This window comes from Citrobacter sp. Cpo148, assembly GCF_030332375.1.
In the GTDB taxonomy this organism is placed as follows: Bacteria; Pseudomonadota; Gammaproteobacteria; order Enterobacterales; family Enterobacteriaceae; genus Citrobacter; species Citrobacter portucalensis.
In genome coordinates, this window is the sequence record NZ_JAOWHY010000048.1 from 173,015 (window position 1) to 227,224 (window position 54,210).

A 54,210-nucleotide genomic window follows, 5' to 3' on the forward strand; every position below is an offset into this window, starting at 1 on the left:
CTTATCCTGCCATACGGAGACACGTAACGGCAGATCCAGCGCGACACCCTGTTTATCCTGCATCAGTTTTGTGCCGACTTTAGGGTTACCAAATACCAGGACTTTCGTTGGCCTCAGGTTCATTCCCGCGCCCTCGGCATTTTTCTCGTGATCAATTTCGGTGAATACCGGAACGCCTTCGCTTTTCAGAATGGCTTTCAGTCGGGAGACCGTCTCATCGACTGAGAATTTACTTTCCTGGTTTTTGATCTTCTCTGAATTTAACCCAGAACCCAGCCCGATTTTATAGGCTTCAGCGATATCACGAGCCACCTGAGTCATGTCTACGCCTTCTTTGTTGGTCAGCATTGTCACGCAAACCAGTTCATCACCGGCGGTAAAGCGGCTCAGATAGGCACTAAAGCCACCTGTGGTTCCTTTGATTTCCAGAAAACCAGGATGGCGGGTAAATTCCCAGCCGGCCATGGCAGGCACGACTTTGCCATTTTTCAGTTTTGCCGGGCTATAGATAATGTCGTGCAGCTTTTTGTCTTTAACCAGCGTGCTGCCGGCAAGACCGATATCCCACTTACTGATGTCTTCCGCTGACGACCACAGACCACCGTAGGCGAACAGATTATCAGTGGCGATCGCGCCAACAGGCGCCAGTTTGTCACCCGCTGCGACGTAACCTGTTGCAGGCTCAACAGGGTTGATCCAGTCAATTTCTGACTTAAATTTCGAATGCTGATTGTGTTGCTTATCAGGCGTCGGGCGATCAAGGAATGCTTTCGTTGGCATGTCTTTTGCGAACATGGTGCTTTGCAGACCTAACGGCGCAATTTGGTATTTGTTGACGAAGTCTACGTAACTCATTCCGCTGACTTTCTCGATAGCCAAACCTAACAGGATAAAGTCAGTTGCGCTGGAGTTGATGTCCGTGCCGTTTTTAAATTCGAGCGGTTTATCTTTAACAAGATCCACCAGCTGTGCAGGTGTATATTTTTGCTCTTGTTTATAGCCGAAAGATCTGAAATCAGGGATCCCGGATGAGTGCTGCATTAATTCCAGAATCGTAATGTTATGCCAGCTTTCCGGCAGGCCAGGCAAATAAACACTCACAGGAGTATTAAGATCCAATTTACCTTGCTCTACCAGTTGCATTACTGCGACTGCAGTAAAAGCTTGCGTGATAGGGCCAATTCCCCACATGGTTTTGGTGGAAGCAAGCTCATCATTGGCAGCCGTTGCCAGACCGTATCCCGCTGAGCGCGGAATATAAGGCGCCTGAACAATCGCCATGGATAAACCCGGCAGATTATTTTTCGCCATTACCTCGGCAATGATCTGATCGATATATTTGCCGTTGACCTTTAATTGTGGATCACCACGGTTAACTAAGTAAGTTGTCTCATTTGTACTGGCAGCGGCCAATACTTGAGTAGCTGAAACAGACATGGAAAGTAAAATACATGCCGAAATAACCTTTAACTTAAGATTCATGGAAAAGCTCCGCGCTTAATGAAATTTATTTTGATGGCTAATGGATGAGCGATGTTGTACATACAATTACCCTCGGTAACCGTACTCATAGCTATTACTTAGCTGCTGCCTTTACCTTTTCAACCGTGGTGTCGGTGTCCCATAAATCATTGGCAATGATGCGGTAGTTGGTTAGAGCGGCGAGATAACCGTCACCTTCCGGAATGCGCGGACCCGCTGTCGCATCTTTAACGACGACAACTTCAAAACCTTGCTCAATCAATTCACGCATATGGGATTCAATACACAGATTGGCAGCCATACCGGCGAGAATGACCTGTGAGACACCGCGTTTTCTTAATTGCAGTACCAGGTCGTTGGTTTCTGGTCCGAAAATCTTATGCGGTGAGGCAATGACCGTTTCGCCATCATAAATATATGGCTTAAACTGCGGTAAAAAGTCTGCGCCGGAATTTTCAAAATTCTCCATCGTCAGTGGACCTTTACGACTGAACATTCCAGTGCCGTGCATAAATGTTTCTCCCGGTGCGGTAGATTGCCATTTATGGTCGTGCGGAAAGTAATAATGTGGAGAAATAAAAACAGGCATTTGTGCTTCTTTTGCCATTTTGAACAACGTCTCGAGATTTTCTACAGTATTATTTTCAATAATGCTGTCTTTAAAAACCTCCCAGCCAATACCCTGAGGACTTAAAAAATCGATCTGTGGATCGACTACCACCAACGCAGCTTCCTTATTATTAAGTGTTATACCTTTGCGTGGTAAGCCATAGGCCTCTGGTTCAGAATAGATTTCTGACATGCTCATCTTGCTCATAAAATTTACCTGTATTTTTATCTAATGTGATAGTGACTATCTGATTATTAAATAGCGCTGGTAAATATGGCATGGTTTCAGAACGGGGCATTTGTTCAGGACGCTGGGAATATTGTCATTACGTATTCTAATTACGATAGTGGGCATATCACTGCCCACTCCGTTAGAGGTCGTATTGCTGGCGTCGCCGTTCTAAACGACGGTCGCGCAGGGTGGAATAAATAAAGGTCATCACAAACAGTAGTGAAAATAGTACGACGATGGTGGGGGCCGGTGCACTGTCGATGAAAAAAGACAGGTACACGCCCATAAACGAGGTAACGACCGACATAATCACCGCCAGCCACAAGGCGTGGGAAAATTTCCGCGTCATTAAAATCGCAATGGCGCCAGGCGCAATCAGTAAGGAGATCGACAAAATAATCCCTACTGATTTTAGCGTGGCGACAATCGTCAGGGCGATCATGCACAGCAGGCCGTAATGTAGCAGTGCAGTGTTAAGCCCACTGGCCTTTGCCTGATGCGGGTCGAACGCATGCAGCAGCAGATCTTTCCACTTAAGCCCAATAATAAGCGCTATCCCAAGCGTAATAACCGCGGTTTGTATGATGTCGCTGAACGATACGCCCAGCATGTCGCCGAACAGAATATGATCGAGATGGACCTCTGACTGGATAGAGACGTACAGCACCAGCCCTGCGCCAAACATGCCGGAAAAGACGATTCCCATCAGGGTATCGCGTTTGATGCGGCTGTTATCGTCGAGATAACCCGTCGCCACCGCACAGAACAGCCCGGCGATAAATGCGCCAATTGCCAGTGGGATGCCCGCAATCCACGCCAGTACAATTCCCGGGAAAACCGCGTGGCTCATTGCATCGCCCATCAGTGCCCAGCCTTTGAGTACTAAAAATACAGACAGCAGCGCGCAGGGCACGGCGACAATGGTGGAGATGACCAGCGCATTGACCATAAAACCAAACTGAAAGGGTTCCAGCAGCGTTGTTAAGATCATACTGACTCCTTGTTCACCAGACGGGCGCGGCGGCGATTCGCCAGCAGACCGTGTTTTGGCGCGAAGACAAATGCCAGCAGGAACAGCAGCGTTTGCAGAACGACAATAATTCCGCCGGTTGCACCGTCCAGCCAGTAGCTCAGCCAGGCGCCGAAAAAGCTGGTCAGGCTGCCAATAGCTACGGCGATAGTGAGCAGGCGTGGAAAACGATCGGTCAGCAGCCAGGCCGTTGCACCGGGCGTAACCACCAGGCAAATCACCAGAAATGCGCCGACGGTTTGCAGCGCGGCGACCGTGGAAACGGAGAGCAGCGTAAAAAATAACAGCTTCAACCGGCCCGGATTCAGACCGATAGAGCGCGCGTGGTTCTCATCAAAAAAAACCACCATCAGATCTTTCCACTTCAAAAACAGGATGGTTAGCGAAATAACCCCGATGATGGCCAGTTGCAGAATATCTTCTGGCGCAATCGCCAGCACGTTGCCGAGAATAATGGTCTGAATATTCACCGACATCGGATTGAGCGACACCATAAACAGCCCGATACCGAAAAAAGACGAAAAAATCAGTCCGATAATCGCATCTTCCTTCAGGCGCGAACGTTGATTAAGAAACAGCATACTGCCTGCCGCCAGTCCGCCGGAAAGGAATGCGCCAAGCGCGAAGGGAAGCCCTAACATATAAGCGCCTGCCACGCCCGGCACGATAGAGTGCGACAGCGCATCGCCAATCAGCGACCAGCCTTTGAGCATCAGATAGCAGGAGAGAAACGCACACAGGCCGCCGACCATTGCCGAGACCCACATGGCGTTGAGCATGTACTGGTAGCCAAACGGCTCCGTTAGCCAGTTCATGGTTATTCCCCCTCGTTTGCCGTGCGTCGCGAAATAAACGGGCGTTCATCATCGGTAATTACGTGCTGTTCACCGCCGCTCAGCGCAACGTGACGCAGTACACCGCTGAATGCCAGTTCGAGATTCTCGGGGGTAAAGGTGGTATCGGTGGGTCCACTTGCCAGCACCGTGCCCTTAATCATCACCGTGTAATCACAAAACTCGGTGACGGATCCCAAATTATGGGTAGAGACCAGCATGGTTCGACCCTCATCACGCAGTTCACGCAGCAGGTCGATGATCCGGGCCTCGGTTTTTACATCCACGCCGGTGAAGGGTTCATCCAGTAAAATAACCTGTCCGTCCTGTGCGATGGCCCTTGCCAGAAAAACACGCTTTTTCTGCCCACCGGACAGTTCACCTATCTGACGATGGCGATAATCCAGCATATCAACTCGCGCCAGCGCCGCATCTACGCAGGCGTGGTCAATTTGTTTTGGTCGACGCAGCCAGCCCATATGGCCAAAGCGTCCCATCATCACCACATCTTCCACCAGTACCGGAAACGACCAGTCCACCTCTTCTGACTGGGGGACATAGGCGATCAGATTCTGTTTGAGCGCCTTATTTACCGGCTGTTGCAGAATTGAGATTTCCCCCTGCGCCAGGCGGACAAAACCCATCAGCGCTTTAAAAAGCGTTGATTTTCCCGAACCGTTTACGCCGACCAGCGCGGCAATTGAGCCGCCCGGAACCTGAAAAGTGGCGTCCCGCAATGCGGTATGACCGTTGCGATACGTCACCGTAACCTGATTTACGGTAATCGCAGAGTGACTCATGGTTGGCTCTCCAGACCCTTGTTGATGCCGTTAACAATGGTTTGCGTGGTGACGCGCAGTAAATCCAGATAGGTCGGTACCGGACCGTCGGCTGCACTGAGCGAATCGACATACAGCACGCCGCCGTAATGTGCGCCAGACTCACGGGCAACCTGACGCGCTGGTTTGTCGGACACGGTGCTTTCGCTAAATACCGTCGGGATATGATGCTCTCTGATGGCATCGATAACCTTGCGTACCTGCTTGGGCGTACCCTGCTGATCGGCATTGATCGGCCACAGATACAGCTCCTTGAGATTGTTATCACGAGCTAAATAAGAGAATGCGCCTTCGCTGGTGACCAGCCAGCGTTTATCAGCAGGGAGCTTTGCCAGTTCTGTATGCAGTGGCGCCAGGGTCTGCTGGATTTTCGCTTTATAATTCTGCGCATTATTCTGGTAGGTTGCGGCATTGTCCGGATCATATTTGATCAGCGCATCGCGAATGTTATCCACGTAGATCAGCGCGTTCTCTGCTGACATCCAGGCATGCGGGTTTGGTTTACCGTTGTACGGCCCTTCGCTGATGCCCATTGGCTGCACGCCGTTTGAGACCATCACTTCAGGTACGCCGGACAAATTTTGGTAGAAGCGGGCAAACCATAGTTCGAGGTTTAGACCGTTGGAGAGAATAAGCTGTGCACCTTGCGCCCGTTTAATATCGCCTGGGGTTGGTTGATATTCGTGAATTTCAGCACCCGGTTTGGTGATAGAACTAACGTCCGCCGCCTCACCTGCTACATTGCTTGCCATATCGGCAATCACCGTAAAGGTGGTTACCACTTTGAATTTTTCTTTCGCCCAGGCAGGTGACAGCGTCAGCGCTGTTAACACGCTGGCAAGGAGAAATGACTTCAGATGGGGCAGATGCGGCATAATATCCCTCGCAACAAAGTGGTTAATTTATCATCGAATATAGCCTTTGCTATGTTATATAGCACATGGCATAAACAAATGAAAATAATTCTTATTTGCGTAGGGTGCTAAGGAATAGACGGGGGATAATGTATTTTACGCCGGCACGATTGCCGGCGTGTTGGGGATGAATAACCCGGTGATTATGACTTTTGGAACTCAGTAACGGTTTCCCATGCTACCTGTTGTAACGCTTTGGCGGTGGCAGGGGTCATGTCCGTATCAACAGGAAGCGCGCCGCCGACAGGAGACTGGTTGTACAGGGTGGCGAAGAATACGCAAGCGGCGAGATATGTACCAGAAATAGAAGGGTGTACACCATCATGATAATACAAGTTAATTTCCGGATGGGTCTTGCGCGCTTTCTCGAAAGCGAGACCTACCGGAGCCACATATCCCCCCGTTTTTTGCGCAATGGAGATATAAGCATCCGCCAGCTTTTGGCTATCTTCGGGTTTAGCTTTCTTCGGCCAGGTCATGAAATAGACAACTTTTGCACCTGCTTTATGCGCCATCTCAGCCATTTGGGTTGCAGAGTCAACGAAATTTTTCCGGGTACTTTCTTTCTTTGAAATTGTTTCTGTGGAGTTCCCCTGTAATACCACTACATCCCATTTCTGTAACGTGTTCTGGTAGCGCATATTCTCAATTTGCCAGCCTAAATGACCGCTGGAAATCGTGATCCCCCGATATTTATAGCCTTTGGCATGGTCAGGCAGTAAAGACTGCGTCAAATCCCGTAATCGGGTATTGATATTATTGTTATAGAACGTGAACGAGTTACCATAAAGCGCGACGATTTTATTCTCGCCATCCATTTTAGCATGTGCGGAAGGCGCTAATAACGTATCAGCGTGAGCGCAGATACTACTCAGTGCCAGGACCGTTGCTGCGGCAAGCAAAGTTATCTTTTTCATCGATTATCTCTTAGAAGTCGTAACGGAGTCCAACGATGAGCGCATCATCATTGGTTTTTTTGTTCTTACTGGCGAATTCTTTATCGTAAGTAAATGATAACCACGTATCCTCAGCCAATGTTAATTGCGCCTCAGCACGCCAGTCTTCTTTTTCAGCAATATCTTTACCATCTTCATTTAAAAAACTATATCCGGTGAGAACCTTGACGGTGCCAAAATTGTAGGAAATGAGTGAATCCATCCCTTTATAATTATTATCGCTTTTGTTATCGCGAGAAATAGAAGTACGCAATGCGGTTACCGCGACTTCATAGGCTTTATAACTGAGTTGTAATCCTCCCATAATTTGATCGTTTTGATTACGCCCATCGGTGGTCACTACGCCATCCTGTCGTTTGTAACGACTGGCCGCGAGTGCGGGTGTAATTCTAAAATCACCAAATTTGAAAGACTTGCGATAGCTGGCCATCGCGCCGTAATCCAGGGCTTCGTTATCGCTGTTGCCATTCCCAGAAACCCACGCCAGCTGAATCTCATTGCCAGCAAATTTGGCGTTCCACTGTACGGTGCCGTCCTGGCGGTTGAACTGGTATGAATCATCAATGGTTGTAATGCCATAGCTATAGATATTAGGGGTGAAATTTTTGTACTTATCGGTCATTTTCATTACCTGATACAACGGATTTTTGGTTCTCCCGGTGATCAGTTCACCCCATGTTTTATTTGACAGACCGACATAGGAATAACGGGCCTCCATATCGCTTTCACCGGTATTGTTATCATTTTTTTCGGTACGCACCTGCCATTCCAGTCGACCCACGATTTTGGTATCTGGCAGAAGATCCAGATCTCGGGTGAGGTAAATACCTACACGGCCACCCAGATCGCTTCGGCTTTCACTGCCAGCAAATGAATTCTGACCACTTGCTATTTTTCCCTCAACGCGGCCATAGATATCCAGAGTATTGCCATCCTTATTATAGACGTTTAAGGCGAACGCCGAGGAACTCATACCCATAAGTAATATTAGTGAATAATTTTTTAGCTTCATGTCATCCCTCAAACCAGCATTAGTTTCCTGACCATAAAATAAAGTTCACAGCGAGGTAATTGTTTGTGGAAAAGGAGTGTCAGCGGTATGGGAATTATTTTTTCTCGTAATGAAATGTGATTATTCACGCATAAATATCACTAATTTCACTATTGTATTAATGGTTCTTATAATTAATGCGCATTTCTGCTGAAATATTACGCCTGCTTGGAATGTAATTCACAAATTACTGTGAAGTACATCTCATTTCTACTTGGTGGAAAAAACGAAAATGGGAATATTGTATTCTCATGGCCGTTTTTTGGGTGGGAATACTATTTTCCCCTATAATCTGGAAAACAGATCCTGCAAAATTGATTAATCACATTTTCGATTATGATGCATTCATTGGCCGGAGAGGCGCTGTATGTTCGGTAAGCAAACAACGGTATTTGATTCTGATCTTTATTCTTCATTGTTCACCCAAGGTCGGATGCGGGAAATATGGTCTGACGACAATCTGCTGCGGTGTTGGTTGCGATTTGAGGCAACTGTCGCTCGAGTGCAAGGTGAGCAGGGGATTATCCCTGAGCAAGCCGCCGTCGAAATTGAAAAAACGTGCAGGGAAATACGGATAGATTGGCCGGCTCTTGCACAGGAAACACAGACGGTTGGTATGGCGATAAAACCGCTAATCGATCAGATCTCTGCTTGCGGTACACCGTTAGTAAGTCAGTTTTTGCACTGGGGATGTACTACCCAGGATCTGCTGGACTCTGGCATGGCGATGAGACTGCAACAAACGTTGCAGCTGCTGCGCGAGCAATTACTCGATGTTGGCGAGGCAATGAAAGCGATGGCAATACGTCATACCCGAACGGTGATGGTTGCACGCACCAATTCAGTGGATGCTTCTGCGACAACGTGGGGGCTGCATGTTTGCAGTTATCTGGCAGAGATTAACCGCCATCTGATAAGACTTCAGCAGCTGTACCCGCGAGCTGTAACCGGGCTCTTTGGCGGCGCGGTAGGTAATTTGGCTTCCGTAGGAGAGCAGGGAATGGAAACACGTGAACGACTGATGTTGGCACTGGGTCTGAACGTACCCTGCGGCATTAATAATGCCAGCCAGGATGCGGTTGTTGAAGTTGTGCAGTTTTTTGCCCTTGTTCACGGCACGCTATGTCGTCTGGCCAACGATGTCGAAACAATGGGACGCACGCCGATTGCTGAAGTGCTTGAGGGAGAAGGTGGTGGAGGGTCGAGCACGATGCCGCACAAGGTTAATCCGCGCGCCAGTAACATGATGCAAACGCTGGCAAGGATGGGATGGATGTATGCGTCTGGCGCCCCAGCAATGCTGGATCAACAGGATGTGCGAGCCGCCTCAATGAGGGTATTAAACTGGACAATCCTCCCGGAGGCCTCAAATGCTTTATCGACCAGCCTGACACGCGCAAAGAATCTGCTTTCGCATCTCATCATTAATGAAGAGAAGATGCGTGCTAATTTCGATTGCTCAAAGCACTTTATTATGTCGGAATCACTGACGATGAGACTTGCCGCCAAAATCGGCAGAGAGTCCGCCTATAACTTAGTGAAAAACCTGCTAAAGCATGCAACTGGAGAGCACAGCTTCATGGAGATCGTGCAGGCTAGCCCGGAAATCCGCGCATCATTGTCTGTAGAGGAAATTACCGCCGCCTGCGAGCCGCTGTCATATATCGGGGCTAACGACGCGCTAATAGCTGAAACTTTAGCTGAGTTCGAGCGCGTGAAAACGGCAGAGATTGCCTGATTTGTCTTGCTGCCGGGAGGGATAACTCTCCTGGCGGCTGGCGGCTGGCGGCTGGCGGTGCTAAGTGTTGTGTGCTGATGCAGAAAACGTTTCGAAAAAGACAAATAACTCTTCCAGTTGTGCAAAATTCCCCTCGTTATCTCCTTTCTCATAAGCCAGATGCAATATGAGTTCGATAAAAAAGAAGCCGAGTATACGGCTTTGAAAAATGGACTGTACGTCGCTGGGAAGAACAAACTGCAGATCGCAAAATTTACCGTAAGGGTTCGCTTCTGAGTTGGTAACCAGTACCACGACGGCGTTCTTTTTTCTGAACCACTTTGCAATATTGAGGGCAACCCGATTAAATCGATAGTAGGAGAACACAATCAGGACATCCTCTTCCTCAATATTGATGAGACATTTGGGGAGTTCGCTGATGTCCGTCGGTAAAAGGGTGATGTCACTGCGAAAGTACTTTAACAGTGTACAAAAATGCGTTGCCATTGCATGAGATGATGACGGACCGACGACATAAATATGACGTTGATTGTTCAGTACCAGATCGATAAACGCATTAAGGCTTTCAATGTCGATATTATTTTTAAATTGATTAAATAATTCTGATACTTTATGGGTGAAATCAGTAACGATACTTTCAGTGGTAATGCTGGGATTGTTACGTAGTTTGATGTTTTTCTCAAAAGGTGCGGATATTTTATTTTTTGACAGCGTAATGTCTAATGCTTTGCGAAAAGCGGCGTAACCCGTAAACCCAATCTTATTTAAAAATCGGCCAATGGTTGCTTTGCTTACCATCGCATTTTGCGAGAGGTCAACAATGCCATGATAGGGAAGTTCATTGAAGTGTTTATTAATGTACTCATTGAGTCGGCACTCAGATTCAGTTAGATCACCCATATTAAGAGTAAGTAAGTTATACTCATCCAGACTTAACGTGTTTTTTTTGTACATGGATAACACCCGATGACTATTGTATATCAACGTTGTTATAGGGTAATACACTTTCGACGTCAATCATAGAATGAATATGTTGGAAACCCGCATCCAGCCTTTTCTGAGGTCTGCGACTACATTCAGATGTAGTTGCGATCTTACTCACAAAAAGAGGTGGGAAAACACCTTTCCCGTATTTTACAACCACACAACCCATTACAATTAAATCTCAATATTTGAGTATGTAATACGATAAATTTACGTACATATTATAGCTGCTTATATATGGGAGTGATTTTTTACTATCCTATATAAGCTATGATGATATGACAGGTAACCCTACCCGATTTGTATGGCATAGGAATTGTTATTATGACAGCGTTTATTATAGCAATAGTGATAACAGTTATTGCTGCATGGTTAATTGTGAAAAATTATCAGCCGCAAACTGTTTTATTACTCGCTGGACTGGCATTATTGACCATTACCGTACTGTTTTATCCTGAAAACAGCATTCTCTACGATAAAGCAAAATCCACGGGGTCAACCTGGTTGGATATCTTTAGCTTTGCAAAAGAATCGCTCACCACACAAATTGCAGGTATTGGTCTTATCATCATGGCTGCGGGTGGATTTGCCAGCTATATGGATCACATTAAAGCGTCGAATGCGATGGTCAATATGTGCATTCGACCGCTGCAGGTGATTAAAGCGCCTTACCTGATCCTTGCGCTGGGGTATATCTGCGCACAGCTTCTGCATGTGGCAATTTCAAGTGCGGCGGGACTGGCGATGTTGCTGCTGGTGACATTCTTCCCGGTTCTGGTTCGTCTGGGGGTCAGTAAAGCCTCTGCGGCCGCGATGATTGGTCTGTGCGCGTTTATGGATCTAGGGCCCGCGGTAGGTACTGCGAATCTGGCGGCTAAACATGCTGGCATGGAAAGCGCGATCTACTTTGCGCATTACCAGATGCCGGTTGCGGTGGTGGTGATGCTGGCCGTTGCGGTGGTGATTTACTTTACCGCGAAGTATTTCGACAAAAAAGATGGCTTCGTACCGGGGGGGCAAAGCGTGGCGCAAGCGGAAGAAGAAGGCCGAAAGGTACCCGCTATTTACGCGCTGTTACCCGTCCTGCCTGTCGTTCTGGTGCTGGTCTTTAGCCCTTTGGTTATCAAGTCCATCAAAATAGACGTGGTCACGGCGATGATCCTTGGCGCTGTCGTCGCATTTTTCTTTGAACTGGTGGCTACCCGAGATTTCAAAAGCTGCTGCAAAGGGATACAGGTCTTTTTCAAAGGGATGGGCAGCATGTTTACCAGCATCGTTTCCTTGCTGGTGTGTGCGGATATCTATGCCCAGGGGCTGCAGAAAATTGGTGCGGTGGACTACCTGTTACAGTCAGTGCAAAACGCAGGACTGGGCTTTACCAGCATGACCCTGGTGATGACCGCACTGGTGGGTGTAACCGCCGTCCTGACGGGCTCTGGCGTTGCCGCCTTTTTCTCCTTCTCCGGCCTGGCCCCCTCCATTGCAGCAAAATTTGGTGAGAGTGCAGTCAATATGATCCTGCCTATGCAGTTAATGGCGGGAATGGGGCGCTCAATGTCCCCAGTGGCTGGAATCATTATTGCGGTGAGTAAAGCAGGAGAATGTTCACCGTTTATGATCGTCAGAAGAACGCTGCTTCCAGCGCTGGCCGGTATCGCGGCGATGCTGGTTGCCAACTATGTCCTGATTTGAATCCCTGGAGCCTGCTAATGCAGGCTCTTATTTTTTATCTGGTTGTAATTTATGGATGGCAACGTGACAAACGATGTTTTATACGTCCCGTTTACGGGGAAGTTACTGCTTGAATCTCCGTTATTAAACAAGGGAAGCAGCTTCACGCAGCAAGAAAGGTATGACTTTAACCTGAGTGGGCTACTGCCTTGTGCCATTGAGAATATTGATGAACAAGCCGAACGGGCGTATCAACAATATCTTGAGGCTGAATCCCACAACGCTCGACATATTTACTTGCGTAATATCCAGGATACTAACGAAACGTTATTTTATTACCTGTTGAAAAAGCATCTTCCAGAGATGCTGCCCATCGTTTATACCCCGGTAGTCGGGGCCGCCTGTGAAAAATTCTCGTGGATATATCGTCGTGCACGCGGTGTCTTTATCTCCTGGCCCGATCGCGATCGTATTGACGATATTTTGCATGATATTCCGCGGCACGATATCAAGGTCATCGTCGTCACCGATGGTGAGCGCATTCTGGGGCTAGGTGACCAGGGCGTTGGCGGTATGGGGATTCCTATCGGGAAACTGTCGCTCTATACCGTCTGTGGCGGGGTAAATCCGGCGAATACGCTACCTATTTTACTGGATGTCGGCACGAATAATACGCGACTGCTGGACGATCCGCGCTATATCGGCTGGCGTCATCCGCGCATAACTGGTGAAGACTATTTCGCATTTATTGGAATGTTTATTGCCGCCGTAAAACGGCGCTGGCCTAACGTTCTGCTGCAGTTTGAAGATTTTGCCCAGCATACTGCGGTGCCGCTGCTGGACCGTTATCGCGATGAGATGTGCTGTTTTAACGATGACATTCAGGGCACGGCGTCGGTAGCTCTGGCGACTCTGGTTGCGGCCTGCCGAGGCAGCGGTCGTGACTTCCGTCAGCAATCAATCGTAATTGTGGGGGCGGGTGCTGCAGGATGTGGGATCGCCCGGCATATTATTGCCTGCCGCATCAGTGAAGGAATGAGCGAGGACGAAGCCAGACGGAGCATTTTTATGGTGGATCGCGACGGTCTGGTGATGACCACCAATAATGCCTTAGCTGATTTCCAGCAACCGCTGGCGCAGTCTCCCGAGGCCGTATCTTACTGGCAGTTTGAGGGGCTGGCACCGTCGCTACTGGAGGTTATCCACAATGCCAAACCCACGGTGATGCTGGGTGTGTCGGGTCAGGCTGGATTGTTCTCGCAGGAGGTCATTAGCACGATGTACCAGTACTGCGGCCGCCCGATCGTTATGCCGTTGTCGAATCCCACTTCGAGAATGGAAGCGCGACCAGAAGATATCATTCGCTGGACCGAGGGACAGGCCATCATCGCGACCGGTAGTCCCTGCGGTGTGATTGAATTTAATGGACGCTCCATTCCGGTGGCGCAGTGTAATAACGTGTATGTTTTCCCGGCCATCGGTCTGGGGGCTATCGCCAGTGGTGCGACACGCGTAACAGAGGCTATGCTGATGGCGGCAAGCCGTGCGCTGGCCGATGCTTCCCCGTTGGTGCGTAACGGGGAAGGTGCTCTGTTGCCGGAGATTGAGACAATCTGTGAGGTGACCCGCAGCATTGCCTTTGAGGTCGGTAAGGCAGCGCAGCTGTCGGGCGTGGCAGAGAAGATGAGCGACGACGCGCTGTTGCAAAGCATAAAAGATAACTTTTGGTTACCACACTACCGTCCTTATAAACGCAGGGCAATTTAGCCGTTGTGACGAGTAAGTGGTACTCGGGTCTTGGTTGCCTTCATGATTAAGGTGTATTATTTATGCAACTTAATTGTGGAGGCATCATGTCCGGCAAACGCATTGCACGTGAAAAAATGACGATCCAGAGAATGATTTCGCTCTACGAGAGCCAGTGCCCGCAGGCTTCAGGCGAGCCGGGGCATTACGATGCGTTATTTGCCTATGCGCAAAAGCGCCTCGACAAGTGCGTATTTGGTGAGGAAAAACCGGCCTGTAAACAGTGTCCTGTGCACTGTTATCAACCTGCTAAACGCGAAGAGATGAAGCAAATTATGCGTTGGGCTGGGCCGAGAATGCTCTGGCGTCACCCGATTCTGACCGTACGTCACCTGATTGATGACAAACGTCCAGTGCCGGAGTTACCCGAGAAGTACCAACGGAAAAAATAAGGTCGCTGTGCGCCGGATGGCGGCTGCGCCTTATCTGGCCTACGAGAATAAGTGCATCTGTCGCGTAGGCCCGATGCGCATTGCGCCATCGGGCAACTTAGCCATGTGGTGATGAATGGCGACTACGCTTTGGTGGCAATCAGAATAGCTGAGGCTTTGATCAGCGCAACAACACGGCTTCCCTGACTCAGTTTCATCTCTTGCTGACTTTCGTTGGTGACGACGGCAACAATCTCGAAGCCTGCGTCAGTTTTGATATGTACCGTGGCGTTGACTGCGCCTTCTGTGACCTGGGAAACACTGCCAGCAAACTGGTTGCGGGCAGAGAACTTCAGACCACAGTCTTCAGTTGCCAGCGTCACCCATGGCGCTTTAATCAGGGCAATTGCTTCTTTCCCTTTCGCCAGACCCAGCGCCTGCTGGCTGCTATGGGTTACAATCGCGACCAGTTTTGCGCCGCCAGCCAGCGTCAGTTCAACTTCATCATTCACTGCGCCCGTAGCGACTGCGCTCACCGTACCGGTTAATTGATTACGTGCTGATACCGCCATACTGCCTCCTTTCGTTGAGATATCACCCAGTATAGCCACACTGGCTAAACCAGTGCATCCTTATCAATGCCTAATCGCTTCATGCGTGAGAGTAACGTTGTACGTTTCAGCCCCAGCCTTTGTGCCGCGCCTTTGGGACCGGCAACCACCCCGTTGGTTTCTTTCAGTACGCGCATAATCAACTGGTATTCATCTTCACCGTCCTGTGCTACTTCGGTTGCCACCGGAGGCGTGGACGGCGTCAAAGGGGCAATATCCGGAAGGGACAGTTGCAGCACGTTGCCCCGGGTAAGCAGAACCGCACGTTCTACCACGTTTTCCAGCTCACGCACGTTACCCGGCCATTCCATACAGCTCAGCGTGCGCAGAGCCTCGGCAGGAATACTGTCGATATTGCGTCCCATCCGACGAGCAATTTTGAAGGTGAAGGCTTTTACCAGCAGCGGAATATCTTCCGGGCGCTCACGCAGCGGCGGCAGATGGATCGGGAAGACGTTCAGCCGGTAATACAGATCGTTACGAAATTCGCGATCGGCAACCATCTTCTTCAGATCGCGGTTGGTAGCGGCGATCAAGCGCACGTCAGTCTGGATCAGCTTATTACTGCCCAGACGTTCAAATTCCTGCTCTTGCAGAACGCGCAGTAGCTTAGGCTGAAGCTCCAGCGGCATATCGCCAACTTCATCGAGGAACAGCGAACTTTTATCTGCCAGCTCGAAACGACCAATCCGCTGCGTGCTGGCACCGGTAAACGCGCCACGCTCATGACCAAACAGATCGCTTTCCAGTAATCCGGCAGGCATTGCCGCGCAGTTCATCTTCACCATCCGACGGGCGTTACGTCCGCTCAGGTTGTGAATGGCTCGTGCGATCAGCTCTTTACCTGTTCCGGTCTCACCCAGAATCAAGACGGTGCTGTCGCTTTGCGCCACCATTTCGACCTGCTTGAGTACGCTGTACATCGCTTCGCTGCGACCAATGATTTCGCCGAACTCACTCTCTACGTTGTTGAGTTGTTCAGTCAACGCCAGGTTTTCATCGACCAGACGTTCCTTCAGGCGGTGGATCTCCTGATAGGCGAGGGCGTTATCCACGGCAATAGCCACGCGCTCGGCAATCTGGCGCAATAGCTTGAGGTTGGCGGTAGTGAACACTTTCTCTTCGCACTGTGCCAGCTTGAGTACGCCGAGCATAGTATTGCCGGACATCAGCGGTAGCAGACACAGGGTTTGTAGCTGGTTGCCCCAGGTTTCGAACAGCATCCGTTCGTAAGGGGCAAGGATGTCACGTTCGCTCAGGTTGATCAGCAGCATCTCTTTGCTTTTGAAGACCCGTTCAGAGAGCGTTCCCGCTTCGTCCACTTCACTTTGTTCGTGTGCCGGATGATGTTCATCCAGATAGTGAGTGGAATAGATACTGAGTTTATTTTTGCGATCGCTGCGTAACACGATGCTGATGGCATCGATGTCGAAGTAGTGGTGGATCTCTTTGGCGACTTCGCTGACCAGCTCATCAATATCCAGTCGGGAGAGCACGGCATTGGTGATGGCGACCAGGATGCGAAAGTTGTCACGCTCACGACACAGCAGATCGTAATCGACGTTGTTGCTGACTCTGCTTTGAATTTGTTCAGCAACGACGCCGACTATCTGAGTGAAGGTCTGTAGACGGTTATATTCTTTTTCACTCCATGGACGGTCTTCGTTACGGATGAATTCGCAACCGCCAAAGATGCGCCCATCTGCCGCCAGTGGCAGCAGGCAGTAGTGGCCAAATTCAGAATACAGTCCACCTGAAGCCAATTGTGGCCATGTTTCCGTAAACTCATGATAGTTGCAGTGCAACGCATCAGGGCGAGACAAAATACGGCGTACCGGACCATGTGCCAGCACCGTTTCGTCTTCATAATCGATGGGTTTACCATTTTCACGCGTTGCAAAATAACGCGCACGTTGCGTTTGTGCCTGCCATAAGACAATAGCCGCGCAGTCGGCCAGCGCTGAACGCTTGACCAGCTGCGAAAGCGCCTCGCTAAGAGACGGGAGATCGGGCTGCTGTAATAATGTACGAGTAATATCGAACAGGCCTTGCTGTCCGAGGTCACTCATCGGTGTATACGACATATTGCTTTTCCAGGGAAAGCACCGCAGAACGGTGCGAAAACGGTAAATGAATTATAGGTATAAGTCGTAAATTATTGCCGGATGGCTGACCGCAAACTCGCTGGTCACGCAATCCGTAGGCCTGATAAGCAAAGCGCCATCAGGCGTTAATGCAGCGTTAATGCCGGATAGTGACGCAAATGCGTCTTATCCGGCCTACAGTATGCTGCCAACCGGCTGCTAGCATATACGAGGTAATGGTTCGGCGTGTGGTAAATCGAGGGTTCGTTTTACGCCGTAGAGTCCGGCAAGACGAACACCTTTACGTTCAACCACTTCACCAATCATTGCCGCATCGCGTCCTAACGGATGCGCGCGCAGCGCGGCAAGCACGGTTTCAGCGGCCTGGCGTTCAACGGCAATCACCAGTTTGCCTTCGTTAGCAAAGTTGAGCGCATCCAGACCCAGCAGCTCGCAAACGCCACGCACCGCTGGCTTCACGGGCAGAGCAGCTTCCGACAGCTCAATACCAAATCCGCATGCAGCGGCAAATTCATGCGTGACCGCATTCACGCCGCCACGGGTGGCGTCACGAAGCGCCTTCACGCCAGGAATATCACGCAGCGTCTGGATAAGAGGTGTTAACACCGCGCAGTCGCTGACCAGTTCGCCATCCAGACCCAATTGCTCGCGTAGGTTAAGGATAGTTGCGCCGTGATCGCCAAGAGAGCCACTGACCAGCAGCACATCACCCACGCTGAGAGTCTGTGCACCCCAGTGAATGTTGGCGGGAATTGCCCCCATTCCGGCAGTGTTAATGAACAGCTTGTCTGCTGCACCACGCTGCACGACTTTGGTATCGCCAGTCACGATGGCGATGCCTGCTTCGCGCGCGGTTGCTGCCATGCTGTTAACAACGGTTTTCAGTGTCTCCATCGGCAGACCCTCTTCGAGGATAAAACCGCAGGAGAGGTAACGTGGAATAGCCCCGCTGACCGCTACGTCGTTAGCCGTACCGCAGATGGCCAGCTTGCCGATATTGCCGCCGGGGAAGAACAACGGATCGATAACGTAGCTGTCAGTTGAAAACGCCAGACGGTCGCCTTCTGCCACCAGTTGTGCCAGTTCCAGACGCGCTTGATCTTCTTGTTCCGCCAGCCACGGATTCGCGAAAGCCTCCATAAACAGACTGTTGATCAACTGCTGCATAGCCTGACCGCCGCTACCGTGGGCGAGTTGTACGCTGCTCATGCTTCACACTCCTGCTGACGATACTGATACCAGGCGGCACATGCGCCTTCTGAGGAGACCATCAGGGCGCCAAACGCGGTCTCCGGGTTACACGTTTTGCCAAATAACGGGCACTGATGTGGTTTACATCTGCCCGTCAGCACTTCCCCACAACGCGCGCGCGGATCGTCATATACCTGCTGCGGCGCTGGCTGGAAATGTGCTTCGGCATCAAAGCGATGATAGTCCGGCGTCAGGTGAACGCCAGAGGATTCGATAACGCCCAGACCGCGCCATTCGCTGTCACCATTGACGCAGAACACCTCGGCAATGGCCTGCTGCGCTAACGCGTTACCGGCATCCGGTACCACGCGGCGGTACTGGTTTTCTACCTGGCTTTGGGCTGCAATTTTCTGCTCAATTAACATCACTACGCCTTGCAGGAGATCAAGCGGTTCGAAACCGGCGACCACCAGCGGGCGATGGAAATCTGAAGCAATGAAGTTGTAGGCGTCGGTGCCAATCACCATGCTGACGTGGCCCGGCGCTAAAAAGGCGTCGATACCGTTGTCTGGCTGTTCCAGCAGACTGCGCAGCGTAGGGATAAGCGTGATGTGCTGGCAGAAAAAGTAAAAGTTCTGCACGTCACGCTGCTTTGCCTGTTGCAGGGTGATAGCGGTCGTTGGCATTGTGGTTTCAAAACCCAGGCCAAAGAACACCACTTTACGCGTTGGGTTTTCCTGCGCCAGCTTCAGTGCATCCATCGGTGAATACACAATACGGATATCCGCACCGCGCGCCTTGGCTTGCAGCAGGGAGCCTTGCTTACCCGGGACGCGCATAGCGTCGCCAAAGGTGCAGAAAATCACTTCTGGATGGCTGGCGATTTCTACACAGCTGTCGATTCTGCCCATCGGCAGAACGCAAACCGGGCAACCCGGACCATGAATAAACTCCACGTTTTCCGGTAGCAACTGGTCGAGCCCGAATTTGAAGATAGCGTGGGTATGACCACCACAAACTTCCATGATCCGCAGCGGGCGTTCAGCCGTGTAGGAGAGGTGGGCGGCACGTTCGCACAGGTGCTCTATCAACTGCATCACCTGTTCTGGTGCGCGGTATTCGTCAACAAAACGCATTTATTTTTCCTCGCCGTACAGCAACGCGCCGACATCCGGCTCAACGTCAAACATGTTTTGCAGCGCGTCGAGCGTATCGCGCGCTTCAGCTTCATTAATGATGCTCATGGCAAAACCGACGTGGACCAGTACCCACTGGCCGAGGCGCGGTTGGCCATGTTCATCACAGCTACCGACCAGCGTCAGGTCGACATCGCGCTGAATACCGCAAACGTCGACTTTGGCCTGGTTGCCATCAATGGTGCGGATTTGACCCGGAACACCTATGCACATCGCTGCGTCTCCAGCCAGGAGAGCCATTGATCCATCCCTTCACCACTGGTGGCGGAAATTAGGATAATCTCAATCCCCGGGTTCACTTCCCGGGCGCTGGCAATGCATTTTTCAACGTCAAAATTGAGGTACGGCAGTAGATCCACTTTGTTGAGCAGCATCAGCGATGCGGCGGCAAACATATGCGGGTATTTCAGCGGTTTGTCTTCACCTTCGGTTACTGAAAGCACGGCCACTTTATGGCGCTCGCCGAGGTCGAAGCTGGCCGGGCAGACCAGGTTGCCGACGTTTTCAATGAACAGAATACCGTTATCGTCAAGCGGCAAACGCGGCGCGGCGTCAGCAATCATTTGTGCGTCAAGGTGGCAACCTTTACCGGTGTTGACCTGAATGGCGGGTGTGCCTGTGGCGCGAATACGGGCGGCATCGTTCACCGTCTGCTGGTCACCTTCAATAACGGCGCACGGCACGCTATCTTTCAGCTTCATCAGCGTTTCGGTCAGCAGGGTAGTTTTACCAGAGCCCGGGCTTGAAACAAGGTTCAGCACCAGATGCTGACGGGCCGCAAAGCGGGCACGGTTGCGCTCGGCGAGGCGGTTGTTTTTGTCCAGTACGTCAATTTCCACTTCCAGCATACGGCGTTGGCTCATACCTGGTGCGTGGGTTCCGGCCTCACCGTGACCGTAGTGCAAATCGCCTTCTTCAGTCTGGCTCGGTGTGAAATTTGAGGTCTTCACACCGGTAATATTCAGCGCCGGACGAGCCGCCGGGGCAAATGGCGCGCTGCGAAACGCCGAGTGGGGATTATGCTCATCACCCTCTATATATAGGTTGCCTTCAGCGCAACCACATGTCGTACACATCGCTCACTCCTGATCTTTTTACTTGCGATACATCTATTGCCGGATGGCTGCGTTGCCTTATCCGGCCTACAAACGAGCTGTTTCTGTAGGCTGGATAAGACGCTTAAGCGTCGCCATCCGGCGCTGGAGTTTCATCTATTTCAATACGTCGAATCTGTAAGCCGTCATCGGCCACAATTCTCAGCATATCGCTGTTGCATTGCGGGCATCGGCGCACGCGTTGCGTCAGTAACGTGACGTATTGCTGACAAGATTCGCACCAACATTCGGCTTCTTGTTCTTCGAGGTGGAGTTTACAACCTTCTGCAAGGGTCCCGCGGCATACCAGATCAAAACAAAAGGAGAGAGCGCTGGTTTCTACGCAAGAAAATGCGCCAATTTTGAGCCAGACCCCAGTTACTCGCTTAGCACCGTGTTGCGTGGCCTGTTGTTCAATCAATTCCAGTGCCCGTTGGCAGAGGGTTATTTCGTGCATACCGCCTCCTGTGAAGTTGCCGTATTAAAAGCAATAAGCATGCCAGGTTGAATTTTTTCATTCGTGACAATGACGACGATGACGAAATGACATGTCGTCACCCGCCTTTGATTTTTTATCTATATGAAAATTAAGTAATTTAATTTTGGCATGAAATGTGCTTAAGGCTGTTCATCTCTGCTAAACGGGTAACCTGACATGACTATTTGGGAAATAAGCGAAAAAGCCGATTACATCGCTGAACGGCATCGTCGCCTACAGGACCAGTGGCGTATTTACTGCAACTCGCTGGTTCAGGGGATCACCCTGTCAAAAGCGCGTTTGCATCATGCGATGAGCTGCGCACCGGACAAGGATCTCTGCTTCGTCCTTTTTGAACACTTCACTATCTACGTCACGCTGGCGGACGGCTTTAACAGCCATACCATCGAATACTACGTTGAAACGAAAGACGGTGATGATAAGCAGCTGATTGCACAGGCAGAATTGACTATCGACGGTAAGGTCGATGAGCGTATTAGCAACCGCGATCGCGAGCAGGTGCTGGAGCACTATCTCGAAAAAATCGCCACCGTCTACGACAGCCTGTACACCGCGGTTGAGAACAATATGCCGGTGAATTTAAGCCAGCTGGTTGAGGGACACAGCCCGGCTTAAGCCTCGGGTGCTGCCCACTTTGTCATGATGCGGTCTACATACTGCGTCACGACGTTTTAGGGAATGGGCATGTCGAAAAATGTCGAAATGACATTTGGTAGACATGTTTTCGTCAAAAATGACTATCACCTGAGGAATGCCTGGTGAATCGTTTTGTAATTGCTGACTCCACTCTTTGTATTGGCTGCCACACCTGTGAAGCCGCCTGCTCAGAGACACATCGCCAGCATGGCCTGCAGTCAATGCCGCGCCTGAAAGTGATGTTAAATGAAAAAGAATCCGCGCCGCAGCTTTGCCACCAGTGTGAAGATGCGCCTTGCGCCACCGTGTGTCCGGTTAATGCCATTAACCGCGTTGATGGCGCCGTACAGCTGAACGAAAGCCTGTGCGTAAGCTGCAAACTGTGCGGGATCGCTTGTCCGTTTGGCGCGATAGAGTTTTCCGGTAGCCGTCCGCTACACATTCCGGCAAACGCCAATACGCCAAAAGCGCCTCCGGCTCCGCCAGCGCCTGCTCGCGTGAGTTCGCTGTTGGACTGGGTTCCTGGCGTTCGTGCCATCGCGGTGAAATGCGATCTGTGTAGTTTTGACGAGCAAGGTCCGGCCTGCGTGCGCATGTGTCCGACCAAAGCCCTGCACTTGGTGAGCAACATGGATATCGCCCGCGCCAGCAAACGTAAGCGTGAGCTGACTTTCAATACCGATTTCGGCGATCTCACCTTGTTTCAGCAGGCTCAGAGTGGGGATGCAAAATGAGCGCAATTTCACTGATTAACAGCGGCGTAGCCTGGTTTACAGCGGCTGCGGTTCTGGCATTTCTGTTTTCATTTCATAAATCGCTGAGCGGATGGATTGCTGGGGTTGGTGGTGCAGTCGGCAGCCTGTGTACGGCAGCCGCGGGTTTTACCGTTCTGACTAATGCGCTGGCAGTGAGCGGCGTGATGCCGTTTATTGGTCACAGTCTGCAAATTACTCCGCTTAATGCTATCTGGCTGATTACACTGGGCCTGTGCGGCCTGTTTGTCAGCCTGTACAACATTGACTGGCATCGTCATCCGCAGGTGAAAGCTAACGGCCTGCTGGTGAATCTGCTGATGGCCGCGGCGGTATGTGCGGTGGTTGCCAGCAACCTCGGTACGCTGGTGGTGATGGCGGAAATCATGGCGCTGTGTGCCGTGTTCCTTACCGGATGCAGTAAAGAAGGCAAACTGTGGTTTGCACTGGGGCGTATTGGTACGCTGCTGCTGGCGGTCGCCTGCTACCTGGTGTGGCAACGTTACGGCACTCTGGAGCTGCGTCTGCTAGACCTGCGCACCCAGGAGCTGCCGCTCGGGTCTGACATCTGGCTGCTGGGCGTGGCAGGTTTTGGCCTGCTGGCCGGGATTATTCCGCTGCACGGTTGGGTGCCACAGGCACACGCCAATGCCAGCGCACCGGCTGCGGCGCTGTTCTCTACCGTCGTCATGAAGGTTGGTCTGCTGGGTATTCTCTCCCTGTCGCTGCTGGGCGGTAACGCGCCGCTGTGGTGGGGGATTACGCTGCTGGTGCTGGGCATGATCACCGCGTTTGTTGGCGGTCTGTATGCGCTGATGGAACACAATATCCAGCGCCTGCTGGCGTACCACACGCTGGAAAACATCGGCATTATTCTGCTGGGTCTGGGCGCTGGCGTGACCGGAATTTCCCTGAATCAACCGGCACTGATTGCGCTGGGTTTGACCGGCGGTCTGTACCACCTGGTAAACCACAGCCTGTTCAAAAGCGTTCTGTTCCTGGGCGCAGGCAGCATCTGGTTCCGTACCGGTCATCGTGATATCGAAAAACTGGGCGGTATCGGTAAACGTATGCCGGTTATCTCGCTGGCGATGCTGGTTGGTCTGATGGCGATGGCCGCACTGCCGCCGCTGAACGGTTTTGCCGGTGAGTGGGTTATCTACCAGTCCTTCTTTAAGCTTGGCAATAGCGGCGCATTTGTCGGTAGCCTGTTAGGACCGTTGCTGGCGGTAGGGCTGGCAATTACCGGCGCGCTGGCGGTGATGTGTATGGCGAAAGTCTATGGCGTTACGTTCCTTGGCGCACCGCGCACGAAGGAAGCTGAAAATGCCTGCTGCGCGCCAATCCTGATGGGAGTGAGCGTCGTCGCGCTGGCTATCTGCTGCGTGATTGGCGGCGTTGCTGCGCCGTGGCTGCTGCCGATGATCTCCTCTGCCGTTCCGCTGCCGTTGGAAACCGCGAACACCACCGTTTCTCAGCCAATGATCACGCTGCTGCTGATCGCGTGTCCGCTGCTGCCGTTCATCATCATGGCCATTTTCAAAGGCAACCGTCTGCCGTCGCGTTCACGCGGTGCGGCATGGGTGTGTGGTTACGATCACGAGCAGTCAATGGTGATTACCGCGCACGGTTTTGCCATGCCGGTGAAAGAAGCCTTTGCCCCGGTACTCAAACTGCGTAAATGGCTGAACCCGGTATCACTGGTTCCGGGCTGGCAGAATGCGGCTGCACCGGTGCTGTTCCGTCGCCTGGCGCTGATTGAGCTGGCGGTGCTGGTGGTGATTGTGGTTTCACGAGGAGCCTGAGAATGAGTGTTTTATATCCGTTAATTCAGGCGCTGGTGCTGTTTGCCGTTGCGCCGCTGCTGTCCGGTGTTACCCGCGTGGCGCGTGCGCGTTTGCACAATCGCCGCGGTCCGGGCGTTTTGCAGGAATACCGCGACATTATCAAACTGCTGGGCCGTCAGAGCATTGCGCCTGCGGATTCCAGCTGGGTTTTCCGCCTGACGCCGTTTGTGATGGTGGGCGTGATGCTGACTATCGCCACTGCGTTGCCGGTAGTGACCGTTGGCTCGCCGCTGCCACAACTGGGCGATCTGATCACCTTAATTTACCTGTTCGCCATCGCCCGTTTCTTCTTCTCTATCGCGGGACTGGATACCGGTAGCCCGTTTACCGCCATTGGCGCCAGCCGTGAAGCGATGCTCGGCGTGCTGGTTGAACCTATCCTGCTGCTGGGGCTGTGGGTAGCGGCACAGGTTGCGGGTTCAACCCATATCAGCAATATCGCCGATACCATTTACCACTGGCCTGCTGCGCGCAGCATCCCGCTGATTCTGGCACTGTGCGCCTGTGCTTTCGCCACCTTTATCGAAATGGGCAAACTGCCGTTCGATCTGGCGGAAGCAGAGCAGGAGCTGCAGGAAGGTCCATTGACCGAATACAGCGGCAGCGGTTTTGCCGTGCTGAAGTGGGGCATTAGCCTCAAACAGCTGGTCGTTCTGCAAATGTTCGTTGGCGTGTTCCTGCCGTGGGGACAGATGGAAACCTTCACCGCCGGTGGACTGCTGCTGGCGCTGGTGATTGCCGTCGTCAAGCTGGTCCTCGGCGTGCTGGTCATCGCCCTGTTCGAAAACAGCATGGCGCGTCTGCGTTTTTGCGCCACTTCACGCGTGACCTGGGCCGGTTTTGGGTTTGCGTTTTTAGCGTTCGTCTCCTTGCTGGTGGCGTGATTTAAGAGAGTTTGAGCATGTCTGAAGAAAAATTAGGTCAACAATATCTCGCTGCGCTGCACCAGGCCTTTCCGGGCGTGGTGCTGGATGAAGCCTGGCAGACCAAAGATCAGCTGACGATCACCGTCAAGGTGAACTACCTGCCGGAAGTGGTGGAGTTCCTGTACTACAAACAGGGCGGCTGGTTATCCGTGCTGTTTGGTAACGACGAACGTCAGCTGTGCGGTCATTACGCCGTTTATTACGTGATGTCGATGGAGCAGGGCACCAAGTGCTGGATAACCGTCCGCGTTGAAGTCGATGCCAATAAACTGGAGTTCCCGTCCGTCACGCCGCGCGTTCCAGCAGCGGTCTGGGGCGAGCGTGAAGTGCGCGACATGTACGGTTTGATCCCGGTTGGTTTACCGGATGAGCGCCGTCTGGTGTTACCGGATGACTGGCCGGACGAACTCTATCCGCTGCGTAAAGACAGCATGGATTATCGTCAGCGCCCGGCGCCGACTACCGATGCTGAAACCTACGAGTTCATCAACGAACTGGGCGACAAGAAAAATAACGTGGTGCCGATTGGCCCGTTGCACGTCACCTCCGATGAACCCGGTCACTTCCGCCTGTTCGTTGACGGCGAGAACATTATCGACGCCGATTACCGTCTGTTCTATGTCCACCGCGGCATGGAGAAACTGGCGGAAACCCGCATGGGTTATAACGAAGTGACGTTCCTGTCGGATCGCGTGTGCGGCATCTGCGGCTTTGCGCATAGCACCGCTTATACCACCTCCGTTGAGAATGCGATGGGCATCGTGGTGCCGGAACGTGCGCAGATGATCCGCGCTATTCTGCTGGAAGTTGAGCGTCTGCACTCGCACCTGCTCAACCTCGGCCTGGCCTGTCACTTCACCGGTTTTGACTCCGGCTTTATGCAGTTCTTCCGCGTGCGTGAAACGTCGATGAAGATGGCGGAGATCCTCACTGGGGCACGTAAAACCTACGGTCTGAACCTGATCGGCGGTATCCGTCGTGATCTGCTGAAAGAAGATATGATCCAGACCCGTCAACTGGCGCAGCAGATGCGTCGTGACGTGCAGGAACTGGTCGATATGCTGCTCAGCACGCCAAACATGGAACAGCGTACCGTTGGTATTGGTCGTCTTGATCCGGAAATTGCCCGTGACTTCAGTAACGTCGGCCCGATGGTTCGCGCCAGCGGCCACGCGCGTGACACCCGCGCCGATCACCCGTTTGTCGGCTATGGTCTGCTGCCGATGGAAGTGCACAGCGAGCAGGGCTGCGACGTTATTTCTCGCCTGAAAGTCCGTATTAATGAAGTCTACACCGCGCTGAATATGATCGACTTTGGTCTGGATAACCTGCCGGGCGGCCCGCTGATGGTGGAAGGCTTTACCTATATTCCTCACCGTTTCGCACTGGGCTTTGCTGAAGCGCCGCGTGGAGATGACATCCACTGGAGCATGACCGGCGACAACCAGAAACTGTATCGCTGGCGCTGCCGTGCGGCGACTTACGCCAACTGGCCGACGCTGCGCTACATGCTGCGTGGCAATACCGTTTCCGATGCCCCGCTGATTATCGGTAGCCTCGATCCTTGCTACTCCTGTACTGACCGTATGACTGTGGTCGATGTGCGTAAGAAGAAGAGCAAAGTCGTGCCGTACAAAGAACTTGAGCGCTACAGCATCGAGCGTAAAAACTCGCCGCTGAAATAAGGAATCGCCATGTTTACCTTTATCAAAAAAGTCATCAAAACCGGGGCACCGACGTCGTCGTATCCGCTGGAACCGATTGCGGTCGATAAAAACTTCCGTGGCAAACCGGAACATAATCCGCAGCAGTGCATCGGCTGTGCGGCCTGTGTGAATGCGTGCCCGTCGAACGCGCTGACGGTAGAAACCGATCTGGTCACCAATGAGCTGGCGTGGCAGTTCAACCTCGGTCGCTGCATCTTCTGCGCCCGCTGCGAAGAAGTCTGTCCGACAGCGGCAATCAAGCTGTCGCAGGAGTATGAGCTGGCGGTGTGGAAGAAAGATGATTTCTTGCAGCAGTCTCGTTTTGGCCTGTGCAATTGCCGCGTATGTAACCGTCCGTTTGCGGTGCAAAAAGAGATTGATTACGCCATTGCGCTGCTTAAGCACAACGGTGATACCCGCGCGGAAAACCACCGTGAAAGCTTTGAGACCTGCCCGGACTGTAAGCGCCAGAAATGCCTGGTGCCGTCTGACCGTATTGAACTGACTCGCCATATGAAAGAGGCCAGCTGATGAGCAATTTATTAGGCCCACGTGACGTCAACGGTATTCCGGTACCGATGACGGTGGATGAATCCATTGCCAGCATGAAAGCATCGCTGCTGAAAAGCATCAAGCGTTCAGCGTATGTTTACCGCGTGGACTGCGGCGGCTGCAACGGTTGCGAAATCGAAATCTTTGCTACGCTTTCTCCGCTGTTTGATGCCGAACGTTTTGGCATCAAAGTCGTCCCGTCACCGCGCCATGCGGATATTCTGCTGTTTACCGGCGCGGTAACCCGTGCCATGCGCTCTCCGGCGCTGCGTGCCTGGCAGTCTGCGCCAGATCCGAAAATTTGTATCTCTTACGGTGCCTGCGGTAACAGCGGCGGTATCTTCCACGACTTATACTGCGTATGGGGCGGCACGGACAAAATCGTACCGGTGGACGTATATATTCCAGGTTGTCCGCCGACGCCTGCGGCAACGCTGTATGGTTTTGCCATGGCGCTGGGTCTGCTGGAGCAAAAAATTCACGCGCGTGCGCCGGGTGAACTGGACGAACAGCCGGCGGAAATTCTGCATCCGGACATGGTTCAGCCGCTGCGCGTGAAGGTGGATCGCGAGGCTCGCCGTCTGGCGGGATACCGCTATGGTCGCCAGATTGCTGATGACTATATGACGCAGTTAGGGCAGGGCGAGCATCAGGTGGCGCGCTGGCTGGAAGCGGAAAACGATCCGCGTCTGACCGAGATCGTCACGCATCTTAATCATGTTGTCGAAGAGGCGCGTATCCGATGAGTGAAACGGTGGTGTTCAGTCAACTGAGCCGTAAGTTTATTGATGAGAACGATGCGACGCCTGCTGAGGCGCAGCAGGTTGTCTATTACAGCCTGGCGATTGGTCACCACCTTGGGATCATCGATTGCCTGGAAGCGGCGTTAACTTGTCCATGGGACGAATATCTGGCATGGATTGCTACCCTTGCTGAGGGAAGCGAAGCCCGCCGGAAAATGGAAGGCGTGCCGAAATACGGCGAGATCGTTATCGATTTCAACCATGTACAAATGCTGGCGCGCGCGTTCGATGATGCGCGTGCCGTGCAGACCCCGCAGCAGCAGGAGTGGAGCAAGCTGATGCTTAGCATGCTGCACGACATACACCAGGAAAGCGCCATCTATCTGATGGTGAGGAGACACCGTGACTGACGTTTTATTATGTGTGGGTAACAGCATGATGGGCGATGACGGCGCGGGCCCGCTGCTGGCTGAAATGTGTGCTGCAAATCCTCAAGGCAACTGGGTTGTCATTGACGGCGGTAGCGCGCCGGAGAACGATATTGTCGCCATTCGTGAACTGCGTCCGCAACGTTTGTTGATTGTTGATGCCACCGATATGGGGCTGAACCCCGGTGAAATCCGCATTATCGATCCTGATGACATTGCCGAGATGTTCATGATGACCACCCACAACATGCCGCTGAACTACCTGGTAGATCAGCTGAAAGACGATGTTGGTGAGGTGATTTTCCTCGGCATTCAACCGGACATCGTCGGTTTTTACTACCCGATGACACAGCCGATCAAAGATGCGGTTGATACCGTCTATCAGCGATTAGCCGGTTGGGAAGGGCACGGTGGATTCTCCGAGCTGGAAGCACCAGAAGAGTAAACCGTATCAGTGCCGGATGTGAACGACATCCGGCCTGTTTTCCCAGTGTATCCTCGTCATTCAATTGCCTGCTCAATAATTAATTTCCCCTGCATCACTGATACATTCACTGCCGTCCCGGTAGGGAATCCCGCTTGTTCCAGCCAGTCGCCGTTCAGCGTGAGTGAGGCGTGACGACTGATTCGTCGCGTATAACCCGTTTTTGGATCTTCATGGCGTTTTCTGACATAGCTGACTTTCAAGCGACGTACTGGTTTGGTGATTGCCACCGCTGTTTTGCCCTTTTTATCAAACATGCACGCTTCCTTGTGGTGAACGGCCAGGATTAAAAACTACTGAATAAAATGCCAGTAAAAAAGGGGGAGGGCAAATCTGAAACTGGAAGGACGATTCCAAATCCGGAATGTAATAAATGAAATGAAAATATGTACTTCTGCCGGAAGGCTGTAACCCCCTCCGGCAGATCCGTCATGCCAGATCGGCACCGTTACTGGCGATGACTTTTTTGTACCACCAGAATGATTTCTTGCGTGTACGTGCCAGCGTGCCGTTGCCCGCGTCATCGCGGTCCACATATACAAAACCGTAGCGTTTGCTCATCTCACCGGTTGAGGCTGAAACCAGATCGATACAGCCCCAGGTGGTGTAACCCATCAGCGGCACGCCATCTTCAATCGCGTCTGCCATGGCGCGAATATGCTCGCGTAAATAGCTGATGCGATAGTCGTCATTGATCTCACCGTTGGCATCAATTTCATCTTTCGCTCCCAGCCCGTTTTCCACCAGAAACAGCGGTTTCTGGTAGCGGTCATACATCATATTCATGGTGATGCGCAGGCCGAGCGGATCGATTCCCCAGCCCCATTCACTGGCGGCAATGTACGGATTACGCAGCGACTTCACCACGTTGGCGGCACTAGTATTGCCCGTGTTCATTTCAGCGGAGGCGCAGCGCGATGCGTAATAGCTGAAAGAGACGAAATCGACGGTGTTTTTCAGGATGTCGTCGTCTTCCGGGGCTTTTTCGATTACCACGCCTTTTTCGCGAAACACGCGGGCAGAGTAAGCCGGGTAGGCCCCGCGCGCCTGCACATCAATAAAGAACAGGTTTTCACGGTCTTTTTCCAGTGCGGTCCACACATCTTCCGGCTTACACGAGTAAGGATAAAAATTACCGCCAGCCAGCATACAACCGACCTGGTTTTGCGGATTAATTTCATGGGCTATTTTAGTCGCCAGGGCGCTGGCTATCAGTTCGTGGTGAGCGGACTGATATTTTACCTGATCCTGATTTTCACCTTCTTCAAATACCAGCCCGGCGCCTGAAAAGGGGCTGTGCAGCATAATGTTGATTTCGTTGAACGTCAGCCAGTACTTCACCAGACCGTCAAAGGCCTCGAAGCAGGTACGCGCGTAGCGGGTAAAGAACTCCACCATTTTGCGGTTACGCCAGGAGCCGTACTCGGTGACCAGATGCATAGGCACATCGAAGTGACACAGCGTGACTAATGGCTCAATACCGTATTTTTTACACTCGGCAAACACGGCCCGATAAAACGCAATTCCGTCTTCATTCGGCGTCAGCTCGTCGCCGTTAGGGTAGAGGCGGCTCCAGGCAATGGAAGTACGAAAAACTGTAAACCCCATTTCCGCCATTAGCGCGATATCTTCTTTATAGCGATGATAAAAGTCGATCGCCTGATGGCTGGGATAAAATTCGTCATCCCGCAGCGTAAAGCGCTTTTCCTGACCCAGTTTGACGGGCATGCGGTGTGTGCCGTGGGGGATCATATCGACGGTAGTCAGCCCTTTGCCGCCTTCCCGGTATGCCCCTTCAGATTGGTTGGCGGCCAGTGCGCCGCCCCATAAAAATCCTTGCGGAAAAACAGACATAATTAACCTCAGTTCGTACCAGTCAAATGCTGGCTCCATTGATATTGCCCGGTTGTGCGGCCTGGTTTTTTCTGGCCTGCGCGGCTGCATCTTCGACAGGAATATCTTCAAAGCCGAGAATCAGCGTTAGTACAAAAGAAAGCACTACCGCCAGCGCCATCACGCCAAATACCCAAACGATGGTCATCGGATTGGCCGGATCGAAAAACTGGACGCTGGTGAACAGACCTGGAGCCGCCATGGAGTGGCTTGCAAGCCCGGCCATTCCTGCAACAGCACCGCAGATAAAACCGCTGATAAGGCTCGCAATCAGCGGACGTTTCAGGCGGATTGCCACGCCATACAGCGCGGGTTCGGAAATGCCCGCCATGATGGCTGAGGCGGCGGCCGCTAACGCCGTCTGGCGCAGCTCCGGGTTTTTGGTTTTCCATGCCACTGCCAGCGATGAACCACCTAACGACAAGTTGGCACCGATTTCCGACGGCATCACCATGCCTTCTTTTCCGGTTTCGGCAATGGTCTGAATAATGGTTGGCGTAAAGACACGGTGCATACCGGTCATTACCAGCAGCGGCCACAGCGCGCCCATAATGGCCACTGACAGCCAGCCGAGATAGCCGTGGATGGTATAGACCAGCGCTGAAATCGCGCTACCAATCCAGATACCGATCGGGCCAATGATGACGATGGCGAGCGGGGCGGCGATCAGCACGATCAGCATCGGTTTGAGGAAGTTTTTGGTCACCGCCGGAGTTATACGATCGACCCAACGTTCGATGTATGACAAGCACCAGGTCATGACCAGCGCCGGGATCACCGTGTAGGTGTATTTCACCGCCGTCACTGGGATCAGGGCAAACTCAACGTGCTCACCCTGCGCGGCCTTCGCCATCAGGTCGATAAAGCTGGGATGCACCAGTACGCCCGCGATGGCGATAGCCAGCGACATGTTGGTTTTGAATTTGATAGCGGCCGACGCGGCGACCATCAGCGGCAGGAAGAAGAATGCACCGTCGCCAATGACGGTCAGAATGGTGAGCGTGGACGATCCTTTCACCAGCACGCCGGTCATTTCCAGAACCATCGCCAGCAGCTTGAGCATTGATCCGCCGATAATCGCCGGGATCAACGGCGACATTGTGCCGATCAGCGCATCAAGGATCCCCGCGCCAATCCGCTTCAGCGTCAGTCGGGGTTTGATTTGCGGCTCAGCAGGCTGCATGTTGGCAGGCAACAGGCTGACCACTTCACGATACGCCTGCGAAACGGTGTTGCCGATAATCACCTGACATTGGTTCTCGTTGCGCACCACGCCCAGCACGCCAGTGAGGGTTTTCAGCGTCGCGCTGTCGACCTGCGAGTCATCTTTGATAACGAAACGCAAACGGGTCATACAGTGGGTCACTGCTGTGATGTTGTCGACGCCTCCCAGAGCCGTCACAACGGAGCGCGCCAGCGCTGCATAATTCTTGGACATCGGATTTAATCCTGTTTTATCAGTAGAGTACGTTATTTTTTATCCGTTTACGTGGGTCGCTTTTCTGGGTTGATGAAACGCAGATAGGAAACCGGTTCCACAAAATCATGTTTAAATTGTATTAACTAATCAAGATTTAATTTTGATCAATTTTTGTAATTGTGACTCCGATCACCAGATGTCAGCGTCTGCGATTTAGCAGCAAGGACAGCGGCAAAACGGTGCAGTACACTGCGTCACATCGAGATAAAAGGGATGAGTAATATGACCACGATGCTGGAGGTGGCGAAGCGTGCCGGAGTGTCGAAAGCGACGGTTTCCCGGGTGCTTTCCGGAAACGGCTATGTCAGCCAGGAAACCAAAGACCGCGTGTTTCAGGCCATTGAAGAGAGTGGTTACCGCCCAAATTTGCTGGCGCGCAGTCTCGCGGCGAAAACCACGCAGACACTAGGTCTGGTGGTAACAAACACCCTTTATCACGGCGTCTATTTCAGCGAACTGCTGTTTCATACCGCGCGGATGGCGGAAGATAAAGGGCGCCAGCTGTTACTGGCTGACGGTAAGCATAGCGCTGAGGAAGAGCGCCAGGCGATCCAGTACCTGCTCGACCTGCGCTGTGACGCGATTATGATTTATCCGCGTTTTCTCAGCGTGGATGAGATAGATGACATCATCGATGCCCACAGCCAGCCGATTATGGTGCTTAATCGACGCCTGCGGAAAAACAGTAGCCATAGCGTATGGTGCGATCAAAAGCAGACCAGCTTTAACGCCGTTACTCAGCTCATTGCCGCCGGGCATAAAGAGATTGGTTTTATTACCGGCTCGATGGATTCGCCAACCGGCGTGGAGCGACTTTCAGGCTATAAAGACGCGCTGGCACATCATGGGATCGCGCTAAATAATGATCTGATTGTTAAAGGGAAATGGACGCCAGCCTGCGGCGCAGCGGGTGTGGATACTTTGCTTTCGCGCAAGGTCAATTTTACCGCATTGGTGGCCAGCAATGACGATATGGCGATCGGCGCGATGAAGCAGTTGCACGAGCATGGTGTGAGCGTTCCCGCACAGGTGTCGGTGATTGGCTTTGATGATATCGCCCTCGCGCCATACACTATTCCGGCGCTTTCCAGCGTTAAAATTCCGGTAACAGAAATGATTCAGGAAACGATTGGGCGCCTGATCTTTATGTTAGGTGACGGGGCGTTTACGCCGTCAAAGACCTTCACCGGTGAACTCATTGCGCGCGACTCAGTTGCGCCGCCCGTTTCGCGCTGACGGCTGTCATTTGTCATCGTCACTAGTGACGATGACACGCCCTTCTTGCGTTCTTTATTATAAAATTCCTTTAATAACAGCAAATTAAATTCTGGCACGATTTGTGTATGCTTCGGCAGATATTCTGTCATTGCTGGAGAAATTGATGAACCGTTTCATCATTGCAGACGCCAATAAATGCATTGGTTGCCGTACCTGTGAAGTGGCCTGCGTGGTATCCCATCAGGATAACCAGGACTGCGCATCGCTGACCCCTGAAACCTTTTTACCCCGCATTCACGTCATCAAAGGCGTTAATGTCTCCACGGCGACGCTGTGCCGCCAGTGCGAAGACGCGCCGTGCGCTAACGTCTGTCCGAACGGTGCGATCAGCCGTGATAAAGGTTTTGTTCATGTAATGCAGGAACGTTGCATTGGCTGTAAAACCTGCGTTGTGGCTTGTCCTTACGGCGCAATGGAAGTGGTCGTGCGTCCGGTCGTGCGTAACAGCGGCGCAGGTCTGAACGTCCGCGCAGAAAAAGCTGAAGCCAATAAGTGCGACCTGTGCCACCATCGTGAGGCCGGTCCTGCCTGTATGGAAGTGTGCCCGACTCACGCGCTGATATATGTGGATCGCAATAAGCTTGAGCAACTGAGCGCGGAAAAACGTCGTCGCGCCGCGCTGGATTCCACCGCATCTTTGCTGTTCTGATATCTGAAAATCCGCGTAAAATACGGTAGTACTTATGCCGGATGGCGGCTTTGCCTTATCCGGCCTACTGTTCGCATCCACGTAGGCCTGATAAGCGTAGCGCCATCAGGCAAACCGGGATAGATGACTGCGGGAACGACTTAATGACAATAAACAACCACTCCGGCGTACAGCTGCGTATTCGCGGCAAAGTACAGGGCGTCGGATTTCGCCCCTACGTCTGGCAACTGGCGCAGCGCTTACAACTGCATGGCGATGTGTGTAACGACGGTGACGGTGTGGTTGTGCGCTTACAGGAAGATCCGGCGGAATTTATTGCGCAGTTGCATCAACACTGCCCACCGCTGGCGCGCATTGACAGCGTTGAGAGCGAACCATTCGCCTGGACGCAGCAGCCTGCCGATTTCTCGATTCGTCAAAGTGCTGGCGGTACGATGAATACGCAAATCGTTCCGGACGCCGCGACCTGTCCCGAATGCCTTGTTGAAATGAACACCCCCGGCGAACGTCGTTACCGATACCCCTTTATCAACTGCACCCACTGTGGTCCGCGTTTTACGATTATCCGCGCCATGCCCTACGATCGTCCGTTTACCGTAATGGCGTCATTCCCACTCTGCGCGCAATGTGACAAAGAGTATCGCGATCCGTACGACCGTCGCTTCCACGCCCAGCCAGTGGCTTGTCCGGCATGCGGCCCTCATCTGGAGTGGTTCTGTGCGGGTGAGCGGGCGGAGAAAGAAGAGGCGCTGCAGGCGGCGGTATCGCGGCTGAAAGCAGGCGGTATTGTGGCGGTTAAAGGCATTGGTGGGTTTCATCTGGTGTGCGATGCGCGAAATGATAACGCCGTTGCGCTACTCAGGCTGCGCAAACACCGTCCGGCGAAACCTCTGGCAGTGATGCTGCCCTCTGATGAAGGATTGCCTGAACCCGCTCGTCGTTTGCTGACTACCCCTGCTGCGCCGATCGTGCTGGTGCAGAAACGCTATGTCGCTGCATTGAGCGAGGGCATCGCGCCGGGGTTAACGGAGGTTGGCGTCATGCTGCCAGCGAATCCGTTACAGCATTTGCTCTTACAAGAGATGAATTGTCCGCTGGTGATGACCTCTGGCAACCTCAGCGGCAGGCCTCCGGCCATTACCAACGCCCAGGCGCTGGAAGATTTACACGACATTGCCGACGGTTTCCTGCTGCATAATCGCGAAATTGTGCAGCGGATGGATGACTCCGTGGTGCGCGACAGTGGGGAAATGCTGCGTCGTTCCCGGGGTTATGTGCCGGATGCGATAGCACTACCGCCAGGATTTCGCGACGTGCCGCCGATGCTGTGCTTAGGTGCTGATCTGAAAAATACTTTCTGTCTGGTGCGCGGCGAGCAGGCGGTTATCAGCCAGCATTTGGGCGATCTCAGCGATGACGGTATTCAGCAACAGTGGCGTGATGCGCTACGCCTGATCCAGAACATTTATGACTTTACGCCGCAGCGTATCGTGCATGATGCACACCCTGGCTATGTTTCCAGCCAATGGGCCAGTGAAATGGAGCTGCCAACTGAAACGGTGCTGCATCACCATGCGCATGCCGCTGCGTGTCTTGCGGAGCACGGCTGGCCGCTCAATGGCGGTGATGTGATTGCCCTGACGCTAGACGGTATCGGTATGGGGGAAAACGGCGCGCTGTGGGGAGGGGAGTGTTTGCGGGTCAACTATCGTGAATGCGAACACCTTGGCGGCTTACCGGCGGTAGCGCTGGCGGGCGGCGATCTGGCGGCAAAACAGCCGTGGCGTAATCTGCTCGCGCAGTGCCTGCGTTTTGTTCCTGACTGGCAGCGTTATCCGGAAACATCGGTGCTGCAACATCAAAACTGGAACGTGCTGGCGCGCGCTATTGAACGGGGAATTAACGCTCCGCTGGCGTCATCGTGCGGACGACTGTTTGATGCCGTTGCCGCCGCGTTGCAATGTGCACCGGAATCATTGAGTTATGAAGGTGAAGCGGCCTGTGCGCTTGAGGCGATGGCATCGCAATGTGATGGCGTTGAGCACCCAGTCACGGTGCCGCTTGATGACAATCAGCTGGACTTAGCGGTTTTTTGGCAGCAATGGCTGAACTGGCAGGCCAAACCAGCAGAAAGGGCATGGGCGTTTCACGACGCGCTGGCGCGTGGGTTTGCCACTCTGATGCGAATGCAGGCCGAAGCGCGCGGGATTAAGACGTTAGTATTTAGCGGTGGCGTGATGCATAACCGCTTATTGTCGGCCCGTCTGGCGTTTTATCTGCGTGATTTTACCTTACTGTTCCCGCAGCGTTTACCGGCGGGCGACGGCGGGTTGTCATTGGGGCAGGGCGTGATTGCCGCGGCGCGAGCGTTGGCGCAAAAATAAAAAAAGCCCCGGGACTGGCGGGGCAAGAAAAACATGTCGGGGCATACCGACAAGTGGCAACGCACATCCATGTGCGTGAGGTTAATAAATCAGTAGCAGCGTTGCCGGGCAAAGTCGTAGGCCGGATAAGACGCGAAGCGGCGCCATCCGGTATCCCAGACTTACACAGGCAACGTTTTCAGCAGCGCAAAGGCCTCTTTCATGCGGTCTTCACTGACGACAAACGCACACAGCTGGCCTTCCTCGTTCATCCCTCTGGCAACCATTCCCTGCGCTTCGGCGGCGATGTGCCAGTTTAGATCGCGGCGCTGGGTTTCCCCGGCCAAATGCAGAGGCAGTTCTGGCGTTTTGACTTTTACCAGCATGGCTGGCAGTTTCAATGGCGCATTGCCGCCGAGCAGGTTTTTCGCCAGATACATGGCGCTCAGCTGAATCGGCTGCAGGAACGGGAGCACCTGACCGTTAATCTCCGCACAGTCGCCGAGAGCATAAATGTCCGGGTGGCTGGTTTGCAGGTAGCTATCGACGCAGACGCCACGATTGATGTTCAATCCGGCACGACGCGCCAGTGCGGTCTCCGGGCGTAAGCCGGTGGCGGCGATCACCGCATCGACTTCTACGCTGCGGCTACGATCGAGCGTGGCACGAATACCTGACGCCGTTTTCTCCAGCCCCTGAAGCTGTGATTTCAGCAGCAGGTGTACGCCCATATCGGTCAGACGATGCTGTAAGCGACTGCTGACTTCCGGCGGCATCAGCGAAGCCAGAATGCTGGCGGCGTTGTCGATAAGCGTTACCGCTTTACCGGCACGACAAAAATCCATCGCCAGTTCACTGCCAATCAAGCCGCCGCCGACAATCAGCACCCGCTGGGCGTCACGCAGCTGCGTTTCACAAGCGCGATACTCTTGTTGGCTGTTCAACGTGAGCATTAACTCACGTCCGGTAACCGGCGGTACAAAGGCTGAAGCGCCCGTCGCCAGCACCAGTTTGTCGTACTGCCACTGCTGATCCTGGCTTTTCACTACGTGGGCATCAGCATCGATGTCGGTTACCCAGGTGTGCGGGAACAGGCGCAAATTAAACTGTTCGGCAAACTCCCCCGCCGACTGGCGGGTGAGGTCGTCTGCACGCTGTGACTGACTGATAACATGGCTGAGATCGGGCTTGTTGTACTCATCCATGCTGTCCGCAGCAATCAGGGTCAGCGGGACATTTGCATCCTGCTTACGGATATTTTTGACTAACTGGCGGGCGGCGAAGCCCGAACCAATAATGACAATTCCGCGGCTCATTTTGCCTCCGTTGCCAGGACGTCGAAGACGTCTTTACCTAATGAACATTCTGGACACAGGAAGTTATCCGGCACGTCGCTCCACGGTGTTCCCGGCGCGACATCCTGCAGCGGTTCACCTTTTGCCGGGTCGTAAATCCACTGGCACACGCTGCACTGCATGCTAGGTCCAAGATCGGCGGCAGCCGCAGCGGCGCAAGCGCATTCTTCTTCTTTGGATGCGGCTTTTACGGTTGTTTCCGGCAGTGGAGCAAGCGCCCACTGACGTGCGATTTCACGGCCGTGCTGGCGGCATAGTTCCAGTGCATCCAGGTCCGGACGCCATTTCGCCTTCAGGCTCAGCGACATTTCGAAACCAGCATCCTGCAAACGCGTAGACAAACGGTCTACTGCGCCGCCGCTCCAGCCGTGTGAGCCAAAGGCGCTGGCGCGTTTGTTACGAAAACGCAGGCCGGTCATCTCTTCCACCAAACCGGCGATTTTTGGCATCATCACGTTGTTCATCGTCGAAGTACCGACCAGCACGCCTTTAGAGCGGAAGACGTTAGTCAGAACTTCGTTCTTATCGCTACGGGCGACGTTAAAGATTTTCACCGCCACGTTCGGGTCAACTTCGTTGATGCCCTGGGCTATGGCGTCCGCCATCATGCGGGTGTTGTTGGACATGGTGTCGTAGAAAATGGTGATGCGGTCTTCCTGATAATCCGCCGCCCATTTCAGGTACATTTCCACGATTTGTGTCGGGTTGTCGCGCCATACCACGCCGTGGGAAGTAGCAATCATATCGACAGGCAGGTTGAAGCCGAGGATCTCAGTAATTTTCGGTGTAACCAGACGGCTGAACGGCGTCAGAATGTTGGCGTAGTAACGCTGGCACTGTTCGAACAGTTCGGTCTGGTCAACTTCGTCGTTAAACAGACGTTCGTCGCAGTAGTGCTGACCGAAGGCGTCATTACTGAACAGCACCGCGTCGCCGGTCATGTAGGTCATCATGCTGTCAGGCCAGTGCAGCATTGGCGTTTCAACGAAGATCAGCTGTTTGCCGTTACCAATGTCCAGTGAATCACCGGTTTTCACCACGTTAAAGTTCCACTCCGGGTGATGGTGATGCCCGTTGATGGAGTCAATGGCGTTGGCTGTGCAGTAAATCGGCGTGTCCGGGATGCAGGACATCAGCTCAGTCAGCGCCCCTGCATGGTCTTCTTCCGCGTGGTTAATGATGATGTAGTCGATATCCGCGAGGTCAATTTCACTGCGCAGGTTCTGCACGAATTCACGGCTAAACTTGTGGTCTACTGTATCGATCAGGACATTTTTTTCTTCACGGATGAGATAGCTGTTGTAGCTGCTGCCGCGCAGCGTTTTGTATTCAGTCCCGTGGAAATCACGAACTTCCCAGTCACGTTGGCCAACCCAATGAATGTTATTTTTAACCAGAATAGACATAGCAACCTCAGTAATTAATTCAGCGTTTTTCTAAAAAAGATGTTTTGCTTATTGCAGGTTGCGTGCCAACTTTTTATTTTATTGATTTTAATGGTTTTATTGTTTTCTGCTTATTAGGTGGTAGTCAAAATGACTATTAATTTTATTGTCAATATGACAATATGAATTGTCAAAATGACAATGAGGTAGTCATGAGCTTTTCCGTAGACGTGCTGGCGGGCATCGCCATTGAATTACAAAGCGGTATTGGACATCAGGACCGTTTTCAACGTCTGATAACCACTTTGCGTCAGGTGCTGGAGTGCGACGCGTCGGCACTGCTGCGCTACGAGTCGCGACAGTTTATTCCGCTGGCGATCGATGGGCTGGCGCAGGATGTTCTCGGCAGACGCTTTACTCTGGAAGGGCATCCACGTCTGGAGGCGATTGCCCGCGCCGGAGACGTGGTTCGTTTCCCTGCCGACAGCGATTTGCCAGACCCATATGATGGTCTGATTCCGGGGCAGGAGAGTCTGAAGGTGCATGCCTGTATTGGGCTGCCGTTGTTCGCCGGTCAAAATTTGATTGGTGCGTTAACCCTGGATGGCATGGAGCCCGATCAGTTCGATGTTTTCAGCGATGAGGAGCTTAGGCTGATTGCCGCGCTGGCGGCGGGTGCGCTGAGCAATGCGCTGCTGATTGAACAACTGGAAAGCCAGAATATGCTGCCAGGTTCGTCAACCAACTTTGAGCAGGTGACGGAAACCCAGATGATTGGCCTGTCGCCCAATATGATGCAGTTGAAAAAAGAAATTGAGATTGTGGCGGGGTCCGATCTCAACGTGCTGATTAGCGGCGAAACAGGAACCGGGAAGGAGCTGGTGGCTAAAGCTATCCATGAAGGTTCGCCGCGCGCGGTGAATCCACTGGTGTATCTGAACTGTGCAGCGTTGCCGGAAACCGTAGCCGAAAGTGAGCTGTTTGGTCACGTAAAAGGCGCGTTTACCGGGGCTATCAGCAATCGTAGCGGTAAGTTTGAAATGGCCGACAATGGGACGCTGTTTCTCGACGAGATAGGCGAACTCTCGCTGGCGCTACAGGCTAAGCTGCTACGCGTATTGCAGTACGGCGATATTCAGCGCGTGGGTGACGATCGCAGCCTGCGCGTGGATGTGCGGGTGCTGGCGGCGACGAACCGTGATTTACGCGAAGAGGTGCTGGCCGGGAATTTCCGCGCGGATTTGTTCCACCGTCTGAGCGTCTTCCCCCTTTCTGTACCGCCTCTTCGTGAGCGCGGCGAAGATGTGGTGCTGCTGGCCGGCTATTTTTGCGAGCAATGCCGACTGCGGCTGGGTCTTTCCCGCGTGGTGCTAAGCCCCGGCGCGCGTAGCCATCTGCTGAATTACGGCTGGCCCGGAAACGTGCGCGAGCTGGAACATGCCATTCACCGGGCGGTTGTTCTGGCCAGGGCTACCAGGGCAGGGGATGAAGTGGTGCTGGAGACGCAGCATTTTGCCTTGCAGGATGAAGGTCCGGCTCCGCAGGTGGCGGAAGTTGTTGCGGAGATCCCACAACATCACAATCTGCGTGAAGCAACAGAGTCGTTCCAGCGGGAGATGATCCGCCGGGCACTGGCGCAAAATAATCACAGTTGGGCGGCAAGCGCGCGGGCGCTGGAAACAGACGTCGCCAACCTGCACCGGCTGGCGAAACGTCTGGGTCTGAAGGATTAGATAATACCGGCCTGATAGAAATCCTGCAGGTTGATAGCACCGGTGAGTTTACCGTTTTCATCGACAACCGGTGCGGCAGTGATTTTACGCTTCATCAGGATCTCTTTGGCGTCAATCGCGCGGCTCTGCGCCTGTAGCGTAATGCCATTCTGAGTCATAGCTTCGCTAACCTGGGTGGTGAGCGCTCCGCCGCCAACCAGCCAGCGGCGCAGGTCACCGTCGGTAAAGACCCCTTTCACCAGTGACTGGTCGTCGCAGACCGCGACCAGGCCAAGACCCGTGCGGCTGAGTTCCAGCATCGCGTCCATAACGCTGGTGGTGAGTTTCACCTGAGGTATGGCATCGTCGCGGCGCATCAGATGATGCACTTTATTCAACAGACGAGCGCCCAGCGCACCTGCCGGATGTGAGCGGGCAAAATCTTCTTCGTTAAAGCCGCGCGCCTGCATTACGGCGATCGCCAGCGCGTCGCCCATCATCAACGTATTTACGGTGCTGGACGTCGGTGCCAGGCGCATCGGACAGGCTTCGCGCTCAACGGAAATATCCAGCACGGCTTTGGCTGCCAGACCCAACGGTGAGGTCGGTTTTCCGGTCATTGCCAGCAGTGCGACGGATTTGTCTTCCAGGCGTGGGATGATGAGATCCAGCTCTTTCGCACCGCCGGAGTAGGAGATAAACAGCATGACATCACGGCTTTCGATCATCCCTAAGTCGCCGTGCAGCGCTTCCGCCGGATGCACAAAAAAGGCGGGCGTGCCGGTGCTGGCGAGGGTCGCCGCAATTTTTTTGCCAATATGACCTGATTTACCAATACCGGAGACAATGACTTTGCCTTCACAGTGGATAATCGTATTGGCGGCGCGGACAAAATCATCGCCCAGGCGTTCTGGCAGTCGGCTGGCTTCCTGTAGTTCCAGCATTAACGTCTGACGGCCCGCGTTCAGTAGTGCATCACTCATTGGTTTCTCCGGTTATGATCACTTCAATCCCTTTTGCTTCCAGCGCCTGACGAAACGCAGGGTCGATGCCCGCATCGGTAATCAGCTTGTCGACGCTTTCCAGACTGCATACAACATTAGGGCTTTTGCGCCCAAATTTTGACGAGTCAGCCATCAGAATCACTTCGCGAGCGGCATTGCACATCGCTTTACTGACGCTAAACACCTCATTAAAGGTGGTCACGCCGGCATTAAGGTCAATGCCGTCGGTGCCCATGAAGAGTTTATCAAAGCTGAACTGCTCAAAGGCGTTTTCTGCCAGCTGACCGTGAAATGACGCAGATTTTTTGCGAAAGGTCCCGCCGGGCATCAGGATAGTTTGCTCGTTGTCCAGCTCCGAAAGGGCGTTAACAATGTGCAGACTGTTGGTCATGACGGTGATGTTGCTAAAGCGCGTGAGCATCGGCACCATCTGCAGTACGGTGCTACCCGCATCCAGAATAATTGAGTCGCCATCGTGTATAAAACGGACGGCGGCTTCGGCAATCTGCTCTTTTTTATGCGTATTGATTAGCGTTTTGTGATCGATTGGCGGGTCGGATTCGTCTTTATTTAATACCACACCGCCATAGGTACGAATGACGGTTCCGGCATTTTCCAGAATGACCAGGTCTTTGCGAATGGTCGTGCCGGTCGTGTCAAAGTAGTGGGCCAGTTCTTCAACCGAGCATTTGCCCTGCTTTTGCAGATGCTCCAGTATGGCAGCCTGACGCTGACGAGGTTTCATAGGCGTGATTACCCTGACTTAATAAGTTGCAAAATGATAATTTCGCAAGCTATTAGCATTCACAACGAAATTACCCATGTTTCAGTTTAAGCGCCAATGATAGTGCATTCTGTGATAACGGATCATGGGGAAAGATCACATCAGGCTGTAAATCATCAAGATGTTTGCCCATTATCGTGGCAATTTTGCCTGGTCGGGCGAAAACAGTAAGACCTTTCATAAATAACGTGTCGGTCACCCGTTGCTGCTCATCCAGCGCAATGGCTACCACCACGCGCGGTTTAAAACGCCCACCGGAGCGACCAACACCAACCCGACCTTGCTGGCAGAGTTGATCAAACGCCCGGTTAAAGCGGGATATTTGCCAGCCACCAAGCGCCAGTTGCAGGCACCAGGCGATAGCGGCGACGGTAATCAGTGCGGAAACCATTATGTACTCCTTTGATTTTGCCGGATAAGCGCAGCCGCCATCCGGCAATTCAACATTAAAACATCACCTGACCGCCGGTCACGTTGATGGACTGCCCGGTGCAGTAAGAGGCTTTTGGACTGGCGTAAAACAGCAGCATGTTCAGTACGTCCTGATAATCGCAGCCGCGTTTAAGCGGAACCTTATCAATGTAGTACTGCTCCACCTCATCTGGCTTAAGGCCCAGCTTGGTCGCATATTGCGGTAATAACGACTGAAACATTGGTGATTTCAGCAGGTTGCCGAGCATCAGCGAATGTACGGTGATCCCATACTCCGCCAGATCCAGCGCCAGCGACTGGGTTAAGCCCACGCCGCCAAATTTTGCCGCGCTGTAGCCTGAATTGTGTTTGCTGCCCACTTTCCCTGATTTTGAGTTGATCTGGATAATGCGTCCCTGCACGCCATCGCGGATCATCAGGCGTGAAAATTCACGAGCACAGAGGAAGTAGCCGACCAGATTGACCTGCAGCGAGCGGTCGAAATCCCCAAGCTGAAAGTCGCTGATAAAAGCGGCTTTAGCGATACCCGCGCTGTAAACCAGCAGATCGACACGACCGAATATTTCATCCACTCCGCGCGACAGCGCCAGCACGCTCTGTTCGCTGGTGGCATCTGCGCCAAAACCGTACGCGGTACCTTCGCCAAACTCGGCGTTAATTTCTTGCGCGACGTTGGCAGCTTTATCGCTTTGAATATCCACCACCGCGACGCGGTATCCTTCTGTCGCAAGCCCACGGCAGAGGAATGCCCCCAGGGTCTGGCCTCCACCAATGACAACGGCAACCTGATTCATTTTTATCTCCTTCAATCTTAAGCAACAAACTTCAAAATACAGCCCGGGGTGATACCGTCCGGGACGGGGCCCGCAACGTGTACAGTGCCGGGGAATTCCGCTTCGCTCTGCCCGTCAAAGCGCAGGGTGATATGCCCGAGTTCACGTAAGTTTTGTTCCGCCACGCTGCCAACGGCGGTGACCGGGTAGTGGTGCTGGCCCAGTTCAAACTGGATCCCTGCTTGTAAAGAGCCGTTCAGGTCCCCGTGGCAATGGATGAAACAAAACTCTTCGATATCCGCTGGCGCGCCTTCACGAAAGGTAATCAGCATCTGGTCGCACAGTGCATCCGGGGCGCTCTGGCCGATACGGGTGATGGTGGTTTGATAAATGACGGTCATTTTTGAGTGCCCCTTATTGGTAAATAAAGCCAGAAACAAACCAGGCGATGAGAACGGTAGGTGCGCCGGTCAGAAAACGGCTCACCAGTACGGATGGCACGCCGACGCGGACAGTATCCTGACGCGCTTCGGCCAGCGACAACCCAACCGGAATAAAGTCACATGCAGCCTGGGCGTTAATGGCGAACAGGGCAGGTAGCGCCAGATGCGGAGGAATGTTCCCCAGACCAATCTGTACACCGATCAGCACGCCGATAACCTGGGCGATAACCGCACCGGGGCCGAGGAAAGGCGACAGCAGCGGGAAAGAGCAGATCAGCGCCAGAGTAACCAGTCCCAACGGATGGCTGGCCAGCGGCGCGAGTCCATGGGCAATCCAGTCTCCCAGACCCGAAGCCATAATGATGCCGATCAGTGCCGAGACGAACGCCATAAATGGCAGAATAGTTTTCAGGACGGTATCGATGGTGTCACGTCCGGACTGGAACAGAACCGCAACGGCTGAACCCATGCCCATTCCCACTTTTGCCAACAGGCCGTCGCTTTGTTCGGTAATCTTTTTACTGGTGTCGTAATCGCGACCGATAGTGCTGCTTGCAGGTTGCGGCGCAGCGGATGCCTCGCCGACAATCGTGATGTTTTCTTCTTTCACGCCAGAGACATAGATATCTTCGACAATGTACTGAGCCAGCGGGCCGGATTTACCCGTAGCGTGAATATTCACCGTCGGTATACGGCGTTTGGGATAGATACCACAGCGCAGCGTGCCGCCGCAGTCGATGATCGCCACACCAATTTCGTTCTCCGGCGGCTCGCCTTCTTTGAAGCCATCAACTGCCTGCCAACCGGTCAGGCTTGCTATCCTGTCGACTATTGCGGGGCGAGTTCCTGCGGTGATATAGACAATTTTCTTGCCCGGTACGGCATCCAGTTCAAGGGGGCCACCCCAGCCACCGGTGCCTTTTTCAATACGAATACGTGTCATGATGTTGCTCCCGCCAGATGCACCTTCTGCTCAAGTTGAATGCCCATTTTTTTCTCGAAGATAGTGGTGGTGAAATCGGTCACCCAGCCGCGGAAGAAGTTAGTCACCAAACCGACCAGCAGGTAGCTCACCGCCAGTGGGCCAAGCGGAAGCCCCAGCGTGGTCAGGCCGCTGGCGATCCCCAGATAGACAAACAGTTCGCCGGGGTTGATGTGCGGGAATAAGCCGTTCATTGAATGGCAACTGTAAGAGGCGGCGGCGTAGTAGCTGGGCTTGTATTTTTCTGGCATAAAGCGACCCAGACTCAGCGTCATCGGGTTACAAAATACAAATGTGCCGATGCACGGCAGCAGCAAATAGCGGGACAGTGGATTTCCGGCGCAGCGCTGAGCAAAACGTTCAATACGTTGCTGGCCGATAAAGTTAATCAGCGCATTCATGATGACCAGCAGGCTAATCAGCAGGGGAAGAATACCGGTCACCATACCGGTAAACACTTCTCCGCCTTTCTGGAACAGCCCGATAAACCACTCAGCACCGAGTGTGATGGTGTCGATCATTATTCTCTCCTGTAGGGATTTTAGTTATCTTGCCAAACGGTGGCTAATTTTAATCAGATCGAAAGATATAAAAGTGTTATTTTGATCTCAAAATGAAAGATAAATATTTTAATTTGAAAGTTATTGCGTGAAAGCTCGCAAATGTGAAGGTCAGAGATGAAAGGGGATGTAAATTCTGTGAAGGAGAGCGACTACCGCTTCCTTGTATGCCGGAGGATGCTTTACCATACTTCTCCCAGGCTGAATTTGTTTAATGGATGTCTCATGTTCAAGCGTCGTTATGTAGCGTTACTCCCCCTTTTCGTACTGCTCGCTGCCTGTAGCAGCAAACCTAAACCTTCAGAGACTCAAACGACTACGGGTGCGCCATCCGGCGGCTTCCTGCTTGAGCCACAGCACAACGTCATGCAAACGGGCGGTGATTTTGCCAATAATCCCAACGCGCAGCAGTTCATCGAAAAAATGGTCAACAAGCACGGCTTTGACCGCCAGCAGTTGCAGGAGATCCTGTCGCAGGCCAAGCGTCTGGACTCGGTATTGCGTTTGATGGACCGCCAGGCACCGACGACTCAACCGCCAGCCGGTCCTAACGGCGCATGGCTGCGCTACCGCAAACAGTTCATCACGCCTGACAACGTGCAAAATGGTGTGGCCTTCTGGAATCAATATGAAGATGCGCTGAACCGCGCGTGGCAGGTCTATGGTGTTCCGCCGGAAATTATCGTTGGCATTATCGGCGTTGAAACGCGTTGGGGCCGCGTGATGGGTAAAACGCGGATTCTGGATGCGCTGGCGACGCTGTCGTTTAACTATCCTCGTCGTGCGGAATACTTCTCTGGTGAACTGGAAACCTTCCTGCTGATGGCGCGAGATGAAAGCGACGATCCGCTCGATTTGAAAGGTTCTTTTGCCGGCGCGATGGGCTACGGCCAGTTTATGCCGTCTTCCTATAAGCAATATGCCGTTGATTTTAATGGCGATGGCCACATTAACCTGTGGGATCCGGTTGATGCCATCGGTAGCGTGGCGAATTACTTCAAGGGCCACGGCTGGGTGAAAGGCGATACGGTCGCGGTGCCGGCAAATGGTCAGGCACCTGGGCTGGCGAACGGCTTTAAAACCCAGTACAGCATTTCTCAGCTTGCTGCCGCGGGTCTGACGCCACAGCAGTCGTTGGGTAATCATCAGCAGGCCAGCCTGCTGCGCCTGGATATTGGTACCGGCTATCAGTACTGGTATGGACTGCCGAACTTCTACACCATCACCCGCTACAACCACAGTACCCACTACGCGATGGCCGTGTGGCAGTTGGGTCAGGCGGTCGCGCTGGCGCGCGTGCAGTAATCGCTCCACCGGCCTACAGGAAGAAATCTCTTGTAGGCCGGATAAGATGCCCTGACATCGTCATCCGGCAGGTCTTATTTATGCAACGGAGCAATTTTTGGAATCCCTCTCGTAAAACGTTCTCTCCATCCCCACATTGGTTATGAAAGTGCTATCTTGTCCGGCATATTTTTTAACTGACAGAGGCTGAAATGACCGACAGTGAACTGATGCAGTTAAGTGAGCAGGTTGGCCTGGCGCTGAAAGCGCGTGGGGCGACCGTTACGACGGCGGAGTCCTGCACCGGGGGCTGGGTGGCCAAAGCGATTACGGATATTGCCGGAAGCTCCGCCTGGTTTGAACGCGGGTTTGTGACCTACAGCAACGAAGCCAAAGCACAAATGATTGGCGTGCGCGAAGAGACGCTGGCCCAGCATGGGGCGGTGAGCGAGCCTGTGGTGGTGGAGATGGCGATTGGCGCGCTAAAAGCTGCCCGCGCGCATTTCGCAGTCTCGATCAGCGGTATTGCCGGGCCGGATGGCGGCAGTGAAGAAAAGCCCGTAGGTACCGTATGGTTCGCCTTTGCCAGCGTGAGCGGTGAGGGGATTACGCGTAGGGAATGCTTCAGCGGCGATCGCGACGCGGTACGTCGACAGGCGACCGTCTACGCGTTACAAACCCTGTGGCAACAATTTCTACAAAATACTTGATACTGTATGAGCATACAGTATAATTGCCTCAACAGAACATTATCTATCACGTTTCGCGGTTTAACCCGAAAGCGGCATGACAGGAGTAATTAATGGCTATCGACGAAAACAAACAGAAAGCGTTGGCTGCAGCGCTGGGTCAGATCGAAAAGCAATTCGGTAAAGGCTCCATCATGCGCCTGGGTGAAGACCGTTCCATGGATGTGGAAACTATCTCCACCGGTTCGCTTTCTCTGGATATCGCATTGGGCGCGGGCGGTTTGCCAATGGGCCGTATCGTCGAAATCTACGGGCCTGAATCCTCCGGTAAAACAACGCTGACCCTGCAGGTTATTGCCGCTGCGCAGCGTGAAGGTAAAACCTGTGCATTTATCGATGCGGAACACGCGCTGGATCCGGTCTATGCCCGTAAGCTCGGTGTTGATATCGACAACCTGCTGTGTTCTCAGCCGGATACCGGTGAACAAGCGCTGGAAATCTGTGATGCGCTGGCGCGCTCCGGTGCGGTTGACGTTATCGTTGTCGACTCCGTTGCCGCATTGACGCCGAAGGCAGAAATCGAAGGCGAGATTGGCGACTCTCACATGGGCCTTGCGGCGCGTATGATGAGCCAGGCAATGCGTAAGCTGGCCGGTAACCTGAAGCAGTCCAACACGCTGCTGATTTTCATCAACCAGATCCGTATGAAGATTGGCGTTATGTTTGGTAACCCGGAAACCACCACCGGTGGTAACGCCCTGAAATTCTATGCGTCTGTTCGTCTGGACATCCGTCGTATTGGCGCGGTGAAAGAAGGCGACAACGTGGTCGGCAGCGAAACCCGCGTTAAGGTTGTGAAAAACAAAATTGCAGCGCCGTTCAAACAGGCTGAATTCCAGATCCTTTACGGTGAAGGCATCAACTTCTACGGCGAACTGGTTGACCTGGGCGTGAAAGAGAAGCTGATTGAAAAAGCCGGTGCATGGTACAGCTACAACGGTGAGAAAATCGGTCAGGGTAAAGCGAATGCGACCAACTGGCTGAAAGAAAATCCGGCAACTGCGAAAGAAATTGAGAAGAAATTGCGTGAGTTACTGCTCAATAACCAGGATTCAACGCCTGATTTCTCCGTTGATGACAGCGGCGAAGACGTAAAAGAAACGAACGAAGATTTCTGATAATCTGTTTTGAATCGCATGTTGTGAATCACATATAGTAAAGGGCTGCATATCATGCAGCCCTTTTTCATTTCTGAAGGCTTACTATGACAGAAGCAACTTCCCGCCGTTCTGCTTATTCCCGACTGCTTGACCGCGCCGTACGCATTCTGGCGATGCGCGACCACAGCGAGCAGGAACTGCGGCGTAAGCTGGCCGCTCCGGTGATGGGGAAAAATGGACCAGAAGAAATTGATGCCACGCCGGAGGATTACGACAAGGTCATCGCCTGGTGTATTGAAAGTCGTTATCTGGATGATGATCGTTTCGTGCGGCAGTTTATCGCCAGCCGTAGCCGCAAAGGTTATGGACCAGCCCGAGTGCGCCAGGAATTAAACCAAAAAGGGATCGCACGTGAAGCTATCGAGCGGGCCATGCGTGAGTGCGAAATTGACTGGGCAGTGCTTGCACGCGAGCAGGCCATTCGGAAGTACGGTGAACCTTTACCTGTCGATTTTTCAGATAAGATAAAGGTTCAGCGTTTTTTGCTCTATCGCGGCTATCTGATGGAAGATATTCAGGCAATATGGCGAAATTTTGACGATTGACCGCATACGGGATTTTACTTCCCAGTAAAGAAAACTTATCTTATTCCCACTTTTCGATTGCCAGAGGCGCAGTTTGCGTGCCGATGCTGGTAATGACATTTCGTTAGCTTGATTTCTTCAGGATAATTATGAGCAAGAGCACCGCTGAGATCCGTCAGGCGTTTCTCGATTTTTTCCATAGTAAAGGACACCAGGTAGTTGCCAGCAGCTCCCTGGTACCGAACAATGACCCTACTTTGTTGTTTACCAACGCCGGGATGAACCAGTTCAAGGATGTTTTCCTTGGCCTCGACAAGCGTAATTATTCCCGCGCAACCACCTCGCAGCGTTGTGTACGTGCGGGCGGTAAGCACAATGACCTGGAAAACGTCGGTTACACTGCACGTCACCACACTTTCTTCGAAATGCTGGGCAACTTCAGCTTCGGCGATTACTTCAAACACGAAGCTATTCAATATGCATGGGAACTGCTGACCGGTGAAAACTGGTTTGCCCTGCCAAAAGAGCGTCTGTGGGTAACCGTCTATGAAACTGACGATGAAGCCTATGAAATCTGGGAAAAAGAAGTCGGTATTCCGCGCGAACGTATCATCCGTATCGGTGATAACAAAGGTGCGGCTTATGCTTCAGACAACTTCTGGCAGATGGGTGATACCGGTCCTTGCGGTCCATGTACCGAAATTTTCTACGACCACGGCGACCATATCTGGGGTGGACCTCCGGGAAGCGCAGAAGAAGATGGGGATCGCTACATTGAGATCTGGAACATCGTCTTCATGCAGTTCAACCGTCAGGCTGACGGCACCATGGAACCGCTGCCGAAACCGTCCGTGGATACCGGTATGGGTCTGGAGCGTATTGCGGCCGTGCTGCAACACGTTAACTCCAACTATGAAATCGACCTGTTCCGCTCACTGATTGAATCCGTGGCGAAAGTCACTGGCGCAACCGATCTGAGCAACAAGTCTCTGCGCGTTATCGCCGACCATATCCGTTCCTGTGCATTCCTGATTGCCGATGGTGTTGTGCCGTCGAATGAAAACCGTGGCTATGTGCTGCGCCGTATCATTCGTCGCGCGGTACGTCATGGCAACATGCTGGGCGCGAAGGATACCTTCTTCTACAAGCTGGTTGGTCCGTTGGTGGACGTCATGGGCTCTGCAGGTGAAGAACTGAAGCGTCAGCAGGTTATGGTTGAACAGGTTCTGAAAACCGAAGAAGAGCAGTTTGCGCGTACTCTGGAGCGTGGTCTGGCGCTGCTGGACGAAGAACTGGCAAAACTGTCTGGCGATACGCTGGATGGCGAAACCGCATTCCGTCTGTATGACACCTACGGTTTCCCGGTTGACCTGACGGCAGACGTTTGCCGCGAGCGTAACATTAAGGTTGATGAAGCGGGCTTTGAAGCTGCAATGGAAGAACAGCGCCGTCGTGCGCGTGAAGCCAGCGGTTTTGGCGCAGACTACAATGCGATGATTCGCGTTGATGGCGCCTCTGAATTTAAAGGCTACGAGCACCTGGAACTGAACGGCAAAGTGACCGCGCTGTTTGTTGATGGTAAAGCGGTAGACGCAATTAACGCAGGTCAGGATGCCGTTGTCGTACTGGATCAGACGCCGTTCTATGCGGAATCTGGTGGTCAGGTTGGCGACAAGGGTGAGCTGAAAGGCGCAGGCTTCGCGTTTGCCGTTAGCGACACGCAGAAATATGGCCAGGCCATTGGTCACATTGGCAAGCTGTCTGCGGGTTCTCTGAAAATTGGTGATGCGGTACAGGCTGATGTGGATGAAGCCCGTCGTGCGCGTATTCGTTTGAACCACTCCGCAACGCACCTGATGCACGCAGCGCTGCGCCAGGTTCTGGGCACACATGTGGCACAGAAAGGTTCGTTGGTTAACGATAAACTGCTGCGCTTCGACTTCTCTCATACCGAAGCAATGAAGCCTGCTGAAATCCGTGCCGTTGAAGATCTGGTGAACGCGCAAATCCGTCGCAACTTGCCGATTGAAACGAACATCATGGATCTCGAAGCGGCAAAAGCCAAAGGCGCAATGGCACTGTTTGGCGAGAAATATGACGACCATGTGCGCGTTCTGAGCATGGGTGATTTCTCTACCGAATTGTGTGGCGGTACTCACGCCAGCCGTACGGGTGATATCGGTCTGTTCCGCATTGTGTCCGAGTCAGGTACTGCGGCAGGCGTTCGTCGTATTGAAGCCGTAACCGGTGAAGGTGCTATCCAAACCGTGCATGCTGAGAGCGATCGCTTAAGCGATATTGCGCAGTTGCTGAAAGGCGATAGCCAGAATATCGGTGACAAAGTTCGTTCCGTGCTGGAGCGTACTCGTCAACTGGAAAAAGAATTGCAGCAATTGAAGGAACAGGCTGCGGCGCAGGAGAGTGCAAATCTTTCCAGCAAAGCGGTTGATATCAACGGCGTGAAGCTGCTGGTCAGCGAACTCGCGGACGTTGAGCCGAAAATGTTGCGTACCATGGTTGATGATCTGAAAAATCAACTGGGGTCTACCGTTATCGTTCTGGCAACGGTAGTGGAAGGTAAGGTTTCTCTGATTGCGGGTGTGTCTAAGGACGTGACAGATCGCGTGAAAGCAGGGGAACTGGTTGGAATGGTCGCTCAGCAGGTCGGCGGTAAGGGTGGCGGTCGTCCGGACATGGCGCAAGCCGGTGGTACGGATGCAGCGGCTCTGCCTGCAGCGTTAGCCAGTGTGAAAGGCTGGGTCAGCGCAAAACTGTAATAATTATAAGCGTAAGTCGACGCTGCGGACTTCAATCCGCAGCGTTTGAATCAACGCTATCGACAACGATAAAGTCAGGTTGAAGTTGTGTATATCGGCTAAACTTAGGTTTAACAGAATGTGATGCCGTGACTGCTTACACTTAGGTGTTTGTCATCGCTTACTTTTTGGCGTTATATGATGGATAATGCCGGGATACAGAGAGACCCGACTCTTTTAATCTTTCAAGGAGCAAAGAATGCTGATTCTGACTCGTCGAGTTGGTGAGACCCTCATGATAGGCGATGAGGTCACCGTGACAGTTTTAGGGGTGAAGGGCAACCAGGTGCGCATTGGCGTAAACGCCCCGAAAGAAGTTTCTGTCCATCGTGAAGAGATCTACCAGCGTATCCAGGCTGAAAAATCCCAGCAGTCCAGTTACTAAGGTTTTCGCGTCTCACCTTTCTGGTGAGGCGCAACCTGATTGAGTTACTCTTTTTCTTCTCTTTTCTTCTTTGTCTTCCCCATTTTTTCGATTCCACTGCGCGTAATGCCTTTTCCTGCGAAGTTTCCGTTTGTTCACTCCTTCAGGAAATTGCCAATTTATCTGTTGATAAAACACTCTTTTTGCCGTTTTTGCAGACTAATTGCGCGTGAAATGTGCAAACGATAAAAGCTCTGGAAAAATTGTTTGACTTATAAGTCCCAGAAAGTAATATGTGCGCCACGCAGCGACGATGAGCAGAAACAAGTTCTTCGAAGCACTCGCAAGAGGCGTGTTGGTGAGGTGGCCGAGAGGCTGAAGGCGCTCCCCTGCTAAGGGAGTATGCGGTCAAAAGCTGCATCCGGGGTTCGAATCCCCGCCTCACCGCCATTTGCATCCGTAGCTCAGCTGGATAGAGTACTCGGCTACGAACCGAGCGGTCGGAGGTTCGAATCCTCCCGGATGCACCATATTACTTGATAGCGCTTTAGCAGCGACATCAAATCTGCAGTAAAGTAAGTTTCCCTGATGCATCCGTAGCTCAGCTGGATAGAGTACTCGGCTACGAACCGAGCGGTCGGAGGTTCGAATCCTCCCGGATGCACCATCTTCTCCGAGGCAACAGCAAAACTGTTGTTTCATGGTCTGCGAGATAATCGCGAGCACCAGGGAGGATAACGTTGCTTTAGCAACGGCCCGCAGGGCGAGGCGCAGCCGAGTAATCCTCCCGGATGCACCATCTCTTACTTGATATCGCTTATCACGATATCAATATCGGCAGTAAAGCAAGTTTTCCGATGCATCCGTAGCTCAGCTGGATAGAGTACTCGGCTACGAACCGAGCGGTCGGAGGTTCGAATCCTCCCGGATGCAC

51 protein-coding genes and 4 tRNA genes (1 of these 55 running past the window's edge) are annotated in these 54,210 nt (G+C 52.8%); 27 read left to right on the top strand and 28 right to left on the bottom strand.

Going from position 1 to position 54,210, the window contains the following annotated elements:
• From OGY10_RS19400 to OGY10_RS19435, 8 genes are all read right to left on the bottom strand, one after another.
• Window positions 1–1,482: the 5' portion of a serine hydrolase gene (locus tag OGY10_RS19400; RefSeq protein WP_286577236.1), read on the bottom strand. The gene continues 141 nt to the left of window position 1, outside the view; only the first 1,482 of its 1,623 coding nucleotides appear in the window; its start codon is at window positions 1,480–1,482; its stop codon lies beyond the left edge, outside the window.
• 94 nt (window positions 1,483–1,576) lie between these two features.
• On the bottom strand, window positions 1,577–2,299 hold the full coding sequence (locus OGY10_RS19405) for a cysteine hydrolase family protein (RefSeq protein ID WP_008785644.1): 723 nt from the start codon (window positions 2,297–2,299) through the stop codon (window positions 1,577–1,579).
• Window positions 2,300–2,462: 163 nt separating this feature from the next.
• On the bottom strand, window positions 2,463–3,314 hold the full coding sequence (sitD, locus tag OGY10_RS19410) for an iron/manganese ABC transporter permease subunit SitD (protein ID WP_032944764.1): 852 nt from the start codon (window positions 3,312–3,314) through the stop codon (window positions 2,463–2,465).
• Window positions 3,311–4,168, bottom strand: a complete 858-nt coding sequence (gene sitC / locus OGY10_RS19415) for an iron/manganese ABC transporter permease subunit SitC (protein ID WP_008785642.1) — start codon at window positions 4,166–4,168, stop codon at window positions 3,311–3,313. The genes sitD and sitC overlap by 4 nt, the downstream gene beginning before the upstream one ends.
• 2 nt (window positions 4,169–4,170) lie before the next feature.
• The gene (sitB, locus tag OGY10_RS19420; RefSeq protein WP_149384682.1) at window positions 4,171–4,986 is read right to left on the bottom strand and encodes an iron/manganese ABC transporter ATP-binding protein SitB; all 816 of its coding nucleotides are present in this window, start codon (window positions 4,984–4,986) and stop codon (window positions 4,171–4,173) included.
• A complete protein-coding gene (locus OGY10_RS19425) occupies window positions 4,983–5,900 on the bottom strand; it encodes a metal ABC transporter substrate-binding protein (RefSeq protein WP_218658988.1) in 918 nt (305 codons plus the stop codon). Before OGY10_RS19425 ends, sitB begins: the two co-directional genes overlap by 4 nt.
• 182 nt (window positions 5,901–6,082) lie before the next feature.
• Window positions 6,083–6,856 carry an SGNH/GDSL hydrolase family protein gene (locus OGY10_RS19430; protein WP_138827885.1) on the bottom strand — a complete coding sequence of 258 codons (774 nt, stop codon included), beginning with the start codon at window positions 6,854–6,856 and terminating at the stop codon, window positions 6,083–6,085.
• Between the two features lie 10 nt (window positions 6,857–6,866).
• The gene (locus OGY10_RS19435; RefSeq protein WP_032944758.1) at window positions 6,867–7,907 is read right to left on the bottom strand and encodes a porin; all 1,041 of its coding nucleotides are present in this window, start codon (window positions 7,905–7,907) and stop codon (window positions 6,867–6,869) included.
• A gap of 406 nt (window positions 7,908–8,313) precedes the next feature.
• Here OGY10_RS19435 and OGY10_RS19440 point away from each other — a divergent pair, with 406 nt between their 5' ends.
• Window positions 8,314–9,684, top strand: a complete 1,371-nt coding sequence (locus tag OGY10_RS19440) for a class-II fumarase/aspartase family protein (RefSeq protein WP_286577240.1) — start codon at window positions 8,314–8,316, stop codon at window positions 9,682–9,684.
• Window positions 9,685–9,744: 60 nt separating this feature from the next.
• Here the strand turns inward: OGY10_RS19440 and OGY10_RS19445 are convergent, their stop codons facing one another.
• Complete coding sequence (locus tag OGY10_RS19445; protein WP_003825882.1) at window positions 9,745–10,638, bottom strand: MurR/RpiR family transcriptional regulator; 894 nt, start codon at window positions 10,636–10,638, stop codon at window positions 9,745–9,747.
• 354 nt (window positions 10,639–10,992) lie between these two features.
• On the opposite strand from OGY10_RS19445, the gene dcuC reads away from it, so the two are divergent.
• The 3 genes from dcuC to OGY10_RS19460 all read left to right on the top strand — a co-directional run bounded on the left by dcuC (window position 10,993) and on the right by OGY10_RS19460 (window position 14,537).
• Window positions 10,993–12,360 (top strand): C4-dicarboxylate transporter DcuC, encoded by a 1,368-nt coding sequence (gene dcuC, locus OGY10_RS19450; protein WP_218658990.1) that lies wholly within the window; start codon window positions 10,993–10,995, stop codon window positions 12,358–12,360.
• A gap of 51 nt (window positions 12,361–12,411) precedes the next feature.
• Window positions 12,412–14,106 carry an NAD-dependent malic enzyme gene (locus tag OGY10_RS19455; RefSeq protein ID WP_286577243.1) on the top strand — a complete coding sequence of 565 codons (1,695 nt, stop codon included), beginning with the start codon at window positions 12,412–12,414 and terminating at the stop codon, window positions 14,104–14,106.
• 86 nt (window positions 14,107–14,192) lie between these two features.
• A complete protein-coding gene (locus OGY10_RS19460) occupies window positions 14,193–14,537 on the top strand; it encodes a nitrous oxide-stimulated promoter family protein (protein ID WP_048236638.1) in 345 nt (114 codons plus the stop codon).
• Between the two features lie 122 nt (window positions 14,538–14,659).
• Here OGY10_RS19460 and OGY10_RS19465 read toward each other — a convergent pair whose 3' ends face one another.
• From OGY10_RS19465 to hypA, 7 genes are all read right to left on the bottom strand, one after another.
• A complete protein-coding gene (locus tag OGY10_RS19465) occupies window positions 14,660–15,088 on the bottom strand; it encodes a TOBE domain-containing protein (RefSeq protein ID WP_003825890.1) in 429 nt (142 codons plus the stop codon).
• A gap of 44 nt (window positions 15,089–15,132) precedes the next feature.
• Window positions 15,133–17,211 carry a formate hydrogenlyase transcriptional activator FlhA gene (gene flhA / locus OGY10_RS19470; protein ID WP_032944751.1) on the bottom strand — a complete coding sequence of 693 codons (2,079 nt, stop codon included), beginning with the start codon at window positions 17,209–17,211 and terminating at the stop codon, window positions 15,133–15,135.
• A 219-nt stretch (window positions 17,212–17,430) separates the two neighbouring features.
• On the bottom strand, window positions 17,431–18,441 hold the full coding sequence (hypE, locus tag OGY10_RS19475; RefSeq protein ID WP_100271977.1) for a hydrogenase maturation carbamoyl dehydratase HypE: 1,011 nt from the start codon (window positions 18,439–18,441) through the stop codon (window positions 17,431–17,433).
• Window positions 18,438–19,559: a hydrogenase formation protein HypD gene (gene hypD, locus OGY10_RS19480; protein ID WP_103014823.1), complete on the bottom strand. Its 1,122-nt coding sequence runs from the start codon at window positions 19,557–19,559 to the stop codon at window positions 18,438–18,440. The genes hypE and hypD overlap by 4 nt, the downstream gene beginning before the upstream one ends.
• A complete protein-coding gene (hypC, locus tag OGY10_RS19485; protein WP_003037411.1) occupies window positions 19,560–19,832 on the bottom strand; it encodes a hydrogenase 3 maturation protein HypC in 273 nt (90 codons plus the stop codon). It lies immediately after the preceding gene.
• Entirely contained in the window at window positions 19,823–20,695 is an 873-nt protein-coding gene (gene hypB / locus OGY10_RS19490; protein WP_003037409.1) for a hydrogenase nickel incorporation protein HypB, read from the bottom strand. Before hypB ends, hypC begins: the two co-directional genes overlap by 10 nt.
• 103 nt (window positions 20,696–20,798) lie before the next feature.
• Entirely contained in the window at window positions 20,799–21,170 is a 372-nt protein-coding gene (gene hypA / locus OGY10_RS19495; protein ID WP_008785634.1) for a hydrogenase maturation nickel metallochaperone HypA, read from the bottom strand.
• A gap of 198 nt (window positions 21,171–21,368) precedes the next feature.
• Between hypA and hycA the strand changes: the two genes are divergently transcribed.
• From hycA to hycI, 9 genes are all read left to right on the top strand, one after another.
• The gene (hycA, locus tag OGY10_RS19500) at window positions 21,369–21,827 is read left to right on the top strand and encodes a formate hydrogenlyase regulator HycA (protein WP_008785633.1); all 459 of its coding nucleotides are present in this window, start codon (window positions 21,369–21,371) and stop codon (window positions 21,825–21,827) included.
• Window positions 21,828–21,970: 143 nt separating this feature from the next.
• Window positions 21,971–22,582 (top strand): formate hydrogenlyase subunit HycB, encoded by a 612-nt coding sequence (gene hycB, locus OGY10_RS19505; RefSeq protein ID WP_003825909.1) that lies wholly within the window; start codon window positions 21,971–21,973, stop codon window positions 22,580–22,582.
• The gene (gene hycC, locus OGY10_RS19510) at window positions 22,579–24,405 is read left to right on the top strand and encodes a formate hydrogenlyase subunit 3 (RefSeq protein WP_003825912.1); all 1,827 of its coding nucleotides are present in this window, start codon (window positions 22,579–22,581) and stop codon (window positions 24,403–24,405) included. The genes hycB and hycC overlap by 4 nt, the downstream gene beginning before the upstream one ends.
• A 2-nt stretch (window positions 24,406–24,407) precedes the next feature.
• Window positions 24,408–25,331 (top strand): respiratory chain complex I subunit 1 family protein, encoded by a 924-nt coding sequence (locus tag OGY10_RS19515; RefSeq protein WP_003825914.1) that lies wholly within the window; start codon window positions 24,408–24,410, stop codon window positions 25,329–25,331.
• A gap of 17 nt (window positions 25,332–25,348) precedes the next feature.
• Window positions 25,349–27,058, top strand: coding sequence for a formate hydrogenlyase subunit HycE (gene hycE / locus OGY10_RS19520; RefSeq protein WP_003037393.1), 1,710 nt, complete (start codon window positions 25,349–25,351; stop codon window positions 27,056–27,058).
• Window positions 27,059–27,067: 9 nt separating this feature from the next.
• On the top strand, window positions 27,068–27,610 hold the full coding sequence (locus OGY10_RS19525; RefSeq protein ID WP_003825918.1) for a formate hydrogenlyase complex iron-sulfur subunit: 543 nt from the start codon (window positions 27,068–27,070) through the stop codon (window positions 27,608–27,610).
• Window positions 27,610–28,377 carry a formate hydrogenlyase subunit HycG gene (gene hycG / locus OGY10_RS19530; RefSeq protein WP_286577245.1) on the top strand — a complete coding sequence of 256 codons (768 nt, stop codon included), beginning with the start codon at window positions 27,610–27,612 and terminating at the stop codon, window positions 28,375–28,377. The genes OGY10_RS19525 and hycG overlap by 1 nt, the downstream gene beginning before the upstream one ends.
• On the top strand, window positions 28,374–28,784 hold the full coding sequence (locus OGY10_RS19535) for a formate hydrogenlyase maturation HycH family protein (RefSeq protein ID WP_003037385.1): 411 nt from the start codon (window positions 28,374–28,376) through the stop codon (window positions 28,782–28,784). The genes hycG and OGY10_RS19535 overlap by 4 nt, the downstream gene beginning before the upstream one ends.
• Entirely contained in the window at window positions 28,777–29,247 is a 471-nt protein-coding gene (hycI, locus tag OGY10_RS19540) for a hydrogenase maturation peptidase HycI (protein ID WP_003037382.1), read from the top strand. The genes OGY10_RS19535 and hycI overlap by 8 nt, the downstream gene beginning before the upstream one ends.
• 56 nt (window positions 29,248–29,303) lie before the next feature.
• On the opposite strand, the gene OGY10_RS19545 is transcribed toward hycI, so the two are convergent.
• The 3 genes from OGY10_RS19545 to ascF all read right to left on the bottom strand — a co-directional run bounded on the left by OGY10_RS19545 (window position 29,304) and on the right by ascF (window position 32,617).
• Complete coding sequence (locus OGY10_RS19545; RefSeq protein WP_008785630.1) at window positions 29,304–29,543, bottom strand: SymE family type I addiction module toxin; 240 nt, start codon at window positions 29,541–29,543, stop codon at window positions 29,304–29,306.
• Between the two features lie 172 nt (window positions 29,544–29,715).
• Window positions 29,716–31,140 (bottom strand): 6-phospho-beta-glucosidase, encoded by a 1,425-nt coding sequence (locus tag OGY10_RS19550; protein WP_032945485.1) that lies wholly within the window; start codon window positions 31,138–31,140, stop codon window positions 29,716–29,718.
• Window positions 31,141–31,162: 22 nt separating this feature from the next.
• Window positions 31,163–32,617 carry a PTS cellobiose/arbutin/salicin transporter subunit IIBC gene (ascF, locus tag OGY10_RS19555; RefSeq protein ID WP_032944740.1) on the bottom strand — a complete coding sequence of 485 codons (1,455 nt, stop codon included), beginning with the start codon at window positions 32,615–32,617 and terminating at the stop codon, window positions 31,163–31,165.
• A 264-nt stretch (window positions 32,618–32,881) separates the two neighbouring features.
• Here ascF and OGY10_RS19560 point away from each other — a divergent pair, with 264 nt between their 5' ends.
• From OGY10_RS19560 to hypF, 3 genes are all read left to right on the top strand, one after another.
• Window positions 32,882–33,895, top strand: a complete 1,014-nt coding sequence (locus OGY10_RS19560; RefSeq protein WP_079934226.1) for a LacI family DNA-binding transcriptional regulator — start codon at window positions 32,882–32,884, stop codon at window positions 33,893–33,895.
• 145 nt (window positions 33,896–34,040) lie between these two features.
• On the top strand, window positions 34,041–34,586 hold the full coding sequence (gene hydN, locus OGY10_RS19565) for an electron transport protein HydN (protein WP_003037366.1): 546 nt from the start codon (window positions 34,041–34,043) through the stop codon (window positions 34,584–34,586).
• Window positions 34,587–34,729: 143 nt separating this feature from the next.
• Window positions 34,730–36,970: a carbamoyltransferase HypF gene (gene hypF / locus OGY10_RS19570; RefSeq protein WP_286577246.1), complete on the top strand. Its 2,241-nt coding sequence runs from the start codon at window positions 34,730–34,732 to the stop codon at window positions 36,968–36,970.
• Between the two features lie 161 nt (window positions 36,971–37,131).
• Here the strand turns inward: hypF and norW are convergent, their stop codons facing one another.
• Window positions 37,132–38,265, bottom strand: coding sequence for an NADH:flavorubredoxin reductase NorW (norW, locus tag OGY10_RS19575; protein ID WP_286577247.1), 1,134 nt, complete (start codon window positions 38,263–38,265; stop codon window positions 37,132–37,134).
• The gene (gene norV / locus OGY10_RS19580; RefSeq protein ID WP_008785624.1) at window positions 38,262–39,710 is read right to left on the bottom strand and encodes an anaerobic nitric oxide reductase flavorubredoxin; all 1,449 of its coding nucleotides are present in this window, start codon (window positions 39,708–39,710) and stop codon (window positions 38,262–38,264) included. The genes norW and norV overlap by 4 nt, the downstream gene beginning before the upstream one ends.
• 191 nt (window positions 39,711–39,901) lie before the next feature.
• Between norV and norR the strand changes: the two genes are divergently transcribed.
• Window positions 39,902–41,422, top strand: coding sequence for a nitric oxide reductase transcriptional regulator NorR (gene norR, locus OGY10_RS19585; RefSeq protein ID WP_128612138.1), 1,521 nt, complete (start codon window positions 39,902–39,904; stop codon window positions 41,420–41,422).
• On the opposite strand, the gene gutQ is transcribed toward norR, so the two are convergent.
• The 7 genes from gutQ to srlA all read right to left on the bottom strand — a co-directional run bounded on the left by gutQ (window position 41,419) and on the right by srlA (window position 46,340).
• A complete protein-coding gene (gene gutQ / locus OGY10_RS19590) occupies window positions 41,419–42,384 on the bottom strand; it encodes an arabinose-5-phosphate isomerase GutQ (protein WP_003825938.1) in 966 nt (321 codons plus the stop codon). The genes norR and gutQ overlap by 4 nt on opposite strands.
• Window positions 42,377–43,150, bottom strand: coding sequence for a glucitol operon DNA-binding transcriptional repressor SrlR (gene srlR / locus OGY10_RS19595; RefSeq protein WP_003037350.1), 774 nt, complete (start codon window positions 43,148–43,150; stop codon window positions 42,377–42,379). Before srlR ends, gutQ begins: the two co-directional genes overlap by 8 nt.
• Window positions 43,151–43,220: 70 nt before the next feature.
• Window positions 43,221–43,580, bottom strand: coding sequence for a transcriptional regulator GutM (gutM, locus tag OGY10_RS19600; protein ID WP_008785622.1), 360 nt, complete (start codon window positions 43,578–43,580; stop codon window positions 43,221–43,223).
• Between the two features lie 55 nt (window positions 43,581–43,635).
• Entirely contained in the window at window positions 43,636–44,415 is a 780-nt protein-coding gene (gene srlD, locus OGY10_RS19605; RefSeq protein ID WP_003037345.1) for a sorbitol-6-phosphate dehydrogenase, read from the bottom strand.
• A 17-nt stretch (window positions 44,416–44,432) separates the two neighbouring features.
• Window positions 44,433–44,795, bottom strand: a complete 363-nt coding sequence (gene srlB / locus OGY10_RS19610; RefSeq protein ID WP_008785621.1) for a PTS glucitol/sorbitol transporter subunit IIA — start codon at window positions 44,793–44,795, stop codon at window positions 44,433–44,435.
• Between the two features lie 13 nt (window positions 44,796–44,808).
• On the bottom strand, window positions 44,809–45,780 hold the full coding sequence (gene srlE / locus OGY10_RS19615) for a PTS glucitol/sorbitol transporter subunit IIB (protein ID WP_048225255.1): 972 nt from the start codon (window positions 45,778–45,780) through the stop codon (window positions 44,809–44,811).
• Window positions 45,777–46,340: a PTS glucitol/sorbitol transporter subunit IIC gene (gene srlA, locus OGY10_RS19620; RefSeq protein WP_003037339.1), complete on the bottom strand. Its 564-nt coding sequence runs from the start codon at window positions 46,338–46,340 to the stop codon at window positions 45,777–45,779. The genes srlE and srlA overlap by 4 nt, the downstream gene beginning before the upstream one ends.
• A 264-nt stretch (window positions 46,341–46,604) precedes the next feature.
• Between srlA and mltB the strand changes: the two genes are divergently transcribed.
• The 10 genes from mltB (at window position 46,605) to OGY10_RS19670 (ending at window position 54,209) form a co-directional block, all read left to right on the top strand.
• Window positions 46,605–47,684 carry a lytic murein transglycosylase B gene (gene mltB, locus OGY10_RS19625; RefSeq protein WP_003037336.1) on the top strand — a complete coding sequence of 360 codons (1,080 nt, stop codon included), beginning with the start codon at window positions 46,605–46,607 and terminating at the stop codon, window positions 47,682–47,684.
• A 191-nt stretch (window positions 47,685–47,875) separates the two neighbouring features.
• A complete protein-coding gene (gene pncC / locus OGY10_RS19630) occupies window positions 47,876–48,373 on the top strand; it encodes a nicotinamide-nucleotide amidase (RefSeq protein ID WP_003825955.1) in 498 nt (165 codons plus the stop codon).
• A gap of 92 nt (window positions 48,374–48,465) precedes the next feature.
• On the top strand, window positions 48,466–49,530 hold the full coding sequence (gene recA / locus OGY10_RS19635) for a recombinase RecA (RefSeq protein WP_003037330.1): 1,065 nt from the start codon (window positions 48,466–48,468) through the stop codon (window positions 49,528–49,530).
• A gap of 86 nt (window positions 49,531–49,616) precedes the next feature.
• Entirely contained in the window at window positions 49,617–50,117 is a 501-nt protein-coding gene (recX, locus tag OGY10_RS19640; RefSeq protein WP_286577249.1) for a recombination regulator RecX, read from the top strand.
• A gap of 128 nt (window positions 50,118–50,245) precedes the next feature.
• On the top strand, window positions 50,246–52,873 hold the full coding sequence (alaS, locus tag OGY10_RS19645) for an alanine--tRNA ligase (RefSeq protein ID WP_286577250.1): 2,628 nt from the start codon (window positions 50,246–50,248) through the stop codon (window positions 52,871–52,873).
• 238 nt (window positions 52,874–53,111) lie between these two features.
• Window positions 53,112–53,297, top strand: coding sequence for a carbon storage regulator CsrA (gene csrA / locus OGY10_RS19650; RefSeq protein WP_000906486.1), 186 nt, complete (start codon window positions 53,112–53,114; stop codon window positions 53,295–53,297).
• Between the two features lie 336 nt (window positions 53,298–53,633).
• Window positions 53,634–53,726: transfer RNA gene (locus tag OGY10_RS19655), tRNA-Ser, on the top strand.
• 3 nt (window positions 53,727–53,729) lie between these two features.
• Window positions 53,730–53,806 (top strand) — tRNA-Arg (locus OGY10_RS19660).
• Window positions 53,807–53,866: 60 nt separating this feature from the next.
• Window positions 53,867–53,943: transfer RNA gene (locus OGY10_RS19665), tRNA-Arg, on the top strand.
• 192 nt (window positions 53,944–54,135) lie between these two features.
• A tRNA-Arg gene (locus tag OGY10_RS19670) sits at window positions 54,136–54,209 on the top strand.
• Window position 54,210: the final 1 nt, after the last annotated feature.

Excerpts from the sequence above, each read along its gene's own strand:
- mltB (WP_003037336.1), top strand. The coding sequence starts at position 46,605 with ATGTTCAAGCGTCGTTATGTAGCGTTACTCCCCCTTTTCGTACTGCTC.
- srlB (WP_008785621.1), bottom strand. The coding sequence starts at position 44,795 with ATGACCGTCATTTATCAAACCACCATCACCCGTATCGGCCAGAGCGCC.
- sitC (WP_008785642.1), bottom strand. The coding sequence starts at position 4,168 with ATGAACTGGCTAACGGAGCCGTTTGGCTACCAGTACATGCTCAACGCC.
- ascF (WP_032944740.1), bottom strand. The coding sequence starts at position 32,617 with ATGTCCAAGAATTATGCAGCGCTGGCGCGCTCCGTTGTGACGGCTCTG.
- sitB (WP_149384682.1), bottom strand. The coding sequence starts at position 4,986 with ATGAGTCACTCTGCGATTACCGTAAATCAGGTTACGGTGACGTATCGC.
- hydN (WP_003037366.1), top strand. The coding sequence starts at position 34,041 with ATGAACCGTTTCATCATTGCAGACGCCAATAAATGCATTGGTTGCCGT.
- OGY10_RS19460 (WP_048236638.1), top strand. The coding sequence starts at position 14,193 with ATGTCCGGCAAACGCATTGCACGTGAAAAAATGACGATCCAGAGAATG.
- hypF (WP_286577246.1), top strand. The coding sequence starts at position 34,730 with ATGACAATAAACAACCACTCCGGCGTACAGCTGCGTATTCGCGGCAAA.
- srlD (WP_003037345.1), bottom strand. The coding sequence starts at position 44,415 with ATGAATCAGGTTGCCGTTGTCATTGGTGGAGGCCAGACCCTGGGGGCA.
- OGY10_RS19430 (WP_138827885.1), bottom strand. The coding sequence starts at position 6,856 with ATGAAAAAGATAACTTTGCTTGCCGCAGCAACGGTCCTGGCACTGAGT.
- hycC (WP_003825912.1), top strand. The coding sequence starts at position 22,579 with ATGAGCGCAATTTCACTGATTAACAGCGGCGTAGCCTGGTTTACAGCG.
- srlR (WP_003037350.1), bottom strand. The coding sequence starts at position 43,150 with ATGAAACCTCGTCAGCGTCAGGCTGCCATACTGGAGCATCTGCAAAAG.
- hycA (WP_008785633.1), top strand. The coding sequence starts at position 21,369 with ATGACTATTTGGGAAATAAGCGAAAAAGCCGATTACATCGCTGAACGG.
- recX (WP_286577249.1), top strand. The coding sequence starts at position 49,617 with ATGACAGAAGCAACTTCCCGCCGTTCTGCTTATTCCCGACTGCTTGAC.
- OGY10_RS19465 (WP_003825890.1), bottom strand. The coding sequence starts at position 15,088 with ATGGCGGTATCAGCACGTAATCAATTAACCGGTACGGTGAGCGCAGTC.
- hypC (WP_003037411.1), bottom strand. The coding sequence starts at position 19,832 with ATGTGCATAGGTGTTCCGGGTCAAATCCGCACCATTGATGGCAACCAG.
- OGY10_RS19550 (WP_032945485.1), bottom strand. The coding sequence starts at position 31,140 with ATGTCTGTTTTTCCGCAAGGATTTTTATGGGGCGGCGCACTGGCCGCC.
- OGY10_RS19405 (WP_008785644.1), bottom strand. The coding sequence starts at position 2,299 with ATGAGCAAGATGAGCATGTCAGAAATCTATTCTGAACCAGAGGCCTAT.
- OGY10_RS19455 (WP_286577243.1), top strand. The coding sequence starts at position 12,412 with ATGGATGGCAACGTGACAAACGATGTTTTATACGTCCCGTTTACGGGG.
- pncC (WP_003825955.1), top strand. The coding sequence starts at position 47,876 with ATGACCGACAGTGAACTGATGCAGTTAAGTGAGCAGGTTGGCCTGGCG.
- gutM (WP_008785622.1), bottom strand. The coding sequence starts at position 43,580 with ATGGTTTCCGCACTGATTACCGTCGCCGCTATCGCCTGGTGCCTGCAA.
- OGY10_RS19560 (WP_079934226.1), top strand. The coding sequence starts at position 32,882 with ATGACCACGATGCTGGAGGTGGCGAAGCGTGCCGGAGTGTCGAAAGCG.
- OGY10_RS19525 (WP_003825918.1), top strand. The coding sequence starts at position 27,068 with ATGTTTACCTTTATCAAAAAAGTCATCAAAACCGGGGCACCGACGTCG.
- hycE (WP_003037393.1), top strand. The coding sequence starts at position 25,349 with ATGTCTGAAGAAAAATTAGGTCAACAATATCTCGCTGCGCTGCACCAG.
- OGY10_RS19435 (WP_032944758.1), bottom strand. The coding sequence starts at position 7,907 with ATGAAGCTAAAAAATTATTCACTAATATTACTTATGGGTATGAGTTCC.
- OGY10_RS19515 (WP_003825914.1), top strand. The coding sequence starts at position 24,408 with ATGAGTGTTTTATATCCGTTAATTCAGGCGCTGGTGCTGTTTGCCGTT.
- OGY10_RS19445 (WP_003825882.1), bottom strand. The coding sequence starts at position 10,638 with ATGTACAAAAAAAACACGTTAAGTCTGGATGAGTATAACTTACTTACT.
- alaS (WP_286577250.1), top strand. The coding sequence starts at position 50,246 with ATGAGCAAGAGCACCGCTGAGATCCGTCAGGCGTTTCTCGATTTTTTC.
- gutQ (WP_003825938.1), bottom strand. The coding sequence starts at position 42,384 with ATGAGTGATGCACTACTGAACGCGGGCCGTCAGACGTTAATGCTGGAA.
- sitD (WP_032944764.1), bottom strand. The coding sequence starts at position 3,314 with ATGATCTTAACAACGCTGCTGGAACCCTTTCAGTTTGGTTTTATGGTC.
- recA (WP_003037330.1), top strand. The coding sequence starts at position 48,466 with ATGGCTATCGACGAAAACAAACAGAAAGCGTTGGCTGCAGCGCTGGGT.
- hypB (WP_003037409.1), bottom strand. The coding sequence starts at position 20,695 with ATGTGTACGACATGTGGTTGCGCTGAAGGCAACCTATATATAGAGGGT.
- norW (WP_286577247.1), bottom strand. The coding sequence starts at position 38,265 with ATGAGCCGCGGAATTGTCATTATTGGTTCGGGCTTCGCCGCCCGCCAG.
- dcuC (WP_218658990.1), top strand. The coding sequence starts at position 10,993 with ATGACAGCGTTTATTATAGCAATAGTGATAACAGTTATTGCTGCATGG.
- hypA (WP_008785634.1), bottom strand. The coding sequence starts at position 21,170 with ATGCACGAAATAACCCTCTGCCAACGGGCACTGGAATTGATTGAACAA.
- hycG (WP_286577245.1), top strand. The coding sequence starts at position 27,610 with ATGAGCAATTTATTAGGCCCACGTGACGTCAACGGTATTCCGGTACCG.
- hypD (WP_103014823.1), bottom strand. The coding sequence starts at position 19,559 with ATGCGTTTTGTTGACGAATACCGCGCACCAGAACAGGTGATGCAGTTG.
- OGY10_RS19425 (WP_218658988.1), bottom strand. The coding sequence starts at position 5,900 with ATGCCGCATCTGCCCCATCTGAAGTCATTTCTCCTTGCCAGCGTGTTA.
- OGY10_RS19535 (WP_003037385.1), top strand. The coding sequence starts at position 28,374 with ATGAGTGAAACGGTGGTGTTCAGTCAACTGAGCCGTAAGTTTATTGAT.
- norR (WP_128612138.1), top strand. The coding sequence starts at position 39,902 with ATGAGCTTTTCCGTAGACGTGCTGGCGGGCATCGCCATTGAATTACAA.
- OGY10_RS19440 (WP_286577240.1), top strand. The coding sequence starts at position 8,314 with ATGTTCGGTAAGCAAACAACGGTATTTGATTCTGATCTTTATTCTTCA.
- hypE (WP_100271977.1), bottom strand. The coding sequence starts at position 18,441 with ATGAGCAGCGTACAACTCGCCCACGGTAGCGGCGGTCAGGCTATGCAG.
- flhA (WP_032944751.1), bottom strand. The coding sequence starts at position 17,211 with ATGTCGTATACACCGATGAGTGACCTCGGACAGCAAGGCCTGTTCGAT.
- srlA (WP_003037339.1), bottom strand. The coding sequence starts at position 46,340 with ATGATCGACACCATCACACTCGGTGCTGAGTGGTTTATCGGGCTGTTC.
- csrA (WP_000906486.1), top strand. The coding sequence starts at position 53,112 with ATGCTGATTCTGACTCGTCGAGTTGGTGAGACCCTCATGATAGGCGAT.
- srlE (WP_048225255.1), bottom strand. The coding sequence starts at position 45,780 with ATGACACGTATTCGTATTGAAAAAGGCACCGGTGGCTGGGGTGGCCCC.
- norV (WP_008785624.1), bottom strand. The coding sequence starts at position 39,710 with ATGTCTATTCTGGTTAAAAATAACATTCATTGGGTTGGCCAACGTGAC.
- OGY10_RS19545 (WP_008785630.1), bottom strand. The coding sequence starts at position 29,543 with ATGTTTGATAAAAAGGGCAAAACAGCGGTGGCAATCACCAAACCAGTA.